Source organism: Stieleria magnilauensis (genome assembly GCA_007753675.1).
Taxonomy (GTDB): domain Bacteria; phylum Planctomycetota; class Planctomycetia; order Pirellulales; family Pirellulaceae; genus Stieleria; species Stieleria magnilauensis.
On record CP036432.1, the window covers coordinates 2,586,926 to 2,644,596 of the forward strand.

The following is a 57,671-nucleotide window of genomic DNA, read 5'->3' on the forward strand; positions in this document are numbered from 1 at the left end:
CGCGCGATGTTGATTTCTTCGTTCTTGGCCAGTACGACCACCGAAACAGGCAGTCGCGTCGACCGATCAGCACTGTCCGATCGAGCTTGCGTCATGCGTTGATTTCCCGCTTGCGGATCTCGTGGGCCGGATTGCCGGCGACAATCGTCCACTCGGGCACATCTTTGGTGACCACGCCGCAAGCCCCGACCACGGCACCTTCATGGACCGTCACGCCGGGGCCGACAAACGCCTTGGCGCAGACCCACGCCGCATGCTCGATTCGAATCGGCGACGTCGTCAGTTTCATCGTCGGATCGGCCAAGTCGTGGGAGGCGGCGCACAGGTAACTGTACTGTGAAACCGTCGCGTTGTCGCCGATGCTGATCGGTGCGACGTTGTAGACATCCACGTGATGCCCGATCGAACTGTTGCGCCCGATCGTCAGATTCCACGGCGCCCAAATCCGAACCGTCGGGTCGATCCGAGATTCGGCCGTCACCGTCGCCCCAAAACTACGCAACACCAGGACTCGCCATCGGAACACGATCCGCGGCGAAGGTCGAAACAAGACCCACCAGCACACGCCCCACAACACACGACCGATCTTGTTGGCCGTGGAATGCGACGACGGACATGCCGTTCGCGATGTATCGAGTTTGGGGTCAAGTTTCAAGTGTTTGATTCCAAATTCCAGGTAGAGGGCATTTTCCCGCCCCCTTTCTTCTGGTCGATATTTCTGCCCGCCATTGTCCTGTCTTCACAGCTACTTTCCAGCAACTCTTGATAAACCCCCATCATCCTTTCTGCCAAGCGTTCTCGGCTGAAGTGTTTGATCCTCTCGCGCCCCGCTCGAACCGTTTCGTGGCGAAACGCTTCCTCGGTCAACAACCTCTCACACCCCCGCGCCATCGCGTCGTAGTCCCTACAGCTCGCGACCACTCCGGCATCGCCGACCACTTCCCGAAGCGACCCCGCATCGCTGCAAACCACCGGGCATCCGGCCGCCATCGCTTCCAACGGCGGCCACCCGAAGCCTTCGTAAAGACTCGGAAAGAGGAACGCGGCCGCGGCTCGGTAGTACTTCGCTAGCGCGTCCTGATCTGGATCGATCACAAACTCGATGCGTTCGGCAACACCACTCGCACTGCAAACCTGGCGCAGCGATTCATCCGGCGCCGGCCCGGCCAGAACCAACCGAACCGGCACGCTGGTGTGGATGCGTTTGAAGACCTCGATCGCACCGGCACGGTTCTTATAAAAACCATTGTTGCCGAGATGGAACAAAAAGGGCGTCGACTGCCCCACATCGCGGGGCACTTCACCGGAGCCTTCAAACAATTCACTCTCGACGGCAAGTGGCACAACTCGAATGCCTCCCCTGGGCGAGCAGTCGTACCGCCGCAAGTCCTCCGCCGTGCTTTGGCTGTCCGAGCAAACCACGCTGGATGCCCCGACGCCTCGTAACGATTGATTGATGAGCCAACGTGCCCCGCGTCCGACCGGTGGCGCGCCGGCAAAGACTCCATCCATTTGTAACCTTGGGATGACATCGTGGACCGTCACGACAACGCAGTCTGACTGCACCGCGCCCGCGGCATAGCCGAAACTGCCATCGAGCAAATGAACCACGTCGTATTGGGAAACATCCAAATTCCGTGCGGCACGCCAAATGTGATAGTGACGACGCCACATTCGCAACCGATTGGGTGTGCGATCGAGCGTTTCCCGACCACAGCCCAGGAACTTCACCGACACTTCCACTTCATCGGAAAAGTACGTGTCCAGCGCACCGGCGAGCTGGTCACGATACCGTCCCATGCTTCCGGGTTCACCGGGTACCGTCGTGTCGAGTAAGGCGACGCGAATCATTTTAGTTCCCCAGCCCGGTGACATGGCGGGCGGCACGCATGATTCCGTCGGCTGCATCGCGGGGGCTGTAGTGACGGATCAGCGCTTTCGCATTGCGGCCCATTTGCTGAAGTTCTTCACGGTCACCGGCAGCTCGCGTCATTTGGTCGGCGAGCGTCTGCCAATCTGCAAACGGGTGCACCCACCCGGTCGCTCCGTCATGGATCAAATCCGGATGACACCCCACCTGATCACTGACCAACGCGGGCAGACCAGCCGCAAAGCCTTCATTGACGACCAATCCCCATGTCTCTCCATTGTCCGATGGCAACACCAGCGCATCCGCGGCGCTGTAGGCTTGCCCGATTTCCGATTGATTCAAGAAACCGGCGAACTGAACCGGCAGGTTTCCCTCTCGCGCCAATCGCTCGCATTGCTCTCGTTGTGCGCCCTCACCAACCAATAGCAGCTGAAACTCGGCACCTTGTTGTTGGGCCAGTGCGACGGCTTTCATCAAACCGATGGGCTGTTTTTTTTCGATCAGTTTTCCGCAAAACAGGAAGCAGCATGTGTCGGCATCGATCTTGAACCGTCGACGGGCGGCGGCAATGGAGTCCTCATCACGCGGGCTGGTTGCGGCGAGACGATCGTTCTCGATGCAATACGGTGCCAAAAACATCCGCTCGTCGGGAATGCCGAGTTCACGATAGAACGCCGCGCTGGCTTTACCGATCGGGCAAAACGCATCATAAAAGCGCATCAACCGCTTGTGGATCAATCGCTTCCACCAGGCTCGCGGCCGCAAGTTGTTGGCTTCGCCGCGAACGATGCAGGGGATGCGCAACCGTTTGCACGCCCGCGCCGCCTGCAGACAGCTCTTGACGACCCAGCCGTTGACCACGACCGCGTCGAACCCCTGCTCGCGAAAATAGTCCGCGACGCCGGGAGTGTCACAGCCGGTAAAGTGCATCAAACCCGGCGTCTTAGAAACATTGTCCAAAACGTGGTAGTCATAGCCTTCCAACAGCGGAATGTCCCATTCAAATTTGACGCCGAATTCGGCGCCCTGCTGCTCAGCGGTCGGCAGGGTGCAAAACACGGCCTTGAATTCGACGCCATCCTCGGCCGCCAAATGCCGGAACACCGGCACCTGGTATTGAATCGGGTGCGTGGTCAGAAAGGCGAGTTTCATCTTAAGCCAACTTTGCGCAACGACTTTCCGACCCATTCTTTGAAGGCCCAGAAGCCGGATCGATGACGAAGCCAGGGGACCACGCCTCGCGGCAGTTGGTACTTTCGAATCAGATCTGCAACAAACTCTGGGGACATGTCATATCCGAGTCGCTCTGCGAACTCGATCATCTCGGGATGACGCTGATAATGGCCCCACTCCTGCCGGATCGGTCGCCGTTCGAGCAGAAAGATCTCACGACGGTTTCGCTCGCGGCTCCGTACAATGGGCTTCGCATAGCAATCAAATCCCGTGAACTGAACGATCTTATCCAGGACGGTGTCGGAGCGAAACAGGTCACTACTTTTTAACTCCATCAGCTTCAGGCTCGGGTAGGTCCGTCTCAGTTCTTCCGCAGACGCATTGACCTCCAGCCAATAGTAAAGGCATTTCTCGAAAGGCGTCATCGAATCCCACCGTGACGCAAACTGGGGATACATTGCGTTCGGATGATATGGGGTGATCGCCCAGTCTTCGGAATGGTAAATGCTATAGTTACCAATTAATTTGAACGAAGCCGCAACTTCGATCGGATGTCGATGCACGTAGAGCACGCGGAGCTGATCGCCCAATTGGCGATAGAAGTAAGGAATCAGTGACCGCATGGTCCAACCAAAGTCGACGATCGGTCCGGTTTCAGAAAGCGAACGCCACTTATTCAACAACTCCTGAATTTGGTCGTTGACCATTTCTGACTGAACCGACTCGTCGTAGCAGCGATGGTACTTGCCGACGCGCGTGACCTGTTGCTTCAGATGCTCGTGAGTGATCCAATTGGATTCGTTTCCGAAACTGGCGCGAAACGATTTCTCCAAGAATGTCGTTCCACAACGCCCCGTCGAAACGGTCAGGACGATGGGGTGCATGCTTGATTTCATTTTTGGCGATTGGTCTGCGACACGCGGCCTACGGGGCCTTGGCTGGCCAGACGACGCGCGGCGAGGTAGGCCCGCACTTCACCGAGAAGTTTGACGGGAATCCACCATGGATGGGTCAAATGGAACCGCGTCCGGACTTCACGAAAGATTCGACGGGCGCAGTAGGTGGCGGCCTCGGCGGCGGACTCTGCGTGTAACATCGCGTAGTAATGGTCACCAATACCGTGCCGTGGAGACGCGCTGGTTAGGTGATCACCGGCAATCCGAGTACCGCCCTTTTCCACACGCAAATGATCGATGCCTGCGGTGCCAAGAAAACGAAGGGCACCGCCTGCTTTTTCGAGACGACGGGCAAACTCGGTTTCAAAGCGATAGGCGGCGCCTTGGAAGTTTTCATCGAAGCCGCCGATCGACAACGCGCGTTCGCGATGAACGCAGAGGTTGCCAGCCATCACGTTATGGACCTCCATGTCCGACGTCGAATGGAAGGGAAAATCCTCGTCGAGCCGAAGCCCCCTGAGCACCCTCGGTGCCGCAATCGCTTGGGGTTCTTGCCATGGTTGGATGACCTGTCCGACGGTCGCCCACAAATGCGGCCGCTGCGTGTGGGCGTGCGAATGGACGGAAACCAGTTCGCCACGTGGCCGGAGATCATCGTCCAAAAACAGCACGAGCGGAGAAATCGCTTCCCGCAATCCATAATTCATCGAGCGGGTGATCGAGGGTTCGGCAAGTCGTATCCAACGGATGTCTCCTCGAAAGTCCCAGTAAGTCAGTTTTTCGCTAGTTGGTTGATCGTGTTCGGGTGTCTGATCGACGATCAGAATCTCTGCCGCCGGCGACGTAAGCCCCAGAAGCGAATCAATCGTTTCAACGAGGACCGCATCGCGACCCAGTGTCGGTATGACGATCGAAACATCGAGAGGCATAGGAATAGGAAACCTGTGTCCTACTGTTGGCGGCTGTGCAGATAGAGATAAGAAAACACAATTTTCACCCAAGGGCGGATCCAAAACGGATGTCGACGGATCGCACGCATCAAATAGGCGCGACACCGAGGATCCCCGAGGACATAAAGTTGGCTGCCGATAAAAAACTCGGCTCGAGCGAGTTTCCTTTCAGGGGATTCCATCTGCGTCGAGGAAACCTTGCCCAGGCTGATCGCTTCGGCGCGACGCAAAATTTCCCGATCATCACCACCGCTCTGCACGCATCGATACGATTCCCGCGCCAACATCGCCAGTTGGCTTTGCCGATCATGGTTGGTCGAACTGATTCCATCCACGTCGATTCCCCATTCGAACAAGATCTCAGGGACCTCTCCAAGTTTGCCAACAGTGATCAATCGATGCCAGAGATCTGTGTCTTGAGCGAAACGGAATTCCTGGCGATAGCCGCCGACTGCTCGATAGGCGTCAGACCGATAGGTTGCCACCATATGTGATATTCCTTGGCCGGCATCGAGTAATGCATTGGTGATCTGTTCCGGACTCGCATTGCGGATGGTTTCCCCCAAGAATTCTCCTGCGGGCCCTATCCTGCGGCATCCGGCACCGACCGCGACCACGTCGGGATGTCGATCCAAGTAGTCGACCTGTTTCTCCAAACGTCTCGAAAGCGATCGGTCACCGACATCCTGTCGAGCAATGAACTCGCCCCGCGCATGATCACACCCTTTGATCAACGCACAAGTAAGCCCCGCGTTCGGTTGATGCAACAGCACGATCCGACGATCCTGCATCGCAAATTCCCTCAGCATTTCCGATGCTCCGTCCGTCGACCCGTCATCGACGAGGATCAATTCGAAGTCCTCGAATGTTTGATCAAGGATGCTTTCAACCGTCGCCGTCAATTGAGACGCACCGTTGTAAACCCCCATCACGACCGAGACACGCGGGCAGTCTTGTTTCGCCCCGTTCATGTGACGCTCCAGCGACTCCACTTGGACTGGCCGAGAAGCATACATACCGCATAGGAGATGAGTCCCGCGATCACCATGATTCCCAACGTGACGCTGAACGACTGAAGGTTCAGTCCGAGTCGCGATGCCACAAATTGCATCCCTTCGATGAACAAAACGTGTGAGAGATATACCCCAAAACTGTAGATCGAAAGGCGTTTGAGCCAACGGGGTGCGGGACGCCTGACCACAATCGCTAACGCAAAAACAACCGTTGAAATCGCGTGGACATTCAGAAAGTCACTGAGCAACATCACGACCAACAACGCTAAGATCGGCCAGAAAAACCACTCGCGTTTCTCTCGCAATTGTTCGATTACGATGGCAAACAACATTCCGATCGGAAACCAAGCCATGTACGTTCCAATAAACCAACGATTGGCCGGCAAACCTGCTTGAATTGCTGAGGCCTGCCACACAAGAATCACGATCGAAACGGCCAATAATCCTGTCGTCGTCACCGGGCGCCGCCGAGCCAGCCTCATCAATCCGGTCCATAAAACGAAGTTGTAGAAAAGGAAGGGGACAAAATAAAGTTGATGCGACGCGTCGCCCCAGAAGATGCTGCCGAAGATCCCCGACTCAAGTTCCTCACCGGTCGCCAACGATTTCGCGAATCGAACGGCTAAGTAAATCGTGCTCCAGGCGAAATAGGAAGGTGCCAAGCGTTGAAACTTGCGGTTGATCCAATCGAAAAAGGCGATGTTTTTTCGAAGGATGGTTTGCTGGGCCAGAAACGCACTCATCATGAAAAAACACGGCACCGCAAAGCCCAGATACCGCATTCCCCACTCGACATGGTCGTTGGTGTCGCAGGCATGGATGTAGATGACTGCCAACATGCCGGCAACGCGCAGCGCGTCAAAACCGTGAAACCGCATCGGGTCCGTCGTTCCAGACGCGTTCAATGTTGCATCCTTGGCGATCAAGCTTCAGCGTGCTGATTGACGATATCGAACATTTGCAACAACGGGCGACTGCACTCGGTCCAGCAAAATCGGCGTGCGTTCTCACTTGCACGATCGCTCAACCGACTCCATAGATCCTCGTTCGTCAGAACATTCACCAAATTCGCCGCAGCCGCTTCGACATCATCGACGGGGCTGTACACCCCACCGTCGCCACCGATCTCCGGGATCGCGCAGGTGTCGGTCCCGATCGCCGGCGTCCCGAAGCTTTGCGCTTCAATCGCGGGAATTCCGAACGATTCGCAACGACTGAGCAGGCTGAACACGTGCGCTCGAGAGTACAGTTGCTGAAGTTCTTCATCGCTGATCCAACCACAAAAGGTCACCGCGTCACTTAGGCCCAGTTCCTTCACCAAGTTTTCAATCTGCCGGCGATGCGATGGATCGGGCCAACCACCGGCAAACGTCAACCTTGCATCGGCGATTGTGTCGCGCACCAGCCGAAAGGCCCGCACCAGAACATCGGCACCCTTGTGGGGCGCCATCGCCGAGACGCTGACGATGTGATTTTTTTCCAGCAGACTTTTTCCCCATCGACGGGCCGCTTCCCAGGTTGTTTCGGAAATGGCCTGATAAACCACCATCGCACGCTTTGCATCGCCGCCCGCATTTAAGCGGTAGGCATCGTGCATGTATTGTGAATTAAAGACCATCAACGACGATTCACGCATCGTGCGACGATAGCCACGCCTTTGCAACCACGCTTTGAATTTGTCGTTCAAACCGTGATGCAATTCGGGCACCATACACCAGGGATTCTGACAGAACACGACTTGCGGCGTCTTGATGCCTGGCACCGAGACACCGGCCGGCGTAAAGATAAAATCGCTGTGGGTCTGCCGAGCGATTTTGTTCAAATTTCGGTATTCCCAGAGCGCCCGTCGGCTCCATCGGGATGTCGATGCCGGGCACTCGACCCACTGGTAGCCGGGTAAATCGACAACGATGTCCCGATTGGCATCATGAAAGAGGAACACATAGTCGTGCGTTCCCTCGGTCCAGTCCCGCAGTCGGTTCATGTGCCCCATCAAAACGTGTCGCCCGCTCTGATTGTTGACCGACAATGCGTTGACGAGAACTCTCATCAATCGTTCGAATCAGCGGACAGTAGACGGTTCAGTAAATCAACCGACCGGTCTTGATAGCGGCTCACTAAATCAGTGTCCCCCGTCTGTTCATGCATCCAGCGATAGACCGAATCACAGTCGAAGGTCGATGTCGGGTCACATGCAAGCGCATGGCGTTTCATGTCCTCGGGCAATCGCCGGTGCAGTCGTGGATGCACCAGAACCGAAGCGCCATTGGCCACAGCGTCCCCCAACGTCGTCTTGAACCCATATCCCAAACCGGAAAGCATCGCGATCGCGCGGGTCCGGCCAAGGAAACCTGCCAGATCGTCAATCATTCCAGAGAACTGGACTGCGGAAGTCTCGGGTAACCCCCATGATTCGACCGCGCCAGTCACGACATAGTCCAGGTCATCAAACCCGCTTTCTCGCATCCGCTGGGCGAACGAAATAAAGTTGCTGACCAGTTCCCAACTTTTTCGATTTTTTTGAGACGTCGGCATACAAGCCACAATCGTTCTGGATTGAGCGGCAGACATGTCGGTACTAACCAGGTGATCCGGACAGTGGTAAGGCAGCCAAACCACCTCCGCCCGACCCGGCATTCGATTCCAGTAGACTCGATTCTCCCAATCACTGATCGACCAGATCGCTGATGCATACCGCTTGACCGTCAGGTCGTTGCGAAACAAGCAACCCATCCCGTAAATCATCCAAAGCGGGCCTCGCTGGGGAAACCAGCCCAAATTATCCAAGTGCTGTAGCGGCTCCAAGTTATGCGATCGGACCGCGATGAACGCTGCCGGGAAACGCTTCCGAAGTCCCTTCAGGACATTTGGATACCGAGAATACTCCAGCAGTATGTTTGCCGTATTGAGGCTGGAAACCGCATCCAGGACCTGCGACACATCGTCATCGTCGATGACCACCTGATGGTAGAAGCAGTCCGCAGATTCTAAAAACCGTATCCGTGAAATCGTGTCTTTGTAGCTGCCGTGGTAGGTGTTTGCGAACACAGCCCGAGGGCAGATGTGAATGACGTTGTTCATAGAAATCGACCTTTGCCCGGCGATCGAAGTCCCAGGACCGCGTGTCGAATTCCGCGTGCGAGTCGGCCTACTTGACCGTGAGTCCTGGAGTGTCCTTCGGGTGTGGCGACCTCCAGCCGTGCGGCGATCCGTCGGTACATTCCGGCGGTGTCCGCCAAATCCAGTGCGATTGCCCGCTCCAAGTTCGCCACAACGTAAGGCAACATGAGTTTGTAACGATCGGGTCCTAACGTGGGCAAGATGCTTTCCAGTCCGTCGAGATTTTCAAAGACAATCATTCCCCTCGGGTCAAAGACCGATGCGATCGCCGGATCTCCCCAATAGACGGGGACGGTACCACGATGAAAACAGTCGATCAGTTTTTCGGTGAAGTAACCGGAAGAGCGTGTGTTTTCCATCGCCACACTGAACCGGTAGGGGTCGAGTCCGTCGGTTTTACTCGCCAACGTTTTGAGTCCGCGACCAAAACACTCGATTCCCAAGGCTTGCAGCCGCTCAGCCACTTGTTTTCGGAACACGTAGCCGTGCACAGGCTCGTGTTGAATGCTGCCCAAAAAACTAAGGTCTTTCGTTTTGCCGTGCCCATGGACAAGCAATTCGGGGTCGCCGATCGGAACCCAATTTGTGCCGTAATGGAGTCGGGTAAAGGGATGACCGAGACCGACAAAGTCGTCGCGGTGTGTCATCACGCAGCAGAAACTGCTCGCCAGTTCGGGGAAGTAGTCAAAAAAGTATTCATTGGGGGTTTCGACGAGTACCGCTGCGCGACGTGCTTTCGGAACACGCCATAGGTGGCTCCCCGGCACCGCGGCTCGGTCGAAAAACATGCCGGCGCGAAAGGAGACGCCGAGGCGTCGCGATGAATCATAGTGAAACACCCAACGCGTACCTCGGTGTGCGACCTCCACTCGACGGTAGAACGATCGGCCATAGCAATCCACATGGAAAACGGGGGCGGATTCGTCCAGATCGCAATCGAGCAGCACATGGTTCTCCACGTCAAAACGTGGGGTCCGTGTGAGGCGACTGGCGAGTTCCGTGGGCAACCAGTTGGTCACGGCTGTGGCGTTTGTTGGGAATGACGTTGCTCGATCAAGCGTTGGATTCTAGTCTCCGCAGGGGTGGAAAGCTTTTGATCTTGCAATTGCTGATTTCGGTCGCCGCTCTGTTTTTTTTTCGCCGGCGGATGCCAGAGATGGATCAGCGGCTCGGACCCGAACTCGTCGATCGGTCGGGTTCGAAGTCGCGACAGAAACTCCAAATCTTCGCCTCCCCAACCTTGGAACGCTTCGTCATGACCTCCCAGCTCGAAATAGGTGTTTCGTCGGATCGCCATCGGGTTGGGTGTATTCTGGACGACCCTGTCGAAACGCAACGACCGGGGTCGGATTCCGGCTTCGGCAAGCTTCGTCGGCTTCGCGGTTCGATTGACGCAGGCGACAAAACGTTGTGTCGACGCTTCATCGAGATAGAAGATGAGCCTGCCTGGACGAGCCGATTCCGCCCGGCGGCAACGGTCCAGGCAGGTCGTTAGGTAGGTTGGCGAAACAATCAGATCTGCATCGTGGATCACCAAGACTTCCCCACGAGCAAGCTTGGCAGCAGCATTGAGCATCAGGCTCTTGTTGAACGCGGGCTGGGGTTCCACCAACACCTTGCGAATCGCCGGCCAATCGACGTCGATTTCCGTTCCGCGTTCTTGGACCAGCACCAGTTCCGCGCCACCGGAGACGTGAACTGCCGATCCTAGAAGCGACGCCAAGCATGGCTCCAACAATCGATGGCGATCGTGACCTCCGACAGCCAGCAAAACGGAGACCGCGGGACGCTCGTGACTGGGTAAATCATGCCATTCGAATTGCAGGTTCGAAAAACCGGCATCGAAAATCCGATTCGCCATCCACGGGAACACCCGGGTGACGGTCAACTCCGACGAATGCTCCCAGCGACAACGGCCACCCGTGATGCCGGTCGCATCCGTGCGGATCTCAAGACGCTCATGACGATTGCACAAGCTCCGCCATTGGCCTTTACCTCCGCGCACGGCAATGCAACTGGGCAGCAACTCGTGCAACGCACAACCGATTTGCTCTTTGACAGACGCGTAGGGAGAGGATGGGTGGGACAACTCGATCGACCTGTGTAATGGATGTTTCCGCCAATGTCTGACCGGCTTGGTCCTTGAATCAGCACGTCGTGACGCGTGCCAGTGCGAGGGCGGGTGCACCTGCGACGATGCTAGGACACCGGTGCCGCCATGGTTTCGTTTAATATCGAAAACACCTGATTGCAGCCGATTCGCCGCAGCAATACGTACCCCTTGGACCGCATGTAGTCAGGCACGGTAGGGTCTGCACCACCGGAGTTGTCTTCGATCAGGATGAACCGGGGTTTCCAGTACTGGAGATCAAGACCACGCAAGCATTCCATCTCCGCACCTTCAATATCGATGCTGATGAAATCGATCGTTTCGGGACCACTTTGCTCTAAAACGCTGTCCAGCGTCCGTGCCGGAACCGATGTTTTTTGGATTTCCCCACCCTCGTTGCGGATGCGTCGCACGTGGGCAGGATCGAAACTGCTGAATCCAAGCAGACTAACCCCGCGGGCTCCGCTCGGAATCATGAATTCAATTTCCTTCAGTTCGGGGTCTGCCACCACCGCCGCGTGCACCACCGTCGCATTTGGACGCGATCGTCGGCAGCTTTCCGCAAGTGCCGGATTTGCTTCGATCACAATGCCATTCCATCCGACGGTTTCAAAGAAGAAGGAATTGCTGAACGTTCGCCCATCATGGCCGCCGACTTCGACGTAAAAGCCTTCGGGTTTGAATCCGAACTGCTCCCACAGCCAGGCGTCTTCACCGTGCTGGCTGACACAAGCCACTCTCGTCCGCCCAGGGAGTGATTCTGCCTTTTCGACGCAGAACCGTTTGTTCGCCTGAATCACATCCGATTCAAGCTGCTTGACTCGCAGTGAAAGTTGTTCGTGATGTTCGCGCAACAGGTTGACTCTTCTGAATCCGCGAAACGCCAGTAGACAGCCGCCGGCTCCGACACTCAATGCCAACGCAATCAAAAAATACGTCATCGCGATTCCCTAGGTTTCATTTGAGCGCATCCGGCTCAGCAACTTGTAGCACGGGATGAATCCCGGGATCGCTTGCCTCCAATTGGCAAACAGTCTGGGAACATTGCTCGGACTGTAAATGCTTTGCATCAGCAGGTGGTAGCTGACCGACCAATCGTTCCCATTTCCATATTGCAACGCGTTGCGATGGCAACCCGCCCAAGCCGCTCTGCGGGTTGAAAAAGATGCCGATCGGATGGAGGGTGACGCCGCGATCATGCGATTCCAATCACGGACAATCTTTGCTGCTTGTCGATCCCGTTGATCTTCGTGCATTCGAATCGTTGCGAACAGACCGTCCATTTTTTTGACATCAAATTCGAACCAGATGCGAATCCAGTAATCGATATCGGGGGTATAGGGCAGTTCAGGGTTCCAGTAGCCGATCCGATCGACGACCGACGCTCTGAAAAAGGCGCTGGCTTGCGGAATCCACATGCGTTTGGCGAGCAAATCATCCAGATTGCCGTGGGGAATCTCCGAAGACTGATACACCACATTGTCGAATTGATCGACCTTTTTTATGTCGCCGTAGACCAGCCCGAGTTTCTGATCCGACCTCAAGGCTGCGACGGCGGTTGAAATCGCACCCGGGGCGTAGGCGTCATCGCTACTTTGAATCGCCAGGATCTCGCCCTTGCCGCGTTGCAATCCCTTGTTGACTGCGTCGGCGGGACCTTCATCCGGTTCGGAAACCCAGTGAACCTCATCACAGCGGTCAAACTGTTTCAACACCGAAATGGTCTGGTCGGTCGATCCCCCATCGATCACCCAAATTTCCAGTGGACGATGATCCTGCGAGAGAATCGATTCGATGCACTGACCGATATAAGCCCCCTGGTTGAACGAAGGGATCACGATTGTGACGAGAGGGGATGTTGACATCGATTTTAAACTCCACCAGCGAACGCGCTAATCATTTTTCGTTTGTTGCTCGATGGTGGCTTCCAGATCGTCCAACCAAGCGTCCACCAAACTCAGTTCCTTTTCGGGAAAGACGTCATTCTGAACGAGAGTCGTGTAACAGGTGCGTAGATTGCGACCGACAGATTCGAGTCCGGGCTTCAGCGACGTCTGTTCCAACACCTCGGCGATCTGTTGGTTGCGTTGGTAGCCGGGGACCTCGTCATTGAAGTCTGACATCAAATGATGCGGGTTACGTTCCTGAATGACCTCCGAAGCATGAAATACCACGCCGGTTTCCAGCTCCCACAGGCAGCGTTGGGCGACAAAGCTCTTCCAGATATCGCACATGCGGAAGGGGCAATAACTGGGGACATACAGCAGCGGGTACACCGACGGCCACCACCAAGTGGTCTGGGTATTGAAGGGGCACCATTGGCCCGGAGCAAGCATGACGCTAGACGCGTGGTCAAAGTCAAATTCACGGTCTAAGACCAAACGCCATATTGCATCGACATCCGGGGCACCATTGGCCAATCCTTGCTGAATCGGCGCCCACTGTTTCCCTTGTGTATCGATCGATTTCGAGAGGGCCGGAGGCCGCAGCGCGGTTGCCGTCGACGATTCGCGGATCTGGTCGAGCGGCAATCCTCGCGGCCAAATCAAGTCGTTGGAAAAGTACTTGTAAACATTGACCCAGCTGGGACCCTGCGAGCCAGCGGACTGTCCCGTTGACTGCGCGAATCGCAATTCATCAACCCATTCGTCACGAGCCACCCAATGTTCCATTGGAGCGTTGTCGTCGTCGGTTTCATAGATGCACGAAGCCCCAAGCCGGACAGCCTGCAAATAGCCGATGTTTTTTCGACAATAATGTTTGGTGGGCAAGAGCTCGGCCAATGCGAATCCCGATGCCAGTTGGTCGTCTATGGTCAGAAACGAAAGCTGGTCTGGGGAGAATTCCGCGACGGACGAAAGGTCAAACGAGTCAGGTCCCTTGGTGTCGCCTGCAATGACCAGACCGGCGGGCTGACCGGCAATGAATTTTGCCAATCTGAGAACGCTACCGGTAGGACGTTGAATCGTGGTGATGACGGTTTGAAGCATGCTTACCAGACGCCTTTCAATTGGGATGTCGTGTTGACCAGTCACTGGGTGGAGACAGTAGGATCAAGTCGCAAACAAAAGCGGTCAGTCGGTCTCGACCGGATTGATTCAAATGCACCGCGTCTCGCCACTGGTCAGTGTCGAACGCCGGACGATCGTTTTCCGAGAGGTACTCGAAGCCGATGGAATTGGCCATGCGTGCAAGGCGTTCGCGGGTTTCGGTTCGAAATTCAGGTGGATACGCATCCATCGTTTCAGGATGGGACTCGCCTTCGATCACGATCAAACGCACATCATGACGTATCATCTGCCGAGCAAATTGTTCGAACGCGGAGAAATTAGCGTTCACCAAGGAAGTACGTTGAATGTTGCGCCGAACGTTTTGCAAGCCCTGTTGTTGATCAACCAGTTCTGCCCCCACCGCAACCTCGTCGGCGGTGACTGACACGCCTTCGGCATCCCAAGCCCACCAAAATCGAAATCCGACCTTCTGAATCAAACTCCTCTGCTGCCAAAGCGTTGACATGCCAGCGATAGCGAGATCGGCCAATTCGGCGCGTTGGCTGAATTGCTGCTGGGTTGAAAGCGTCGACGCGACATCTCCAAAGTTGTTTCGATCCATACTCCATCTCAATCTGATGGTCGGCAGCGTGGACTCGCGAAAGAAGTCAAACTCGCTGAGCCAACATACGACATGCGTCGGCGTTTGTCCGACGACTCGGTCAGCGAGGGCCAGATATTGCAGCGGCACCATGCCGGGCATGCAAACTTCGAGCACGTCATCGGCTGCTGTCGTCTGCTGTAGCTTGGCGGTATCGATGCCCAAGTTGATCTGACTTGATCCGAGGATGACGATTCTTGGTTGACCTTCGATCGTTGCGGTACGCCCTTCCCGCAACGATTGTTGTTTGAATGCGATATTGCGGACGAAGTCCAATTGGGGTGCACGTGCCTTGACGGATTCTTCGAGCGCGAACCGAACTCGTGGATGATCCACGATGGCATCGAGCAGCCACACCATGCAAAGCACGGCGAGCACCATTCTCAAACCATTGACGCGCCGATAACGCTCGGTTGAAAGTTTTGTCGATATCCACCATGCCACGATCGCACAGGCGGCCAACGCGCCACCGGCGTAGGCTATTGGACGAGACCAAAGCGTGGACCAGTCCGCCGGCGATTGCAAAAACAAGAGGACGTGCGAGTATCGACCCGCGATGACGAATCCGATCCCGGTTATCAACGGCAACGTAACCAACGCGACTCCAACGAGCCGACGTTCAAATGCACCGACCACTTGACGGGCGATCGGATCCGGCAATTCTTCCGGAGTACTCAAAATTGAAAATAGATAAATGCTTGCTTGCCAAACGAGCCGAATGTGAGGATCGCGACCACACACCCGGCATAAATCGCCAGTCGTGGTAACGGCGAAAGGCTCGGCACAAAGTTCAGGCACTTGGTGTATTCCTTGGCCGCTTGAATGATCAGCAACGGACCGGCCAACAGCATCAATTTCCAGGCACCCTGGAGATCGCCGAGCGATAGTGACTGAAACTGCACCAGACCGGCAACCATGGATCGCAATTGTGCAAACGATTCAGCACGGAAGATCAACCACCCCACGCAGGTTAGGTGAAACATCACGCTCAGGCGAAGCCAATACGTTCGACGCAAAGTCGCATCCGACAGCGACATCGTGCGTGCGAAACGCTCGTACACAATCAACAACAGCCCGTGATACAAGCCCCAGATGACAAACGTCCATGCCGCGCCGTGCCAAAGCCCGCCGAGCAGCATGGTCACGAGTAAGTTGCGATAGGTCTTGACGGTGCCACCACGATTGCCGCCTAGTGGGATGTAGAGGTAATCCCGCAGAAACGATGACAAACTGACATGCCAGCGTTTCCAAAACTCGCTGGGGCTGGTCGCGAAGTAGGGCAACCGGAAATTCAGCGAAAGCTTGTAACCCATCATTCGTCCGACGCCGCGGGCGATGTCGGTGTATCCGGAGAAGTCTCCGTAGATTTGAAACGCAAATGCATAGACGCCGATGAGTACCTGGGCACAATGTGGTGATTCCGAATCGAACGCCGTCGCCACCAGGGGCGCTAAATTGTCGGCGATCACCGCTTTCTTGAATAAACCTTTGGTGATCATCCAGACGCCGGATTGGACGCCTTCCCAACTCGTCCTCGGCCCCGCTGCGATTTGTGGCGAAAGCTGCGTGCCACGCTCGATGGGCCCCGCAACCAATTGCGGGAAGAACGCGACATAGAGTGCAAAGTCCGACAATCGTCGCAGCGGTTGCATCTCTCCGCGATACACGTCCCAGGTGTAGCTCATCGTCTGGAACGTATAAAAGCTGATCCCGACCGGCAGGATGATCTGCCAGGTTCGCGGCGACAACTCGACCCCTCCGCTGGCGGCGAGGGAGATCCAGGAATCGACGAAGAACCCGGCGTACTTGAAGAAGCCGAGGATCGACAAGTTGGCAACGATGCTGACCGTCAGAAATTGACGTTTCACAGTCTGGTCGTCGCTTTTGGCGATCGCAAGGCTGCAAACATAGTCGATGATCGTCGACGCTGCCATCAAGCCTGTGAATCGCCAGTCCCAGCATGCGTAAAAGAAATAGCTTGCCGCCAACAGAAACAGATTGCGCGGACGATGCGGCAGTACCAGTTGGAACGCGAAGACCGTACTGAAAAACAGCAGGAAATCGAAGCTGTTGAAAAGCATCGATCCAATCAGGCCGAAGCCATGTGTCTCTCAATTGTTCGTTCGTAGAGCGTCACGCAACTATTGGTGTGTTGTTCTAGCGAGAATAGCTCGGCTGATCGATCACGACCAGCTTGTGCTTTTTGTCGATGGATCTTACCGTTGGTCAGTAACTCGTCGACTGCCTGAGCCATTGCAGTCCGATCACGCCCGGCTACGAGCGTTCCTCCAATTTGATCACCGATCACATCTGTCAATCCGCCGACGTTAAACGCGATCACCGGAGTTCCGCACGCCATCGCCTCGGCGGCAACCAAACCAAACGTTTCGCCGCGTGATGGCATCAGCAACACGTCTGCCATACGATAGTAGTCCGCAAGTTCCGCTTTCGATTCAGTAAACGGCAAGACGACGCAAGGATGCTGGATCGATCGTGAGGCCTCTTGCGCCGCGCCGCCGACCAAGATGATTTTGATGTTCGGCGTCTTCACTTGATTCAAGACTGCAATTCCGTCTTCGATTCCTTTAAATGGATTATTCAAATGTTGCGCGACCAAGATGATCGTTCGGTCCCCCGACCCGATCTCGTAGCGGCTCTTCAGATCATCCGCTGAATCGGGAAAAAACGTATTCGTATCAACCGGATTGGGTACGACGTGGACCGGCAAGTGTCGCAATATCGGACTTTGGCGAACTTGGTCCCTCAGCCACGTCGATGGGACAATCAAGGGCATCGTCAATTGGCGAAAGAGGCGTTGTTTACGCCAAAAGTTCAAACGTGTTGCGTCTCGCGAGACGGAGGGATAAAGCGTCAGGTCGGGGCACTTCCCACACCCCGTTTTCCACCGGGGGCAGCTCAGTGGGTGGCCACAATGTCCGGTCATCAACCAGAGGTCATGCAGTGAAATAACCGATGGGTACGTTTGGGTCAATCGTTTCAGGACGGACAGTTCTGCGAAACTATCTACTCCGTGTAATGAATGGAGATGAATGGCATCGGGCTCAAATGCGAACGAGCTTTCCACGTCTCGAAAGCCTGGTGAGTAGAGATTTTGCAGGCCGGTGGTCTGTTGCAACCAACGCGCCGTTCGCAATACTCCTTTGGGGCCGCGCCGAAACGGGATCTGCGTCGTCAAAGGGTCGTCCGCCAGTTTCCGCCCGACCAACAGCTGAACCTGGTGTCCTTTCCGCAAGAGTTCGTGATGGTGTTCACGAACGACCGCTTCCGCACCGCCGCCGACATCACTGCCGGTGATTTGGATGATGTTCAACAGAGTTGACTTGATGTCGGCGTGGCGGTTGTTGCGATGCCCAGAGCCTCCCGAACATTCGAGGCACCTGCGTCGCCGCGAAATGAGGCGTTTGCACAGGAACTCGCACGTCCGCAACCCCGTTGATAGAAGTCGTGATCGCGTACCATTCGCCGAATCAGATCGGCCAAATCGACGGGATCGGATGTTTCACAACAAAAACCAAATGGTGACTCATTTTCTAACTTGTACCTTGGGTCGCCCTGGTCTTTGGACTGGGACTGATATGTGGATAATGAAGCGTGTGGTGGTGCGAGGACTAACAGAGGTCGGCCGGCTGAAAGATACGAACTCACCTTTGTGGGAAACGAATATTCTGCAACCAGACGTCCAGAGGGCGCAAATGGCTGCGGCAAGAAGCATACATCACATTCGGCCAGTTCCGTGACAACATCGGCCTGAGTCGGCAAAAAGCCGCGATACTGTACGTTTCGAGTGTCGGATGCACTCAGCGTAAACCGTTTCCCGTAAAGCCTCAGTACAATCGGACGGTCATCGATCTTCCATTTCAGGTGATCGAGGGATCGCTGCAGAACCTCTAATTCGTCCGGAGCCGTCACGCTGCCGGCGAAGCCGAGAACGAAGGCTTGTTTTTCGGCGTCACGCTCAACCGTCGAATCCGTTTGCCGAGGGCGGGCGGGACTGCGGAACAACCGTATCGGGAGATCTGAATTCGACTTAGCCATCCAATTTCGAAGAGTCTTTGAGACCGTTAGTGCGGATGCCGCTTGTGAGAGCACCGACGAAAACGCAGCGAGAAGACGCCGTTTCCGAAATCCTTCATGACCGAACGCGGTGCAAACATGATTGGGGTGGTCCCAAACGAGAATGTGTACGGGACAGTTCAACACCTTGCAGAGCCGTCGCCCGATGAACATCAACAACGGCGATTCCAAGACCACTAGCACCGCGTCGAAACCGGTCGACAAAATGCTATCGGCTATCGTGTTGCCTAATCGTCTCGCATGCCGAACGGTCATCAATTCAAACGCAGCGGTAGCAACCAAGCCATTCAATCGTCCCGGTCCGACACCGTAGGGATACTCATAGCGTCGCTCGAGCAGGGTGTACCCCTCAACAGATTGTCTGTCTCCCTCTCGCCACCCGCAGTCCTCTTTTAATAACGCATACACATGAAGTTGCTGGTCGGAAATGGTTTCGACCAAGTCACGGAGGTAAACCTGTCCCACACCGTTCTCTCCCGGTGGGGACGCCGTAATGATTGCGATCCGTTTCGATTCGGTGCGATCAGTCACTGGAAGCCGTCACGTTGTTTTCGAAGAGGGCATCGAATTGAAGAATTCGGCCATCGTTGGGGCTGTGCATTTGATCGATCACGCCTCGAAAAACAAAGCCCAATGTTTGCAGTTGATCCTGTACGGTCTCAAAGGTGGATTGAAATTCGTAGAGCGGATAGGATGTCAATTCGATGACAATGGCGGACGCCCGGCGGAATGTTTCGGCACCGCCTCGAATGACGGGTTCTTCGAATCCTTGGACATCTACTTTGATGACCAAGGGTTCCATCAAATCCAACGACACCGCGATTTCATCGAGTCGCTCCACGGCGACTTCCTCCGTCCATGATTCGGCCGTTTTGGGAAACTCCTGTTGGTGAAGCGTGTTCATCGGCAGCAATGAAGAGCTGGGCGAGAATTGACTTCGGTGGATCGCGGTCCTGCCGTTGGAGTCGCCGAGGGCACAGTGAAACGCTTTTCCGGGGCCATTGTTGCGTAAGAAATCGGCGACCTTTTCGTAACAGTCGGCGAGAGGTTCGAAGCTGTAGATCGCCACCTGAGGGAATAATTCTCGCAACAGAATTGCACTTTGCCCCTCGTTGGCACCGATGTCCAGGATTGCATTGGGCCGATAACGATGGAGCAACGCCCATTGTCGGACAACCGCCTCGCGTTTCTGACGCCTTTGCGCCTCGGCAACATTGCGTTTCAGACGCACTTCCATGCCGACGGTGTCGAACATTTTCTTGATTAGACTTTTCATGGCGCGGACGATGCCGGACGTTGAAACATGGCGAGTTGATGGTCGGATAGGGTGTTGGCAAAAACGACACCTCGTTTGTGCGCCAGATGACGGAACCCCGGAATCGTCTGGATGACGCGGGCCAGATACGTTCTGCCGTTGTCCATCGCCCAGGAGTGCAGGACTTCCAAACTGTGCTTTACACGTTGTGCATCGCCAGCAATTTGGTGGGGATGGTTGACGAGCGACTCGACGAGCAGCCCATGTTGTTCACCCCACGCGCGAAAGAATTCGGTCGTGGCAAAACAAAGGTGCTGAATGGAGTGAAGGTACCAATGCTGGCCCCGCAAGAGTCGCCATGACCAATGGTCCGCATTGCACGTCGAGATCACCAGTCGTCCCGACGGCTTGACCAGCCCGGCCAGCGTCTTGAGCGTCGAGGAGGGATCGGGCAGGTGCTCAAACACGTCAAACAGGGTGACAATGTCAAACCGATCGCCATGGGTGATCAATGAGAGGTCTTCGACATACTCAGCAATCAATTCAATCTGTGATGATCGAAGCATTTCCCGCCCTTTCGGCGACGGTTCAATTGCGAATTTTTTCCATGCATCTGGCAATTGATTCAGGAAAGCTCCGTCAAACGCCCCGACGTCCAAGACGGATACCGGATCATGGATCGAATACCGCGGCAACAGCTGCTTTTTGGCAGTCACCCAGGAACCGACTGACGCGGCATCGTACTGCCAAATAGTAGCCGGCAAATTTTGGTAGAGACGTTCCAGGTCCTCTCGAGCAAGTTGAGGGTCGCGAAACTGCAGTGAACACCGACCGCACCTGACGAGTCTGCTGTCACGTAGAGTCTCAGCAATCACGCGAATGATCGACGGAGTGGCTGCGTCGGCCAATTCAGCAAGCTCACAAGCTGGCCCTAAATCCTCCCCGCCATCGGAGTGGCAATAGGGGCAAGTCGTTCTGCACCGTCCCCGATGGATCTCTTCCGCGGTCACAGTTTCGGTCGCTCCAGGACAGAACGCATTCACGAATGGACGGTCTCTTTGAGACCGTTGAGTCGATAGTATCCCCAGGCCGCGCTCCACTGACCTGTTCGAAGATCATCAACGATCGATGTCGCCGAGACCTCGAAGGGAATCACATCATCGAGAGAATCATGCAATTCCCGTCCGGCAGAGCGCAAGCTGGTGAGAGAAATTCCGCAATGGTAGCGACCTGGAGCGAGTGGGAACGTCGCGACGAGTTCGTACGTCCGTGACTGGCCGCACTGGGGAGGGGAAAGCGGATCCGAAAACGTGCTTCCGATTGGTGTTTTATCTTGTGAATAGACGGTCATGCCGACCAGAAACTCACCACAGTCGCTATTCGCACGAACGGTGACCGAGACCTGAAATCTGCCGTCCGCGGGAAGCGTGCCATGGCCATCGAGCCCACGAAGGCCGAGGTCCGTCATTTGCAGATTCTGATCCAATCCGGTCAGCGTCCGTTTCGCGTCGGCGATCGACTGTTGCCCCGTGTCGGCGATCATGTTTTCGGCGACATAGCGAGTGACTCCTTCAGCGGTGGGCCCATCAAAAATCATCTTGCCCCCAGACAAGACAATGGTCCGCGTGGTCAATGTCTTGATGGATGCCAGATTGTGACTCACAAACAGCACCGTCTTTCCGGATTCGGCCACACTCTTCATCTTTCCGATACAGCGATTTTGAAATTCGATATCGCCGACCGCGAGAACTTCATCCACGATCAAGATTTCGGGGTCCAGATGCGCGGCTACCGCAAATCCCAACCGAACCGTCATTCCACTACTGTATCGTTTGACCGGTGTGTCCAGGAATTTACCAACCCCTGCGAAATCGACGATCGCATCCAATTGGCGACTGATTTCTTGCCGGGTCATGCCTAAGATCGTCCCGTTGAGGAACACGTTTTCACGGCCGGTCAGTTCGGGATGGAAACCCGTTCCCACTTCCAACAGACTTGCGACGCGGCCGACCATTTCGATTCGGCCCGCCGTGGGGAACGTGATTCGGCTCAGAAGCTTGAGCAGCGTGCTCTTGCCAGCTCCATTTTTGCCAATGATGCCGACGACTTCTCCTTGGTTGACCGTGAATTGGATGTTGCGAAGCGCCCAAAAGTGTTCGCCGTCGACCCGATCCGGGTCGTGAGACAGGGGAGCGATTTTGGTCTCGCCCCTGCCGATCAATCGCCTTGCCAACCGATTCGCCAAGTCACGGATGCTTCCGGCATGGGTCAGCCCCAGGCGATATCGCTTGGAAAGGTTCTCGATTTGGATGGAATAGGTCACGGGGCGGGACTCGAGGGCTGCAACAATGAACTAGATGATGTCCGCGAACGATGTTTCGACTTTCCGAAAATAGGCGACGCCGGTGATGAGAATCACACTCATCACCGCTAGTGAAACGCCGACCATCGTCCAATTCGGATGCTGCGTCCCAAGCAACGCCCAACGAAACCCTTCGATCACACCGACCATCGGATTGATCGCATAGATCGTGCGGAACTGTTCCGGCACCATCGTGATCGGATAGACAATGGGGCAGAGGTACATCCAAATTTGAATCAGAAATGGCACCGCCATTCCAACGTCTCGATACTTGACATTGAGCGCTGTCAACCAGATCCCAAACGCCAATGCTGTCACCACGGTCACCAGAACAAAGACGGGCACAAGCAGGATTTGCCACCCCGGAGCGTAGCTGTAGTAGATCAGCAGCCCGAAAAGCACCAGAAACTGCAACGCAAGTTCAACAAGCCCGACGCCGATCTTAGCCAACGGCAGAACCAACCGTGGGAAATACACCTTGGTCAGTAACGGGCCTCCGCCGACGATGCTGGATGTCACGTCAGTTAAGGAATTGGCAAAGTACAACCAGGGCATGAGTCCTGCGAACGCGAAGATCGGATAGGGGACCTCCGTCTCGACTTTAACGAAGACACTAAACACCAGTGTAAAAATGGCGGCCGTCAGCAACGGGCGTAAGATTGCCCAACCGTACCCGATCACACTTTGCCGAAAACGCGTCGAAATATCACGCCTGGCCAGTAGATACAGCAGGTCCCGATATCGCCAGATTTCGCCCAAGTTCAACTTGAGCCATCCACGAGGCGGTTCGATAATCGTTGACTGTTTTGCAGTCGGTGACATTTGATTGATTGTTTCCAAAGTGAGCGGGGAATTTGCCGTATCACCCTGGCAGTTGGGTTTCAGCAGTGGATTCGCGTTGACACGATCCATTGAGGGTTTGTCGATGTTGCCGATTCAACGCGAGCCAGCCCGACGGGCGAGCGAAAATCGTCGCGAGGCTCCATGCGAATGCTTGCTGCCTTATATCGACAAACCGTTGATCAGTTTCGCGGCGATCCGCTCGGCGGCTTTGCCGTCCCAGAGGGCGGGGCATCTGCGTTCGGGGGGAGTCGATTGGACTTCCTTCCATGCCGCCAAGAGCGTGTCTTTTCCCGGTTGCACCAGCCGGTTGGTGCCTTCGTCAATCGTGATCGGCCGTTCGGTGTTCGGACGAACCGTCAGGCACGTGACGCCCAGGTAGGTCGTTTCTTCTTGGACGCCGCCGGAGTCGGTCAGGACGACGTTGGCCGATTTCATCAAGGCCATGAAATCAAAGTACCCCAGCGGGTCAACCATGTTGATCTTGTCGGCAACGGTGATGTTTTCGGTTTCCAATCGCGCCAGTGTTCTGGGGTGCACCGGAAACACGATCGGCAATGACTCTGAAATCTCATTGAGTGCCGCGATCAACTCGGCCAACATCTCCGGATCGTCGACGTTGCTGGGCCGGTGTAGGGTTGCCAACACGAATTCGCCGGCGGTCAGTCCCAGGGTCGACAGGATTTCGCTTTGTTCGATCTTGGGCAACGCACGGATCAACGAGTCGATCATCACGTTGCCGACGCAGTGAATGCGGTCCGGCGAGACGCCTTCGGCAATCAGGTTGGCATCGCCATCGGGCGACGGGGTCAACAACAAATCCGAAATCGCGTCGGTGACCTTGCGATTGATTTCTTCCGGCATCGTATTGTCACGTGAACGCAAGCCCGCTTCGACGTGGGCGATCGGAACGCCGATCTTCGATGCCACCAACGAACAGGCCACGGTCGAGTTGACGTCGCCGACGACCACCAACCAGTCCGGCCGATGCTTCAAGATCACCGGTTCGAATTCCAGCATGATCCGTGCGGTTTGAACCGCGTGCGATCCTCCGGATACCCCCAAGTGCTCGTGGGGTTTGGGGAGTTCCAGTTCACGAAAGAAAATGTCCGACATTTTTTCGTCGAAGTGCTGGCCGGTGTGCACCAGGGTCTGCTGTACCCGGTCTCCGTAGCTGTCCAGTGCCCGCATGATCGGCGCGATCTTCATAAAGTTCGGCCGTGCTCCGACGACGGATAATATTTTCATGACCTATCTGGTTTCAATGTGGAATGGAGTCGCGGGGGGAAGTGACCAATTCCTCGACGGGAAAATCGGGGAACCGGCGTGAACGCCCCAACACGCGGGGGATCATGTGGTCGTCGAGCGTCGCGGCACGTCGCCAGGCTTGTACCGCAGTTTCATAATCACCGTGATTGGCTGCCAACGCCCCGAATCGAAGTTGCAACTCGGGGGTGTTTGGAAACAGTGCAGCGGATTGACGGATCGCCGCCTTGGTGCGTTCGGGCGATCGGTGGATGAATTCCAAATAGACTTGATCGATACGCGGTGGCATCGCCAGTGGTCGTTGACGCAGTGACGCTTCGGCCGATTGCAAGGCCAGGGCATAGGGTGAATCCGGCGAACGCAATGGTGGACTCACCGGCATCGGCGACACCGGTACTCCAGCGTCGGTCACATGCTTGGAAAGCACGGGATCGGCCGCCCGCCACCCCAGTCGCCGGCGTCCGCGCGACGTCGCCGCGTAGAGCGCCGCCTGTTGAGTTTGCGGAATTCGCCCGGCGTTCATCAGGGTTAGTTCCAACAGACGACCGCGTTGGAAATCGATCCTGGTCAAAACATCCAGCAGATCCGGGTGTGGGTGTTGCCCGGCAAGTGTTCGCGTCTCGGCAGCGAACCGATCCAGCCACGGTTGGTCCGTTCGATGGTACTGAAATTCTGCATCGGCGGTGCGGACGGCGAAATCGACCAAGTTGTCGAACCGAAGTCGATTGATGGCGAACACGGCGATGACCAACAGGCCCGCCGCGCAGGCGATCTGAAAGACGCGTTCTTGCAGGAATCTCGGTGACCGCCACCAAGCGTCCTGCGGCAGCAGTTTTAGTTTCGGCTGGCCGCTGGTGCCCGGCGTCGCGTTCTCGCGTCCGCTCGCAGCCAATACCACCGTCGAGGCACGCGCCACGACGACGGACAAAAGCATGACAACCGCCAACAGGTTCGCCGGCAAAATCAGTCCGAAATCGAACGTCTGACTGACGGCGATCACGACGCAAAGGTAGCAGCCGGAAATCCCAATCCCTTGGTCGAGTGGATCGGTCGAAGCGTACAAACGTCTCAGGCACAGAACCATCAACACTGCAGCCAACGCTGTCAGCAGGAGACCGGCCAGGCCGAGTTCGACAAACATTTCCAACCACAAGTTGTCGGCGTGCAGACAATGACGCCAGGGGCTGGTTTGCTGCCACGGTAGATACGCGTAACCATAAGACGCCAATCCGCTGCCGCCCGGAAAATGTTCGATCGCCGTGCGAAATCCGTCCGGCCAGTGCGACAACCGGGTGTCGGTCGACAAACGATCGCTGCCCCGAGTGACGGTCGAACCGATTTGCTGAAACGTGTCTTCGCGGAGTGTCTCGGTTCCAATCGTACCGGTCCGCAACAATACGACCACCGTCAACACGACCACCGCGATTGCGGCCACCACGCCTGCCAGTCGCACACGGTTTCCGCGTGTCAGCACCACCGTGGCCGTTCCGGCGACCAACATGGACAGCAGCCCGCCGCGAGAGCCACAGCCGATCAATCCGACCAAAGTGACGCACAGAGAAACGAGGGCCGTCAGCAGCACCCCATCGCGTAGCCACAACGAACCGAACGTTTTCCGTCCAGTTCGCTCTGCAGACTCGCCCGCGTCGCCTTGGTGCGACAGGGCCGAGCCGCGATAGACGATCAAGCCCAGCGCCGATGCGATTCCCAGATTGATCGCCAACGCCGCGTTGTTTCGGTTCAGAAACGTTCCAAACGGCGCCCCTTCGCCGCCGCTGCGAAAGCTCCAGAGGTGAAACTGTGGAAACAGTTTGCGGCCGAGCCCGATCAGTGCCACCGAACAGGCGCCCAGCGCGATCGCCGAGAGCAACCAAGTCGTTCGCCCTCGATGGTGAAACACCAAGACGGCAACAAACGAGACCAGAACGGCGATCGAAAGATTGGCGATCGCGTGTCTGGAATCGAACGGGGCGATCGAAATCGTGAGGGATTGGGAGAGATCGACCGGCAGAATCCTGCCTGCCCAATTCACAGACGCGGAATAACTGGCGGGGCTCAGCCATGCGACCAGACGCGACGTCAGGGGCACGGTTTGCAACGTGGCCGCGGCCAACAAAACCAACAACAACCCGGTCAACGCAAACGCCTGGGGCTGCAAGCGAATTTCGCCCGGGCAGCCGACCGAAAGCGATCGCGCCAGCAGGGCGATCAAGCAGGCGAAGGTCAGTGCGACTGCGGAGGTGTACTTGGTCCATGGCAAGATGCCACCGAAATCGCTGGCCAACATCGCGGGGGCAATCCCGAATGTGAACGCAGCGATCCAGAGCAGCAATTCGGAAAGGCGTTGGCGCGAATACAATCGGCTCAGGTTTCGGCACGTTGACGCGACGCCGCCAGCGCGTCCAAATCGGACTGGACCATGATTTCGGCGAGTCGGGGAAGCTGCGTTTCAGCCGTCCACTGCAGCGACTCGGATGCCCGGCTGGGATCGCCGACCAGATGCGTCCCTTCGCTTGGTCGCATGTAGCGGGGGTCTTGGGTCACAAACTCTTCCCAGTTCAATCCGACCGCATCAAACGACGCCGCCAGAAAATCTTTGACACTGTGCGCGGTCCCCGTCGCGACGACAAAGTCATCGGCGGCGGGTTGCTGCAACATCCGCCACATCGCTTCGACGTACTCGGGGGCGTACCCCCAGTCACGACGTCCATCCAGCGATCCGAGCAAAAGTGTTTTTTGCAGCCCCATCGAAATCGCGGCGGCCGCACGTGTGATTTTTCGAGTCACAAACGACTCGCCGCGGCGGGGCGATTCGTGGTTGTAGCAGATCGCGTTGCAGGCAAACAAACCGAAGGATTCTCGATACAACGTAACCATTTGCGTCGCGAACGCCTTGGCAATCCCATAGGGCGTGACCGGACGCATCGGCGTGGTTTCGTTCTGCGGGGACTGGTCGGGACGCCCGAAAATCTCGCTGCTGCTGATGTGCAGGAACTTGGGTTGTTTGTCTAAGTCCCGGAGGATTTCGAGCAACCGAAGGGTGCCCATGGCGGTGAATTCGCAGGTCGTCTCGGGGATCTCAAAGCTCGCCCCGACGTGACTTTGTCCGGCCAGATGATACAGTTCGTCGGGGGTCGATTTGAGCAGGATGCGACGGATCGTCGTCACATCGCTGAGATCTGCGTAGTGCAAGAAGAGGCGTTTGTTGTAAACGTCTTCTTGGTGAAACAGTTGGTCCAACCGACCGCGTGCGGTGATGCTGCTACGCCGCACGATTCCATGGACGGTGTAGCCCTTGCTGATCAGCAACTCGGTCAAATAGGACCCGTCCTGACCGGTGATTCCGGTGATGAGTGCCGTTGGCATGTGTGGTTTGCTGAGCTTCAAAGGGTCAGCAATCTAGAGGATCAGGAAACTTAGAGTGTCAACGCGAAGCCCGAGTCCGACGCACTGAGATGCCGAGAGAGGGGGGCTTCGTGCAGGTTATGGTCGGTCAGGTCGATGGCGTGATCGGAGAGGATGCTGGCGAGGATTTGCGAAAATTTCTTGACGATCACGGGGCGATCAAAGTGGCGGATCGCCGCGTCCCTTGACCGACGTTGGCGATTGACAAAGTCGCAGGTGGAGGTGCGACGGGATTCCGCTTCGGCTTTAGCCACGGCGTCCGCAATGGCACTCGGCGATCCCGGTGGAACGCACCAGCCGATGTCGCGTTCACGAACGGTTTGGCACAGATCCGTTTGCGGGTCCGCGACCGCAATCACGCTGCGGCCCGCAGCCATGATACCGTACAGCTTGCTCGGGCACAGACAACCGGTGACGTTTTCGTGCATCGAGACGACGTGGACGTTGGCGGCAGACAAACTTTCGGTCAGTTGGTCGCGCGGCTGATAATGGACAAATTCAACACGCCCCGGCGGAAGATTCAGCCGCGCGGTGTGCTCAAGCAACTTGTCACGCGACGCCCCGTTGCCGACGAGCAACAATTTTGCCCGAGCCGGCCAATGCGGTTGGGCCGCCGCACTGATCAAGACTTCCAAACGCTGGGTCAGCCCCATGTTGCCGGAATGCATGACCACGAACGCATCGGCCAATTCAAAGCGTTTTCGAAATTGATTCTCGCGAGGATCGATCGGGACAATGGTTTGACAGTCCGACCAGTTGGGAACGATTTCGATCTTGTCGCGTTGGATTCCCCACCGAGGCCCGGTCAGACGCCTCCGCATGCAGCGTCCCAGCACGATAATCCTTGAAGCATTCTGGTACGCGGCGCGCAACTTTCGTCTCAACAGCGGTGCGACCAGTGGGATTCGTACTTTGCCAACCGCTTCCGCCACATCGGGATAAATGTCTTGCAGATAAACACAGTGCTCGGCACCGACCCGACGGGCAAACTCCGCCCCCGCGATCGGCAATAGAAACGGATCGGTCTCACTGATGACCACGTCGGCCCCCCAGTCGACTTTGCGGAGGAAGCGACGGGCGGAATAAAAAAACGAGAGCAGATTGAGGATGCGTCCGAAGGGGTTCTTCTTGGCGAATTGATGATGCGCCAGCCGGTGGATCGTGACGCCGTCGCGGACTTCTGCACCGACCTGCAAATACGAGCTGCTCGGTTCAGGGCTGTTCGGCTGGCCGCAAACCACATGCACGTCGAAATGCGGGGCCAGACCGCGGCACAAGTCCGAAAGCAACTGACCGGTCGCTTCGATGTCCGGCCAGTAGGACCGATTCAAAAAGACGATGCGGCGACGTGGAGTGGGCACGGTAGGCTTCGGCTCAACGAGATCGGTCTGGTCGGGAGGAATCATGGCAGAACAATTTTTTCCGACCACGGCTTATTAGTTTGATACCAACGCACGGATTCGTCCAATCCTTGTTCCAACGAAACCTGAGGTTTCCACCCCAGCAGCTCGCCCGCTTTGGTGATGTCCGCACTGGTGGTCATCATGTCTGCCTGGTGGAAGGGCAAATACTCGATGATCGCTTTCTTGCCGAGCCGATCTTCGAGCATGCCGATCAAGGTATTAAGCGAAACCGGAGTCCCACCCCCGCCCAAATTAATGATTTCGTATCCCACGGGTTTCGCCGCCAGGATGGTTCCCCGGGCGATATCGTCGACATAGGTGAAATCGCGAGACTGCTCGCCGTCACCAAATAATTGAATCGGAACGCCGTCGTCGATCCAGCGAATGAACCGGAAAATCGACATGTCCGGACGCCCCGCCGGCCCATAGACGGTAAAGTAGCGACAGATCGAGACATCGATTTGATACAGGTAGTGGTGGCTGTACGCCATCACCTCGGCGCCTTTCTTGCTCGCCGCATAGGGGGAGATCGGCGTGTTGACCGGCAGCGATTCGCGGAATGGCATCGGCTGGCCGGCGTACAGGGACGACGTCGACGCGAGGACGTATTTGCCGACGCCGGTCCGCCGCATCTGATGCAGCAGATTTAGACTGCCCAACGAGTTGGTCGTCTCGTAGATGTGCGGATTCTCCATGCTGTACCGGACGCCGGCCCGGGCAGCGAGATTAAAGACGGCGTCGAAGGAATCGTCGTCGAACAGTCCCGCCAACGCATCCTGGTCCTCGATATCGATCCGATGAAAACGGAATCGATCCGACTCGAGGGCCTTCAGCCGGTGTTCCTTCAGCGTGGTGTCATAGTAGTCGTTGACGTTGTCCACTCCGACGACCGTGTGCCCGGCGTCAAGCAACAGCGAGGCTACCCTGTTGGCGATGAAGCCCGCGCAACCGGTGACAAGATAGGTTCCAGGTGTATCAGCAGTGGTCATCGTGAAGTCTCGAACGTGAAGGTCGTTCCAGGAGTGGACATGGGACGCGAGAGCCGCGGGCGGCGCGGACTTCGTCCACGTGGGTGACACCTCTCGTTTAGACGTGCCACCACCGGGTAGGGTGGATCTCGCAATGGGTCAGCGGAACGGGCCCATCGCGTTGGGACTGACCCGACGGACCGACCCGACGGACTGGGGAGTCTGTCTCACTGGCTGGCCAATCACGCTGACGGCCGGATGCACGTCGAACGTGCGCCGGCCGATGCGTGCGGAACTAGTCATCGCCTATTTGAGCCTCCGATCACCAATGTCGTCCACTGAACCGGCGCGCATACTTGTGGAACCGTGACGGTTGCAGGGGCGTTGCGTGTTGGGCGATTGATTCGGTTTGCGAGCTCATTTTTGCGCTTCCGACGGCAAACGGCGCATCAAACGGACGCGGGCAAAGCTATATTGACGCAGTGACACAAGCCCGGGCAGGGAGAGCTTCGCGGGCGACGGGGCATCGGGTGCGTCAGTTTTTGGGGGGCAGCGCACCCGGCTTGCATCTGCTATGGTGCCTAGGAAGGATGCCCCAGGGTGGATGCGATTTTTCAATCAGCGAGATGTTTCAATGAGTAATGTGAATCCATATTCCGTGACCGACGTAGGAGTACCAGCCGCGTTTGCCGACGAGTCAGCTCGCGCGGGGTTCATTCGACGAACTTACACACACCTGTTCGGCGCCATTTTGGCGTTGATCGGGATCGAGGCGGTGATTTTCACCGTCGTCCCACAGGCCAAAATGATGCAACTGGTTCAGAGCGTATCGCCCTGGACGTGGCTGATCGCGTTGGTCCTGTTCATGGGGATCGGCTGGCTGGCCCGGTCTTGGGCCAGCAACGGGGCGTCGCCTGCGATGCAGTATGCCGGTCTGAGCTTGTATGTGGTGGCCGAGGCGGCGTTGCTGTTCCCGCTGCTGTACGTGGCCATCACGTTCGTCGACCCCAAGACTCCGCTGATGGCGGCCGCGGTCACACTGGTGGTGTTCGGGGGTCTGACTGCGTTTGTGTTCATCACGGGTGCCGATTTCAGCGGCTGGGGTAAATTCCTGGCGTTGGGCGGGTTCGCCGCGATGGGTGCGATCTTCGCGGGGATCTTGATGGGCTTTTCGCTCGGGCTGTGGTTCAGCGTCGCCATGGTCGCCCTTGCCTCGGGGTATATCCTGTACGACACCTCGAACGTGCTGCACCATTACCGCACCGACCAGCACGTGGCGGCATCCCTGGCGCTGTTTGCATCAGTCGTGCTGTTGTTTTGGTACGTGTTGCGGATCTTGATGGCGTTTGCCGAAGAGTGAAATTGATGGGTGACTTGGACGACTTGACTCGCTTGCCGGACGACTTTGACGGTCAGGTCCGCTTGTTCCCGTTGCCTTCGCTGGTCCTGTTTCCGCACGCCATGCAACCGCTGCACATCTTCGAACCTCGGTATTGCGAGATGCTTGCCGAGGCACTCGAAAGCGACGAGTTGATCGCAATGGCGACGCTGACCGAGACGCCACGGATCGGCAAAGAGGATCCGCCCATCGATCCGACCGTTTGCATCGGCAAGATCGTCTCCCACGTCGAACGTGATGACGACCGGCACAACATCTTGCTGGTCGGCATCAAACGGGCCCAGGTCACTGCAGAGGTCGATGCGGGGCGTTGTTTCCGGATCGCCAAGATCAACGTGTTGGACGATCTGTATCCGCCATCGGGGATGAACGACCGCAGCCAGCTTCGCGCCGCGTTGTTGAATGCGTTCGGCGATGTGATCCCGGCCAGCCAGAGTGTCCAACAAGGGCTGAGCGAACTGTTGGCCGGCTCGATGGGGTTGGGTCCGATCACGGACATCATCTCGCACACCCTGCCGCTTTCAGTGTCGATGAAATTGCGGTTGCTGGCCGAGCAAAATGTCGACCATCGCGCCCAATTGTTGATCGAGTTTCTGGCCAGTGGTGCCGTTCAATTGCCTGCTTCCGATCAGCAGTCCGGCGGCAATGCGGCGAAAACCCGGCTGCCGTTTCCGCCTCCGTTCAGCACCAACTAGGCGGCGACTCAGGACCAACTAAGCGGCGACTCCGGGAGGAAAGCGGGGGGTGGTGGAATCGACGTGGGGGTGCGTTTGTTCTATGTTGGTGGTTTCGTCTGCCAGGCTGATCTTGACATTCTCTAAGGAACGTGATGACAACTGAATCTGAACAACCGACTCCCGACTACTCGGCCGTTCGCGCCGAACTGCAGGCGAAGCTCGATAAGCTGGTCACTCGCGTCGAAGGTATTGACACCGACCTCAGCGAAGCGGTCAACGAAGACTGGGAAGAACGCGCGACCGAGCAAGAAGAAGACGAAGTGCTCGCCGGCTTGGGGAACGTCACGATGCGCGAGATCAACCAAATCAAAGAGGCACTGCACGCGATCGAACAGGGCACCTACGGCATCTGTGCCCGCTGCGGTGCCCACATCGATCCGGCCCGGCTGGAGATTCTGCCGTTCGCAACGACCTGCATCAAGTGCGCGTAGGGCAGCTTACCGTCGGCCTCCGCGCCGATCGGGGCGGTAGTAAATCGCCTTCATGATTTCTTCCGGCGGAAGTAGATCCAACACGTCGGGCTCTTCTCGCGAACGGTAGCGATCAAGCGGAGTCGATTCATCGGCTTGGAACGCCGGTGAATTCCGGCGAAGCGCTTCGAGGGTCCATGTCCGCAGCGTATCGCTGACCGCAACCACTTCACCGGCAAGCTCGGTCGACAGGCTCGTTAGCGCACTCAGGTCCTCGCGGGCTTGGTCATCCAACAGCGTCTTCAGGTCTTGGTATTCGCGGTCGGTAACGGGAGGAATCCGCGGAGGCGGCGGGCGTCGCCCCGGATCACGTTGTTCGTCGACGTCCGGATCATCTTCGTCAGCTGGAGCCGGCGGCCCATTGCCTGGTGGCCCATTGCCTGGTGGCCCATTGCCTGGTGGCCCATTGCCTGGTGGCCCATTGCCTGGTGGCCCATTGTTTGGCGGCCCATTGCCTGGTGGCCCATTGTTTGGCCCCCTTGGCCCGCCACCGCCGGGTCCCATGCGCAATCCGCCACTGAATCCGGAAAATCCCGGGCCACGACCTCGCCAATCGCGGTCGTCGACCATCGCGCGAAGCATGAAGTACTCCGCCCATTGTTCGTCGCGCCCCTGCTCCTTGAGCATCGCTTTGCCCCGTTCAATTCCGGCGGCCAAACCTGGTATCTGCTCCATCCGTTGCGTCAACAACCATTGCAACCACAAATAGATTCGATCCGACGTTTCTTCGCTGATCAGTTTTCCCGAATCACGGGCCAGATCGTTCATCGTGATATCGATCGCCAGGTCAATCGCATTTTGGCGCACGGCTTCGTCGGTGCTTTGCAGATCATCGCGTAATTCTTCACCGACGCTTTCGATCCAGACCGACGCGGCTTTCATGGTCCGCAATAGCTTTTCACTGTCCTTGGCGTTGCGGACTTCCCTGGCGATCCGCCTCAATTCCTGCTTGGTTTCTTCGCTGTATCCGCGATAGGCCTCCCAGCGGACGACCAACTTCTCGCGCGTCTCGGTGGGCAATGACTGCAGCGCGGCGTCGCGGTCTTGCAATGGAATGGAAGCGACCACACTGGCCGGAGCCATTTCTCGCTGACCGACCTGTTCCATCGTTTCGATCATGTTTTGCCAGCGGGGATTGTACGCAAGCTGATAAAAGAACGAAAAATTGTCGCCCAACTTGTAGGCTTCGTGGTCTTCGGCGATCGCCAGCTCTGCCAGGTCATTGCGGAGTGCGATCCGATTGGCGATCGACACGCCGATGGCGCCGGCGGCAAATCCGGCGACCAGCAAGGCGACGAAGACCAGGTGTCTCCAATGCTGGCTCACCCAGCCGGCTTCCGATTTCTTTTCCGGAATGATGTCGGCGACGAGTAGTTCGATGGTCGATTCCACCAGTTTCTCGTTGGTGGACTCTGAGGGTAACTCGTCCAGCCACTCCCACCCGGATTGCAGCGTTTGCAAACGTCGCTGAAACTCGGTCTCCGCGACCAGCCGCTTCTCGACGGCCTTCCGCTCGGCGTCGTCGAGTTCGTCATCCAAATAGGCGACCAACAGTTCATCGTCGGGATCAACCGGTTCGTCATCGGTTAGCAAGACACTTTCGCTCATGGTTCCACCTCGCTCGGGATCACCCCCGCCTCGATATACGGCTGCAAGATTTCGCGCAAGTTGACTCGTGCTCGACTGAGTAACGATTTGACCGCTTTGGTGGTCAGTCCCATCGTTTCAGCGATTTCGGCGTAGCTCAAATTCTCAAAACGCGACAGCATCAACGCCGTCCGCTGTCGCTCACCCAAGGCTTCGACCGCTTGTCGGACGATCGCGCCGCGTTCGCTGCCTTCGACCAATCGACCGGGCATCAGCGAACTGGCGTCCAACGCGGTGGCGGCCAGAATGCCGACGGCCTGGGAGCCGTCGGAGGTCACCGGTGCGTCGATCTCGTTGACCTCCTGACGCCGTCCCTGACTTCGCGTCGCGTTTCGTGCCACATTGGCCGCGATCGTAAACAACCAGGTCGAAAACTTGGCGCCGGGCTCGTAGCTGTGACGCGCCCGGAAAACACGCATGAACGTCTCTTGTGCCAGATCTTCGGCCAGATCCGGTTTGGGACCGATCGTGCGCATCAATCGAACCAGCCGAGGCTGATACTTTCGCAGCAACTCCTCAAACGCAGCGGCGTCGTCGTTTCTGACACGAATCATCAACCGGACGTCGGGGTCCGATTGCTGGTAACGCAGTGCGGTGGAATCACTAACAGCCAAACGATCGGAGACGCTAAGAGAAATGAAGAATCGGCTTCAATGCCTGAAATCGAGCATTTTAGTCTATCACGATGAAACCCGCCCTAGCAGTCCAGGTTCCGCTCATTCGTGCGCAAGCACACTTTCTCGCAGCCGCCCCAGCACTGCAACGGCGACCACGGCCAGCAATTCCACCCCGATAAACAGCAAACGAGCCAAAATCGCAGCCAACAGGGCGTGAGATCCCCCGATCACCGGCGCCAGAACCACCGCCAACGTCAACTCGCGAACCCCCGCGCCACCCGGCAGCAATGACGCGAACCCGACCACCATCGCCAACGCGATTGACGCGACCGAGGCGGCATAGAGCAGCAACGCGGAATGCGCCGTCCGTTCGCCCGGAATGCTATCAACCAGCCAAGCAAACGACGCACCGATCAAAGCCCAGGCAACGCCCTGCCCGATCCAGGCAGAGACAAAGAAACGCCAGTCGTGGCCAACCGCAACGACGACCGACTCCGCTCCAACCACCCCAGGGTCTGTCCCCATCACCCCAGGGTCTGTCCCCATCACCCCAGGGTCTGTCCCCATCACCCCAGGGTCTGTCCCCATCACACCAGGGTCTGTCCCCATCACCCCAGGGTCTGTCCCCATCACCCCAGGGTCTGTCCCCATCACCCCAGGGTCTGTCCCCATCACCCCAGGGTCTGTCCCCATTACACCAGGGTCTGTCCCCATTACACCAGGGTCTGTCCCCATTACACCAGGGTCTGTCCCCATTACACCAGGGTCTGTCCCCATTACACCAGGGTCTGTCCCCATCGATCCAGGGTCTGTCCCCAGCGATCTGGGGTCTGTCCCCAGCGATCTGGGGTCTGTCCCCGGGGGGAGGGGTAGATTGGGCGGGGTTGTTGGTTTGGGGGAGACTTTCTTGACCAGCCGCTTCAACACCGGGGGCAGGGTGGGGAGCGTCGCCAAGACGCCTCCGCAGAGTGCACACCAAGCGATCCATCGCGGTACCGGCAACAGAAAGATCAAACCTCCCGCCAACGCCGCACCGACCGCCATCATCGTCAGCGTTTCTAAAAAGACGGCGATCGAGCCGGCCACGACCGGAACCCCCACCCCCGCCAGTCGCCCCGCCCGGATCACCACCACCATCGCTTTGCCGGGCACGTACTTTCCCAAATGGCCGACCACTTGGGCGGACAAGGCGTCCTGAAGACCGACGCGATAGCCCAACACCCGTGTTCCTTCGTACAGCACCAAGCCGCCGGGAATCAGCCCGAGTCCATAGAACACGGCGGCCAAGCCGATTTTTCCCCAGGCGAGATTCACCACGTGCGGAACCCGGGACCGAGCCAACGCCAAATCAGCCTCCAACTGCCGACGCTCCGCAGCCGTTTTCGCCGATTCGATCGCCGCTTCAATCTCCGCGATCCGCTCCAGGGCCAAATTCTGTTGATGGTTCCACTGCGTGATGGCACTGCGAGTGGCCAGCACCAGCCCCACGACGACGACGGTTGCGATCAGCACTCGCGCAACGCGCTTGACGGTCGAACTCATTCGGCTTCCGGATATCGGATCGATTCCTTCCGCAACCGAACCTTCCATTTCTTGACCACCTCTTCGCGACGACTGGCAACTTCCTCTTCAGGTTTGAAGAACAGTGTCGTGCCACTGATGTCACGCAAGTGCTCCGACGCCAAGACTCGAACGGGCATCGACGGCGATTCCAGATCGGCCACCAATTCCGCGTCTCCACCGGTTTCCAACTGATCTTGCGAGTACCCGGTCAGCAGGCGAAACAACGTGTCGCCATCGGCGTTGTCCATCGCCGCGTTCTGCCCCGCAATCGCCGTCCGGACCGCTGCGGCGTCGACAATGCTGCGGTCCATCATCTGGCGAACCGCATCCAAGTGAGAGGACCAGTAAAGACGCTGCTTGGGATCGCTAAACAAGCCATCCACACCGAAGTACGCCGACGCATCACCCAACGCCAGCATCGTCTTGCCGGCAAGCGCCGCGACTTCATTGCGACGAAATCCCAAGGCAACGCGCAATGACAGCAGCAGCGAATCGGATCCGTCACCGCGGATCAACTCCAGCAAATCGCTTGCCGCTTCCGATTCCAACGATCCCGTGTCCACTTCCGGATCAATCCAAGACGGCAACTGTGGCGGTTGAGTCACCGCATTCTCGCCGGAATCCGATTCATTCAGCTTCAAAACAACCTGCGAACCGGCTGGAATCTCCACCGCGTCGCCATGTCCGCTGGCCGAAACATTGCCCGCGACGCTGGTCAGCACCACCACGGTCTGATGGTTCTGGGCCACCATCGGGTCGGCCCCCAACTGACGACGATGCGAGACTTCAAATGCCAGCACGGCCTGGCCCGTTTCTGTCTGAGCAACAATCGTGGTCTCGCCGACCGTCATCGCAACACTGTTCCCGGGTTTGGGCAATTCAACCGTGCCCCGGCCATAACGAATCTCCATGTTCACCGTCGCCTGGCCCGATTCCCAACGAACCTCGGTTGGTCCGACCAACGTGCTGGTCAGCGATTCCTCTCCGGCCAGCTGAAAACTGGCGCGATACTCGGGGCCACAAACCGTCACGCTGCCGGGGGTGACGGTGGAGTCGGGCGCCAACAGCGTCCAGTTCGATTCTCCTTGCCGTTTGGCGACTAACACATTCTCGGAAACCAATTTTGCCAGCGCCAATTCCGAAGCGGCGGCGTCATCCGCGGTCGGGTCAGCCGCACGGTCCATGTCGGGCGTTTTCGTCTCCGGATCGGTATCGCGTCGCGTCTTCGTAGCGGGCAACGAAGCGATCCGTTCCTCGCTCACCCCAGGCGGCAGCGGAGGCGCGTCGGAATCTTCCATCACGACTTCGGCGTTCCCGACCAGCGGATCGGGGATGTCGGGTGTGGGCGATGGATCGGTCAATCGATCGGGCGTCGTTGGCAACGGCGGTGCATCGGAATCCTCCATCGGTTCCGCCGTCTCGGTGGTGGCCGTCTCACCGGTGGCGGGAACCTCCACCAAGTCGGCCGCCGAATCAGGTTCCGGCGGTGCCTCGTCGCTGCCGGGCACAGGCGGCTGTATCGCGACCGGTTCCGGCGCCGGCAACATCTCCGGATCGATCGCCATCGGATCGTCCGCCTCGTCGTCTGCATCTGCGTCCGCTTCAGCCGTTTTCGAATCTCCAGTTTTCGCTTCACCGGCTCCGGCGTTCGACACGGGCTCATCACTGTCGGATTGGGAAACCGTGGACTCGGCATCGGACTGAGCGAGTTTTTGCGGTCCCAGCAGCGGCGTGAAAATCTTGCTGATGGCAAACAACAAAATCGCGACCAGCGCGAGCGTGACCAGCCACGGGGTGATCCGCGACGTGCGCACTTCTCCGTCGTAGAAATCGGAACGTTCCAATTGTTTCAGTGGCCGATCGCCGGCGAGCGGCTCGGCATCGTCCAATGCGGTCCCGGCCTCGGCAAATTGATGGGATTGTTCACGCAGTTTTGTCGCCGCCTGGAACACCCCACTATCGCTCACTCCGACCGGTTGGACGTCTTGCGGCGGTGTCGCTCGGGGATCGGCGATCGGCTGCGACGATGCATCGGGAAACGTTCCGACGGCCGCGTCGTCCGGCGTTTCTGCGGACGGCTGCGTGGACGCCCGGTCATCGGCGTCGCTGAGATCGATGCCCGAGTAACGGGGACCGATTTCGCCGGCGATCGCCGGTGAAGGGGTTCCGCCGGTCGACGGCGACAGATCCGTCGCGACGACGTTGCCGTCGGCGTCGACCATCCCGATCACACGCTCGCGCAATCGGTCCGACACTGCGGCCGGTCGCCCCAACACCATCGTCAAGATCTGGTGACAGGCCGCCGCCTCGGCAAGATGCGGCAGCGATTCCAGGCAGGCCTTTTCGATTTCAGCAATCTGCTCCGGCGGCAGTGTGCTGTCCAAAAAGTTGCTCATCATGTTGGGCTCCTCGATCGGGTGCACCGAATCGGGAGCGGGAGCGGATAACGATGGGTCGGCCACGGAGCGGCGGATCCGCTGAACCAGTTGCGTGGCGAACCCGCTCTGTTCGACCTTTTGCCGCAGAATTTCCGCCTCCTGGGGCTCAAGCGTGTTATCCAAGTAGGCCAGCAACGTTCGCAGCGTCAGTCGCATCGTTCGTCTCATCACTAAACAGAGTCGGGGGAAGTCACTCAGTTAGTGGCGCGCGACGCGTTGATCCGTGCAAAAAAAGCAGTTTTCTGGGAAAGACTTCGCAGAATCCGCGACGTCGCGGGGCCCGGCACGGTGGGTCACGCTGTGCTTGAGAACGGCATGCACAGCATGCCCTGCGAAACTCGGACAGGACACGGTGTGCGTGACAAACGTGGTAGCGACAACGGCATGCACAGCATGCCCGACGAGAGCCAGCTCGGTTGTTTTACGCCAGCACGTTGGTGATCGGCACGTTGGTGGCCAGGGCCGTGATCAGGATCAGCAACAGGATCCCCAGCCAAATCATGACGGCGACCGAGGTCATCACCCAGAATTGGTTCAACGTCCGGGCGGCCATCAAGGCGGCGATTGCCGAGGACGACTGGGCGGCGGCTTTCAGTTTGACCGCCGACTGCACCGCCATCACGCCGGCGATCGCGGCCACACCGCTGAGCGAGATCCGGATCGCGGCAGACATCGTGTCGGATTTCAGCTTCCTGCCGCCCTGATTGAGGGCCACGATTTGGCCGACCATAAAGATCGCGGCGATGATCAGCAGGCTGACGCCGAAGGCCAGGATCAGGGCGTGGTGTTTGGCCAACTCGGTCGACAACGCGCCGCCATCGGACGGGGGCGTCTCGCTGGTGACGTGTGACACGATCGTCTGACCGCCGCCGGCAGGGGCACCGCCGAACAATTCCGGAATCACTTCGGCAGCCGGTTTCCACGTGTCCATGCCGTTCTTCCAAACCAACGAATCCTTCTTGAGGATCTTCGCCTCGCTGTAGAGACGCATTTGGTCCATCGAAACCGGGCCCTGTTTTTCACCATTGACGTGAGCGTACCACTGGGCCGTGGCGTTGTCGTTGGAAGCCGGCGCGGTTCCGCCTTCGCCGTGTGAGCCTTCGCTGCCCGGCGGCACGCTCGACGCCGACGCCGCCATGTCGCCGGCCATGCCACCGCTGGCGACCGCTCGGGGAAAGAAGTTTCCGAACTCATCGGCCTTCATCCAACTCAACCCGTCGCCGGACAACTCATGCATCCGAGTGACCTGGCCCCGACGGACCATGTCCTTGACCTTGTCCGGAGTCAGCGGGCCGATCGTTCGACCGCGGAAACGAATGAAGACACGTTCGATTTGAGTCATGCGATTCAGTTCGGAAACAAGAACAGGGGGCGTCCCGGGACTTGATGCACGGGATTGGGTGTCAATTGAACATGGCCTTGCTGCAATTTTCCGACCGGAAAAATCGACGTCTCCGCATCACCCTCTCGGGAGGCCGCGGCGACATACAACGTGCCGTCATATTCTGGAGTTCCACCGCGAAGATGATACTCGATTTGGCCGCCGGACGATTTGGTCAGAAAACCGACCCACTTGAGCCGCTGGGCGGCAATGGTTTCGTAGTCGGACAAGGGGTTGGCCAAACGTCGATAGGCGATGGGCAATTCGGCCGCAATCACCCGCTTGACCTCCGCGTTCAGTTCGGGGTCGGTCGGTCGCGATTGGTGCCACTGCTCACGGACGCTGCTGCGCCGCACCAGTGTCCGCATCGTCAACGGAATCATCTCCTTGAGTTCGTTGCTGCCACGCGTCGCGGCGTCGAGCAGGTAATAGATCAACCATTCTTTGATGACGCCGTCGAGTTCTGGTCGCTTCATCACCTCGCTGACCTGTAACAGAAACGTCAGTTCCCATTTGGTGTCAAACCCGATCGCCTGCTTGGACTTTTGGCTGACGACTTGGGCGATCGATTGATTCGGTTCGTCGATGACCTTCGGCAACGGCCCCTGAAAGGCTCGGTTGCGGACACCGCCGAGCGGATCGGACACGACGTCCACGCCGATACTACCGGCGCGGGACATGCGGTCGGCGTTTTGTTCGGCAAAGGTCTTGTAGATCAAATGCGACGTCGTGCCGGTGGGGCTTTCGGAATCTGGAATCGGCAGCGTGACCAATTGCGACAGCGGATGTTTGGCGATCAAGCCAAAGGCGCCGTCCAGGATGACCCTCCGCCCGACGATCTCTTTCATCGTCTCGGTAAATTGCGGCATGGCCTGCAAGACCGGATTGGGCGAAGCGACCGATTGGATTCTCTCTGCCGACTCGATCAACGCCGCCGCTTCGGTCGACGTCACTCCATTGTTCAACTTGGATTCCAGGTCACCCAACCACGCATTGATCCGCTCTACATTCAACCAGTGATCCTCTTCATCGATGACGGTACGAAATTCGATGAAGCCGGTGCGTGAGACCGACTGGGTGGAAAAGTCTCGTAGCCGATCGGAGTAGACTTCCAACGAACGGGAGTTGAGCAACGAGTCGATGGCCGCATCGCGTTGCTGGGACACCATGCTTTCGTCCTTGAGACGTTTCAACGTCGAATCGACTTGCGCCCGAAGCGTTTCCTGTTTCGCCCGGGCCGTGTCCGAGGCGAGCGGGAATTGGTTGGGGAGCCGAACGATGGACGAGAGCAGCTGCCCGATGGCCTGGCGGTTGCCGGTCGAATCGCCGCGTGAAGACAGTTCGGCGAACTGACGCTGAAACTCGGCGACCTTTCCGATCATTTCATCGGACTGCCGCATCGCCTCGCCGGCCCGATAAGCCGCCTTGCGTTGACGGAGATCATCGACGCGGGCCTGCTCGCCGGGCGTGGCGGCCAGCTCGTCGAGTTGCGGCAAAAGAATCTCGTCGATCAACGCCGGGTCATCGTTGCTGGCCTGGGCGATCAGCTTGTCGAATAATTCTTGCCGTGCGGCCTGTTTCTCAATCGCTTTCTTTGCCGTCGCCTGCATCGCGACCATTTGCGGCAACCGTGCCAGGTCCGGGTCGGAGGCCAGGACCGAGTTGTAGAAGTCCATCGCCGCGTCGTACTGTTCGGCTTCGACAAACCGGGTCATCTGGTCGACGCTTTCTTGTTGTACGGATTGCTTTCCCGAGGATGCGAGGAACATACCGATGCCGACGATTCCCACCAGAACGACCGCTGCGATCCCGGCTCCGATCAGGATCATTTTGCGTTTGGCTTGCTTGGCCGGCTGATTGGCCAGCTCTTCGACGCGCTGCGTCAGGTCTTCGGGCAACGGCTCACCGAACCGCGATGCCTGATCATAGGCCTTCTTGACCGCTTCGATCGGCGAATCGGACTCCAGCGTCGACTCCAGATTCGCCATCGCCATCTGCCGTTCACTTTCCATCACGGCTTGCCGATCCAAGTCTTCGAGCCACTGCATCGCTGGGGCGACGCTGGATTCCAAATGGCCCGGCACACTGACCTTGTACTTGGCGCGAACCGATTGCCATTGTGATCGCAGCGTTCTGGCGAGCGACTCGTCACGATCTTCAAACGCCGCGTTGATTTGCGGGGCCAAGACACCGAGTTCGGATTCTTGAGATTGACGGACGTGGGCTTCGGCGGCGAAGGCGCATTGATCGATCAACCGCGACGAGGGCGCGACCCGCCAGTTGCCGCTGGTCAACTCTTGGTTCAACTGATACAGGTAGCGCGAGTCTTCTTGTTCCAGGGCGTGTTTGAGCTCATGATCGATCTGACTGAGCCGCACCTTTTCCCATTTCTCCACATCGTCATGCCAGACGCCGTTGGCCGAATCCACGCGGGCAATTTGCCGAAGCGTTCGCAGGCGGACCGCCAACAACGCTTTGGCGATCGCCAACCGTCGATGCCGTCGCAGCAGTGCGTCCAGCGGCAGACTTTCGATGATCGCTTCATTGATCTGGGCGACGTAGTCCTGGTTCAACTTCGGCGGCAGCGGGATCCCCATGAACTGAAGAATTTCGTTCCATTCATCCCATTCGGGAAACTCCAGTTCGGCCGCTGCGTCGAGCGCATTGGGCGTCATTTCAACGCGTTGAATCGCTTCGCTGCGGAGCCCTTTGCGCAGCAACATGACGGCATCGTCGAGTCGCTGATTGACCTCCTGGACTTGTGTCCGGTAGGAATCGGCGAGTACACGCATCTCGTCTTCGGCAATTCCATCGCGTTTTTCGAGAGCGCGTCGGATCTTGTCAACGGTCGTCGGCATGGCAACACTTACCAGGAAAAATGTATGTGAAGCGGAACACGTCGCAGCACGACCGTTTCCGATTCCAGGAATTTCAATTCGGGAACTTCAACCCGATGGCCTTCTGCCAAGACGGCGAAGGCGGCGTGGAGTTCGGCGGCGACTTGGGCGAGCTGACCACAGTCATCGACGATCTGCACCAGTGCCGCCTGTTGGTCTTTCTTCAACGCCTTGTTAGACGACTCGAGCTTGGACCGCAACGACGCTTTTAGTTTGGTTGACGCCTCGGAAAGGTCCACTCCTCCGGCACGGCGAATCAGCGATTCGATCCGAGCCTGGGCTTTCCCCGGGAACAGGTGGCGAAAAAACGCTTCGGTGACCTCTTTTAAATTCGGCGGCAACGCGGCGCTCTCCCGCTCAATGGAATCGGCCAAATCCGCGAACCGGGCCAGCTTGACCGCGGCGGTCTGGTACGCCCGACCCTGCTCGCTGAACCATCCGTTTTCGCTGGAAAGATCCAAATCAGCGATCGCGATCAGGTCGCCGGTCTGGCGGCTCCAATAGACCTTCGTCGGACCCAACGGTTCGGGAACCGAGGGCAACTGCTCAACGGTCAGCGTTTGCGCCCTCTCGGTCAATTGAGTGGTCACGACGACCAGTTCCTCGGCCGCCCCCAACGACTGGGGACTGCCGCCCCAAACAACCAGTTTGGTGCGTTTGATGTCGGGAGCGTTGTCCGTATCGTCTGGGATCGGCTTGAGGCGCACGTAGCCCCGCAGCGAAACCGGCCCCGGCAGCGGCGTTTCACCATCGGGATGCTGGACGGCAAACTCCAGCAGTTGTTTCTTGTCGTAGTGCAGGACCAAGTCGAGGGTCTCGATCGGCACCGGAACCGGCGCCGGAGCTGGTTTTTCTTCTTCGATCGGCGGTGTGATGTCGATCGGCATTTGCGGTGCCGGCGGCGGACCCGATCCCGGCAGGATGGGAAGCCCCGCCATCAGTCGTGCCACCGTCCAGGTCGCCATCAATCCGATGATCACCATCAACACCGAACCGGCCATCACAAGTTTTCTGCGTCGCTCCCTGCCGCGGATCAAATCCATCGGCAACGACGGGGGTTCGATCGGTGGCGGCGGCCCGGGCGGCGCGTCATCATCGGACGACCACGACGATTCGACGGGGGTGGCCACGTCGACTTCTTGGACCGCGTTGAATCCCCCGCTGGCAATCGGCGTTCCGGTTTCTCCTCGAATCACCCCCCGCGCCCGCTCCACCCATTGAGACGCCGTCGTGATCGATTGGTGCTTGGTCAAATCGATCGATTTCCCAGCGGAAGCCGCAAACCGTGCCTCTTCGGTACCGACCGGGACGAAACGGATCTTGCATTCGACGTCCGGGGGGATGTTCGCCGCAAACGTATTGAACGTGGCTCGCCAGCGTTGGCTGGCCGGCAACAGGGCGATCGATTCGTCGATCAGTTCCAGCAGTCGCCCCTGTTGGTTCAACGGGTAGATCACCCATAGCGGCGTCGCGTCGGGTTGCGAAATCGCTTCGGCCACCACGCCGCCCCAACCGGCGTCGCCGGCGACCGATTTCCACGACGTGCAGATCCGCGGCGGTTGGTCGCCGCGGGGAATCTCCGGTCCACTGGCCGGTGTCTCACACTGCCCCAGCCATTCGCTGCGCAGGACCGAACCCTGGCCGATCAACCAAGCCGGCCCCGCCGCAGGCATTTCGCTGGGGTCAATCGTGACGTGATGGGCGATCTTATTGGTCCGTCCGGAGTAGTCGGTTCCGTAGGCCGCAACGCGGGAAAGGACCGAAACGATTTGACCGCCCAGATTGACGCGTTGATGGGCAAGCGAAACAGGGTTTTCCGAAGCCCGACTGCTGTCCGGTGGAAATAGATGCCGGTAGCTGGAGATCGCTTCCAACTTTCCGATCACATTGATCGGCATCCCTGCCGTCGTCAGGACCGTACAGAAACCTCGACTGCCATGACGCAGCCCTTGGGGCGCGGACGTGTAAAGTAATTCAGTACTCAAAGGTCACTCGAGTTGTTCCGTCAGCCAGCGACCATCGTCCAACGACGCGGTATCACCGGTCGCTCCGACCAGACCGCCCGCCCAATTGTGCAGCGCCATCAACATCGGGATCTCGACCCAATACGGCTGCATGTCGCGTGGGCGAATCCCCAACGCGCCGGTTGCCGGATCGACCGTCGGACTGCTGCCGCTGGCGCTGACGGGGATGAAGGTCAAACTGGTGGAGAACCCTTCGGCCGCGGCGACGATCTCGGGACAGATCTCCGCCATCAATTCGCCGACCCGCTCCGACGTTTCTTTGATGCGTCGGCTGTCGAGCGAGCAAAACTTACTGCCCTTGACCGGCAAATACGGCTCCTCGGTCGAAACATCCGGCAACAGATTCTTCCACGCATCCCACTTCGTCACAATCACGATCAGCGGACGCTGATGCAATTCATCGTCGCGAAGGCCGGCATGGCGACGCACCCGCTGGATCGCTTCCAACAGGATCGTGTCTTGACGCACCGTGGTCTCGCGAGCCAAGCGTGAGGTACGAGACACCATCTGCGGATCCTCGGTCTTGCCTTCGCAGGCGCGGCGGAAACGCGTGTCTTGAGTCGGATCGAAACAGAAGAACAAACACTTCGAACAGGCCAAGTGCCGCGTGACCGGGTTGACCGTCTTGTCCGCCCCCGGAAAGAAACTCTCCCCCGCGTTGTCGTACAGACAAACCAGCTTGGAAATCTCACGGTTGCGACGGTAACGCGGATGATTGGACAGCGGTTGCAGATTAAACATGAACGGCCGCGGCAACGAGACGCTGTGGTCGCCCATGTCGACCGTGTCATACATGTCCCCCTGCTCCTCCGTTTTCGCCAACGCGACCGGCGTGTCCAAATCCGGGTTCATGAACTGCAACTCTTCGTATTCATGAATCCGCGAATTCGTTTCCGCATCCACATCGCTGAGCGAAACGGCGAAACGTTTCGGCAAGGTCTGACGAAGCTTCCAGGACATCGACGTCAGAAAATAGCTTTTGCCGCACGCCGGGGCACCGAAGATGCTGAAGAACAGACTGGGTACCTGGTACATCGAACGCGGCACGTGCAGATGACATTTGGGACAGGCCATCCGAGTCGCGTACTGCCCCATCTCGTCGATCGCATCGCCCTGAGGACTGAACCGACTGGGCAAAAACCGCTTGGCATGCTGGAACCCCAATTTGGCATCGCCCAGCAAATCAGGGTGCTCGGCAATCCAAAGTGACTCCTCAGGCGCATAGGCATGCCAGCAATGCGGACACGTCACCTTGTTGAGCAACGTCAGGGCCTGAGTTCTTACTGCGGTCGGCATGCGGGAAAAGTCGCTCATGCGGGGAGGAATCTGGAAAGTGAACGCATCAGCAGTCTAGTCGACTAAGGGGCTCGATTCCAGCAATCAGCGTCTCCAGCATCCCGCACTCCTGGTGCCGGGCGATCGAATGTTCTCCCGGCTGGACCGATTGTAGGCATTGGTCCGTCATTGCGGCATCGGGTCAGGCACTTCGACCGATATTTGCCGTCGATGGCAGGTAGGGGGCGGCGGCCGGGCGGATGCGTAGCTGGAAGAACGCCGGATGCTGGGCCAGCAACAGGGAAAACATCGTCGCTCCGGATTCGCTCAACAGACCCAGCATCGAATCGTCCAACTTCGGCAGGGTTCGCAAATCAAAGATGGCCCGATTGAGTGTCGTGCCGAACGGGCCGTAGGGATACGCTGCCAACGTGTTTTCACGCAAGCGAAAGTAATCCTGTGACGTCGTCGGCGTCGTTGCCATCCCCTGCTGCTCGGCGGCGCGTTGGAAATCGCCTCGCTGTTCGTAGATGTCGATCAGCAATCCGACCGCGAGCTTTCGCGAAGGATTGGATTCGGGCGTCGAGTCGCGATAGCGTTGGGCATCGGTCAGGGCGCGGCGATCATATTGAAAGAACCAATCCACACGGCTTTTGTCGGTTTTGATCAGCATCGACAACGGGTTCAATTTCGTCGCCGTGCGTAACGCGTCGATCGCTTGCTCGCCCAAACCGAGCGCCGCCAACAGCAAGCCGCGCTGATGCTGGACCTGAAAGTTGTATCGGTACTTGCGATGCAATTCGGCGAAGATCCGATAGGCTTCTTCGAAATGATCCAGCGACTGCCATTCGATCATCGCTTGGGCCAATCGAGCGTCGACGGAGTTGGGATCTTTTTCGAGCGCCTTGGTCATGCTGCTGCGCGCCTTTTCCAGATGGGCGAGCGATTCGGCCGCGTCGGTTCGTGAGGCCAGGGTCAGCGAAGCGAGGGCGATTGCCGCCAACGGTTCGCTCAACCGTGGGTCTTCTTCGTGGGCTTTTTCAAAACAACTGAGCGCCCGCATCAGTCCCTTGGTGCTGTCGGCATCCGCGTAGGCATGCCCTTTCATCATGCATCCGTAGGCCATCGGATCCGGCGCATCGCTCTTTTGCCCGCTGGTGACCAGGGCACGTCCGATCTGTTTGGCAACGTCCGACGCCACCGCGCTTTGCGTCAGGAATTGTCCTCCCGGCAAGGCGCCCGACTGCTCGGTCACAAACTGTTTGCCGTCGATCAGACTGCCGTCGACGGCACTGACGAGTTGCCAGCTGACGACCCAATAGGTTTGTTGTCCCGCCGTCTGGCTTTCGAAGGCCCCGGTCAAAAACGCATCCACCCCCAGTTCTTCGCCGAGCGCGACAAACTGTTCGGGCGTTTGGGCCGTCAACGGACGGAAGGGCAGCACCGTCAGGCCGTCCACCGCCGACAGTTCATTGACGAGCGCGGAGGCCAGGATTTCACCGTCGGCAAGGCCGCGCTCGGCCAACGGCATCGCTCCGTCGGTCGGCTCCCCCGCCTTTGCGTTGATGTCACGAAGTTCCAACACCGCGATCGATTGGATCGATCCCAACCGCGAGGACGTCTTGCCCAATGACAGCCCGCCCAGCATGCCGCCGAACAGACCGCCGGCCAAGGTCGTCAACATGTGTCGCCGCAAGATCCCCTCGCCGGCTCCCTGTCGGTCGGCCGAATCGTGGGTCCGCGGTGAAGTTGCCGCGCCGCTGCTGCTCAAATCGAAACGACGCAATCGCGCGTATACATCCGTTGCCGTCGGGCGTTTGGCGGGATCCTTGTTCAGGCACTGGGCGATCAGTTCACACAACACCGCTGACTTCTCGCAAGGGCCGTGATCATATTCGACTTCTCCCCTCAGCGTGCCGGCCAATCGATCGGCCGGAGTCTCACCGGGGATCGCCTGCTTTCCATAAAACACCTCGTACAGCACGCACCCGAATCCAAACATGTCGGCCGCGCTCGTCGCCGATTCGCCCCGCGCCTGTTCGGGCGCCATGTATCCGGGTGTCCCCAGGATCATTCCCGATCGAGTCCGACTGGTGTCTTGATCGTCATCAGCGAACGCCGAATCACTGACCCGCGAGAGTCCGAAATCGACCAACTTGACTCGCGGCGCCGAATCGCCTGCCGAATCGTGATGGTCGACCAACATCACGTTCTGTGGTTTCAAATCGCGATGGATCACCCCCGCGGCGTGCGCGGTCGCCAAGGCGCCGGCGATCTGCATCCCGATCTGACAGGTCTGCTCGGGCGACATCGGACCGGCGACCAGTTGCTCGGCCAAGGTCAGACCGCTCAGGAACTCCATCACCGCATACGGCGCATCGCCCGCCATCCCGACGTCGAACAGTTCCACAATGTTGGGATGCGACAGCGCCGCGACAGCCTTGGCCTCGCGTTCAAATCGCTCCACCAGCTCAATCCGTCGGGGGTCCGACGGTGCCAAATGCGGAAAACCCAACATCTTGATCGCAACAGGGCGGTCCAACCGTGTGTCCAGGGCGCGATAGACGATTCCCATCCCGCCACGGGCCAGAACCCGACCGATCGCATAGGGCCCGATCGCGCTGACCGATTCGCCGCGGGCCATGCGATCGTTGGCAACGGCTCGCTCAGCGGTGTCAGAAGATTTCGCCGAGGCAGGAGATTTCGCTGAGGCAGCATGGCCCTTCGAGGGAGGGCGTTCGCTCGCTTTCGGTGTTTGCCCCGCATCCGGCGACGGAGCCATCCATTGGGTGGCTCGTGGACTGTCATCCACTGGACCGGCATCCGCGAGGCCAGCCGCGGGATCCACCTGGTCATCCACCTGGTCATCCACCTGGTCATCCACCTGGTCATCCACCTGGTCATCCACCTGGTCATCCACATCGGTCGCTGGTCGCTCATCGACCAGCGGACCGCTTGGGTCGCTGGGGTCGGTCGGGCCGCTTAGGTCGGTCGGGTCGGCAAAACCCAACACCGGTTCCGGTCGCACGGGGACGCCGGTCTTGGACTGAAACGGTGTGGGCCGAGATTCGGCCGCCTGGCTGGCGCGACGTCGTTTCGCTTGTAGTTCGTTATCGATTGCCAGCAACTCTTCACGCAACAGTTCGATGTGTTCGCGCAGCGGCGTGCTGCGATGTTGCGCAATGAACAATTTGATGGCCTGTTCGACCGACAACGGGCGATCGGACTGGAAACACTCCTCGAATTCCAGGCAAACCGTGTCGATCGCGGCCAATTCGTCGGCGGTCAGGTCGTCCAAGTTCATCGTGTGTTACTACCGGGTCACTAGCTTGTTTGTACCGTGTCGCTGGGCTCGACGATCGGGTATTCAACGATCGGGTATTCAACGACCTGGCATCCCCCGATCGGGCGAACCATGATCCATGATGAAGCGTTCAACGGCCGGGCTCAAACCGACTCGTCCAGTTCCTCGTCGTTGGAATGAACGGCTTCGGACCAAGTCCGCCGAATCAATTGCAACCGCCGCTCGGTTGCGCGTTTGCTGAGCCCCAGCCGGTCAGCAATCTCGTCGACCAAGAAACCATCCATCCGCATCACTGCGATTTGACGCAGCTGGGCGTCTGGCAATTGATCCAGCAGCGCGTTGCACGTCTCTTCCAGCTCGACGTTAAGATCCGCGGTCATCGACTCGTCGGAAACCCCACCGATGCCGGGTGACTTGCGAGTCTCGTCTTCATGCATGAACACCGATTCCCCCCGAACGGCTCCGCCGCCCCGTTTCTGACGGGTCTGGTACCTCAGGTGGGCGTTGACTTTGCGGCCGGTCAGCGTGATCAACAACCCCCACAGGTTGTCGGGGCCACTGAGATCAGGAAACTGGTCGCGTCGAATTCCCGCAATAAAACTGTTGAAAGCCGACAGTGCGATGTCTTCTTCGTCACCGGCTCGCTTGAGGTTTGAGGGCAGACGTTTGGCCGCCAAACGCACCAACCGTTGAAAGTACCCGTTCCAAAGCTCGCCGATCGCTTCATCGTCTCCCTTGCGAACACGCTCCATCGCAGCGGCAAACCGTTCCGCTGCACTGCTGTCGGCTCCGGGCTGATCGTTGGGGTGGTTGTCCATCACGTTCAGATTGTTGCGCCATTCCATAACATCGTCCAGACGATCAAAAAAACAGTGGATTGGCTGGATTTGGATGCTGCAAAGCAAGTGTCGAAGCAAAGCGGGGCGCAAGGTCGACCTCGTCGCGATAATCCGACCGCAGGATTATACGGATCTTGCGGAAAAACAGTTCAACCGAGGGGGATTCCCTTGCCCGTCTTCCTGGATTCGGTAATCATTCCCATCGTAACAGGATTCATTTCGGAGAATACGACAAGGGTTCACCAACCGGTCTCAACCCGACATTCCACAATCGCCCCCGCAGCCTGAGACGGCGGTGGGCCTGTGGCTGGACCGCTGGATGGACCGTGTCGCCCGATCGCCGCGATTCCGAGCGATCGGCATTTTCCGGTGCCTTGGCGACCAGGAACCTATTCCCGACCTAAGTTCCCTCCAGCGGGGAGCACCTTGGGGAGTATTCGCGCTGCATGAACACTGTCACTACACAACATCGCCATCCGGGGGGAATCCAACACATGTTCCGCGCCACCGTCATCGCTCTTGCGACCCTTGCGACTTCGTTCTCGATCGCTGCATCCGCACTGGCCCAATCGCAATGGCCCGACAATGCCTTTGCAATCAAGAAGCATGACTTTGGCACCGTAGCGGTTGCTTCCAAAACCGAATTCCGCTTCCCGGTCTACAACCCCTACACGCAACCGCTGCACATCCAAACGGTCCGACGAAGCTGTGGATGCACGACACCGATCGTCGAAACCGAGTACATCGAGCCCGGCCAAACGGGGTCGATTCTGGCGCGATTCAACACCGACACCTTCCGGGGCACCAAGGGCGCAACACTGACCGTCGTGATCGACAAACCGTTCTTCAGCGAAGTGCGGCTGCGTGTCGACGGCTACATCCGCAGCGACATGGTATTCCACCCCGGTGCGATCGAGTTTGGCACCGTCAACCAAGGCGAATCGGACAGCAAGACCACACGCGTGCTGTATGCCGGCCGCAGCGATTGGGAAATCGCCGACGTGCGAAGCAATGTGCCGTGGCTGGTCCCGAGCAAGAAACTGGTCAGCCGAAGCGCCGGCCGGGCCGATTATGAGCTGACCGTCGCGATCCGCGAAGACGCACCCACCGGGCCGTTCCAAAACGAAATCATCGTCATCACCAACGACACCAAACGCCCCGAAGTCCCCTTCCCGGTCAGCGGCAACGTCGAAAGTCCGCTCAGCATCTCGCCCCAAGCGATCGCCTTTGGCAGCTTGAAGCCGGGCCAAAAAATCGAAAAGCGATTGGTCATCAAAGGTGCCACCCCGTTCACGATCGAATCGATCACCTGTGAAGGCTGGGACGTCTCCTTCCCCCAAGCCACCGTCGCCAAGACGATCCACATCGTTCCCGCCACGTTCACCCCGACCGACGCCGAAGGCCCTCAAAAAGTGACCGTCCTGATCACCACCGCCGGCGATCAATCCGTCACCGCCAAAGCCATCCTGACCGCCGACATCCGCGAGCAGTGATTCGCGAGCAGTGATTCGCGAGCAGTGATCCGCGAGCAGTGATTCGTGGTTTAGTTCCAATCGGGGCGCTTTTTGTTAGCGGCAGGGCGCGCGCCCAATACCGCTAAATCGACAAGATTTTGACCACGGCACAGCCCGAAAGCTTGCGTTAAACGGCCGATCATCCATTGACATCAGCCCGTTCGCGCCAGCGCACGGGCGCCCATCGATGTCGATTGAGCGGTACTGGACGGGCGTCTTGCTGCGAAACAATGCTCCATAGCGACCACGTCCGGGGCCGGCAGACTATCTTGGGCATTTCTGTCCTTCCGCCCTGGCCCCGATACGATTCCATGCCTCAACGTCTTGTCCGCCTTCGGTTCGTCTGCCTCGCGCTGTTTTTGTTTCCGATCGGACCACTCTCGTGGCGCCTCTTCCCCCAAGACGCTGTCGCCGCGGGGCCTCCCAACATCGTGTTTGTCCTGTGTGACGACCATCGATATGACTGCTTGGGCGTTGCCGGCCATCCGTTCATCGAAACGCCGCACATTGATGCGATCGCGTCGGCCGGTGCAATGTTCACCAATGCCTACGTCACGACGTCGCTATGCTCGCCCAGTCGCGCGTCGATCTTGACCGGACAATACGCGCACAACCACCGCGTCGTGGACAACTACCACCCGGTCGATTCGAGCCTGGTGTTCTTTCCCCAACAGCTTCAAAAAGCCGGCTACCAAACCGCCTTTATCGGCAAATGGCACATGGGTGGAGACATCGATGACCCGCAGCGTGGGTTTGACCACTGGGTCGCGTTCAAGGGGCAAGGCACCTATTGGCCCGATGGTCACGGCACGACTCGTGAAGTTCCCCAAACGACCTACGACGGTTTCAACGTCAATGGAAAACGCGTGGCACAAAAGGGCTACATCACCGACGAGTTGACCGACTATGCCATCGACTGGCTCGAGCAGCGGCAATCCGAACAACCCTTCTTCTTGTACGTCAGCCACAAGGGCGTTCACGCAGACTTCGTGCCCGCGGATCGACACCGAGGACGCTATGACGACGAAGCATTGCCGATCCGCATTCCGACTCCCGAGCAGATGGCCAGCGGAAAGCTACCGATGTGGGTCCGCAATCAACGCAACAGTCGGCACGGGGTCGATTTCGGATACAACATGGCCGATTTCTCACCGACGATCTATTACCGCCGCTACTGTGAATCGATTCTTGCCGTGGATGACAGTGTCGGTCGCCTGGACCAGTACCTGCAACAATCCGACCTCGCCGACAACACCGTGTTCGTCTACATGGGCGACAACGGATTTCAGTTCGGCGATCACGGGCTGATCGACAAACGCGTCGCTTACGAAGCAAGCGCCAAGGTCCCGTTGTTGATGAAAGCGCCCGGCCGAATCCCGCCGGGCCAAACCTACACCGATCTGATCGGCAATATCGACATCGCGCCGACGCTGCTGGAAGCCGCCGGTGCGGAATCTCCTCCGACAATTGATGGGATCAGCCTGTGGAAGTCGATCTGCGGCACGTCGACCGACGACGTGACTCGAAAACATCTGTTGTACGAGTATTACTGGGAACGCAACTATCCCCACACGCCGACCTTGCACGCCGTGATCGGTGGACGCTGGAAATACATTCGCTGCCATGGACTTTGGGATCGCGATGAGTTTTACGACTTGCAAAATGATCCCGAGGAAATGAACAACCTGATCGATGATCCCTCACATCAAACGCGAATCAAAGCAATGAATCAGACACTCTGGTCGTTGCTGAAGGAATCCGAGGGCAACGAGATTCCGTTGTTGGAAGACCGCGGTCCAAACTTCCCTTGGCGACATCCCGATCACTCGCCGCAGGCAGAATTCCCCGACGAGTATTTCCGCGAGAGCGAGAAAGGTTGACGCGGGCGTGACGCGTCGGGATACAAATAGCCCGCGCTGGTGCGGAATTCACTGCCTTAGCAAACGCACGTCGACCAAAATTTCGCAGGCATCACTAATCGTCAAGATGATATGGAACGCGGCACTCCTGATACAGGGCGCGCTTCTGGCAGAGATCACGCTGGCGAGTTGACCCGGAGAGCACTTCCACGACGATGGCCGGTGCCGATTCAATGTGGCCATCGGGTGGTGCTCCGCAGACCACCGAAATATCGGGCCGAACCACGGTGTCGGCGGAGATGATCCAATCGATCTCGGCCAGCACTGCTGCACTGCACTTGGCGTGATCGATGGCATTAGTCAACGCCGTCCCCAAACGCATCAGCATTCCCCCATGGCGACCGAAAGGACTGGGCGTCATCGCCACCGCAGTGCCCTGCCACAACTCCCAATCACTTTCCCACAACCGGTAATCGTCGATTGTGTAGTGAGGTGAATACCGATCAGCGGAACTCATCAGCGGATCTGCGAGAAAGCATGCGCAACGTCGTGTGCCGACCGCCATTCTATCAACAATTCCTGGCCTACCCAAAACCGAAAGGCGTGGGCAAGGGGCCACGCAGCGTCCCTCGCGCACGCGTCGGGCTACGTTCACTGCGCTGAATTCATAACATCGACTAACTCGACAGCCCGCTTGCGCCCAATACCGCTGAATCGACAAGGTTTTGACCAGCGCAGGGCCCGTAGGCTCGCGCCCAATGCCACTTAGTTTGACACCAACCGGGGTGTTTTTTGTTAGCGGCAGGGCGCGAGCCCTCCGGTCTTTCACGTTTTTTTCAAGCTGCCACCGGACGGCTCGCGCCGTTCCGCTACCTCCTTCAGATCACCGGGAATCGATGCTCCAAAGCGAGGCCCGATGGGGGCGCAGCGCTTGACACGCCCACCTGACCACGTTACCATCTATCTAGTACACCAGGTATCCGGAGATGTAGCGAAGCGATGCTCTTCACGATTGATCCTTCAAACGGCGTCGCGATTTATTTGCAAATCGTGCGTCAAATCAAATTTGCGATCGCCGAACGGACGTTGCGGCCCGGTCAGCTGATTCCCAGCGTTCGCGCGCTCAGCCAACAGATGACGGTCAATCCGAACACCGTCACCCGGGCGCTACAGGATTTGCAGGCCGAAGGCATCGTTGAAACACTGCGTGGCAAGGGCATGGTCGTCTGTGAGGGTGCGACCGCGACGTGCCGTGTTCAACGCAAAGAAATCATTGCCGATCGAATCGCCGGAGTCTTATCCGAAGCCCTCAGCGCTGGGCTGTCGGGAAAAGAAGTCCAACAGATCGTTTCACGCAAACTGAAGACATTGGAGGGGAAGGTGGCTTCGATTAGTTCACCGGTTCCCGACTGAATTTAAATCTTCCATCGGGTTTACAGACTCCGCCAACGCTCCCAGCACACTCTTCACGCGGCATTCCATTCATGAATCACATTATTGAGACGTCTGATTTGAAAATGCGTTTTCGAGGCTGCGACGCGTTACGCGGTGTTTCGCTGAACGTCGACGAAGGGACTGTTTTTGCGTTGCTCGGCGAAAACGGGGCCGGTAAAACGACGGCCATACGGATCTTGACCGGGTTTCAATTGCCGACATCGGGCACGTGCCGGATCATGAATCTGGATCCTGCAAAGGATGCTTTGGAAATCCGACGCCGAACCGGTTATGTCTCCGACGCACCGGCGCTTTATGACTGGATGGGCGTTGGTGAGATCGGATGGTTCGCGGCCACACTTTACGACGAACAATTTTTACCCCGCTATCAGGAATCCATTCGACGTTATGAGATTCCGGAAGACCGAAAAATTCGTCATTTGAGCAAAGGGCAGCGTGCCAAAGTTGCGCTGTCTCTTTCCCTGGCTCACGACCCCGAATTACTGATTCTGGACGAACCAACTTCGGGGCTCGATCCGATGGTTCGCCGTGATTTCCTGGAAAGCATGATCGATCGCGCCGCGTCCGGACGCACGGTCTTCCTTTCCAGCCATCAGATGGCTGAAGTTGAACGGGTGGCGGACGTCATTGCAATCCTGCACAACGGCAAAGTACGCGTTTGTGAACCCTTGGATACGCTCAAGGATTCGGTCACCGAAGTGGCGATCAGTTTGGAAGATCCGCTCGTTGCGCTGCCGACACTTCCCGCGCCGGCCGAGGTTCTTGGCGAACAGAGCTATGGTCGACAACGCAGCATGGTGGTCCGTCACTACGACTCCGCGATGCACGACTTGTTGGCGACGCGGGTGGGCGTGACCGGTGTTGCCGAGCGAGCGTTGTCGCTGGAGGAAATCTTCATTGCCTTTACCGGCAGGTCGCAATCGCGGAAACCAGTCGATGGTGCTGAGGTGCCGATGGTGACCGAAGGGGGAGTGGTATGACAAAAGGTCTCATCAACAACCGAGGCTTGATTTGGAAAGAAGTTCGTCAGCTCGTTCCACTGGTCGCGACGCTATTCGCCGTCGGCCTTGTCTTGATGCTCGTCTGGCAAATGTCACCGGCTGACATGCGAGAAATGCGTCAACACGGACGCTACATTCCACTGGCGTTGCCAGGATTGTTTGCCGTCGGGGCGGCAGCAGTGACGGTCGGCCAAGAGCGTGATCAAAAGACGATCCTATGGCTCACATCGATGCCGGTCTCACCGGGACGATTGATCCGAATCAAGCTTGCCGTTTGCACCGCTGCACTCGGCGTGATGTGGATCGGTTGCTGGGCACTGATCAAAATTGAATTGATGGTCGGTGCGTTTCCAGGCGGGTTCAGGTTTCCGTTTTTGCCGAATATGAATCAAGAGGTTTTCATCACACGACAGGTTGCGTTCCTGTCCTGGCACCTGCACACTTTGTACATCTTGGTGTGTGGATTCTATACCAGCTGGCGCATCAAGAACTCCTTCGCAGGTCTGATCGCCATCATTCCGTTGGCGTTTGCACCCTTTGCAGTCGTCCACCTCGGTGAATCCATCCGCCGGATGCGCGTCGGATTGACCTTCATGGATCCGGTGACTTCGGATTTAGCGGCCCTTGCGGTCACGCTGGCTGCCACCGTCATTGTCGGCGCACTCGCCTGGCGGGCGGCAATGCGTGTCCTGTCGCCGGCCGGAGCGAAGAAGGAATCAGGGGATGCAAATCGATTGTCCCCCTATGCTGTTTTCGGTTTATCCACTGAGACACCACGGCGTGTTCCCGACCAACCGTTTCGGTCAACAACGTTGGCGATGTTGAGGCAATCCTTCGGCAACAATCGGCTCTCGCTGTTGGGAATTCTGCTCAT

At 58.0% G+C, this 57,671-nt stretch carries 46 protein-coding genes (2 of these 46 running past the window's edge); 8 read left to right on the forward strand and 38 right to left on the reverse strand.

What is annotated here, in order from left to right; translation table 11 throughout:
- From TBK1r_RS09200 to TBK1r_RS09330, 27 genes are all read right to left on the reverse strand, one after another.
- Window positions 1-95, reverse strand: the beginning of a protein-coding gene (locus TBK1r_RS09200; protein WP_145209185.1) for a glycosyltransferase family 2 protein. The gene continues 790 nt to the left of window position 1, outside the view; the window shows 95 of its 885 coding nt (coding positions 1-95); the start codon lies at window positions 93-95; the stop codon falls past the left edge of the window.
- Window positions 92-655, reverse strand: a complete 564-nt coding sequence (locus tag TBK1r_RS38440; protein ID WP_419581160.1) for an LbetaH domain-containing protein — start codon at window positions 653-655, stop codon at window positions 92-94. Before TBK1r_RS38440 ends, TBK1r_RS09200 begins: the two co-directional genes overlap by 4 nt.
- Window positions 652-1,851, reverse strand: coding sequence for a glycosyltransferase family 4 protein (locus tag TBK1r_RS09210; protein ID WP_419581161.1), 1,200 nt, complete (start codon window positions 1,849-1,851; stop codon window positions 652-654). Before TBK1r_RS09210 ends, TBK1r_RS38440 begins: the two co-directional genes overlap by 4 nt.
- Before the next feature lies 1 nt (window position 1,852).
- The gene (locus TBK1r_RS09215; RefSeq protein WP_419581162.1) at window positions 1,853-3,022 is read right to left on the reverse strand and encodes a glycosyltransferase family 4 protein; all 1,170 of its coding nucleotides are present in this window, start codon (window positions 3,020-3,022) and stop codon (window positions 1,853-1,855) included.
- Complete coding sequence (locus tag TBK1r_RS09220; protein ID WP_145209197.1) at window positions 3,019-3,927, reverse strand: hypothetical protein; 909 nt, start codon at window positions 3,925-3,927, stop codon at window positions 3,019-3,021. Before TBK1r_RS09220 ends, TBK1r_RS09215 begins: the two co-directional genes overlap by 4 nt.
- Window positions 3,928-3,935: 8 nt before the next feature.
- On the reverse strand, window positions 3,936-4,868 hold the full coding sequence (locus tag TBK1r_RS09225; protein WP_145209200.1) for a glycosyltransferase family 2 protein: 933 nt from the start codon (window positions 4,866-4,868) through the stop codon (window positions 3,936-3,938).
- Between the two features lie 20 nt (window positions 4,869-4,888).
- Entirely contained in the window at window positions 4,889-5,860 is a 972-nt protein-coding gene (locus TBK1r_RS09230; RefSeq protein ID WP_419581163.1) for a glycosyltransferase family 2 protein, read from the reverse strand.
- On the reverse strand, window positions 5,857-6,807 hold the full coding sequence (locus TBK1r_RS09235) for an acyltransferase (RefSeq protein ID WP_145209206.1): 951 nt from the start codon (window positions 6,805-6,807) through the stop codon (window positions 5,857-5,859). The genes TBK1r_RS09230 and TBK1r_RS09235 overlap by 4 nt, the downstream gene beginning before the upstream one ends.
- Before the next feature lie 17 nt (window positions 6,808-6,824).
- Window positions 6,825-7,952 carry a glycosyltransferase family 4 protein gene (locus TBK1r_RS09240; RefSeq protein ID WP_145209208.1) on the reverse strand — a complete coding sequence of 376 codons (1,128 nt, stop codon included), beginning with the start codon at window positions 7,950-7,952 and terminating at the stop codon, window positions 6,825-6,827.
- A complete protein-coding gene (locus TBK1r_RS09245; RefSeq protein ID WP_145209210.1) occupies window positions 7,952-8,983 on the reverse strand; it encodes a hypothetical protein in 1,032 nt (343 codons plus the stop codon). The genes TBK1r_RS09240 and TBK1r_RS09245 overlap by 1 nt, the downstream gene beginning before the upstream one ends.
- Window positions 8,980-10,041, reverse strand: a complete 1,062-nt coding sequence (locus tag TBK1r_RS09250) for a glycosyltransferase family 10 domain-containing protein (protein ID WP_145209213.1) — start codon at window positions 10,039-10,041, stop codon at window positions 8,980-8,982. The genes TBK1r_RS09245 and TBK1r_RS09250 overlap by 4 nt, the downstream gene beginning before the upstream one ends.
- Window positions 10,038-11,111, reverse strand: a complete 1,074-nt coding sequence (locus TBK1r_RS09255) for a galactosyltransferase-related protein (RefSeq protein ID WP_145209216.1) — start codon at window positions 11,109-11,111, stop codon at window positions 10,038-10,040. The genes TBK1r_RS09250 and TBK1r_RS09255 overlap by 4 nt, the downstream gene beginning before the upstream one ends.
- A gap of 110 nt (window positions 11,112-11,221) precedes the next feature.
- Window positions 11,222-12,073 (reverse strand): FkbM family methyltransferase, encoded by an 852-nt coding sequence (locus tag TBK1r_RS09260; protein WP_145209219.1) that lies wholly within the window; start codon window positions 12,071-12,073, stop codon window positions 11,222-11,224.
- A gap of 9 nt (window positions 12,074-12,082) precedes the next feature.
- Window positions 12,083-12,997, reverse strand: coding sequence for a glycosyltransferase family 2 protein (locus TBK1r_RS09265; RefSeq protein WP_145209222.1), 915 nt, complete (start codon window positions 12,995-12,997; stop codon window positions 12,083-12,085).
- A 27-nt stretch (window positions 12,998-13,024) separates the two neighbouring features.
- Complete coding sequence (locus TBK1r_RS09270) at window positions 13,025-14,122, reverse strand: STELLO glycosyltransferase family protein (RefSeq protein WP_145209225.1); 1,098 nt, start codon at window positions 14,120-14,122, stop codon at window positions 13,025-13,027.
- A 16-nt stretch (window positions 14,123-14,138) separates the two neighbouring features.
- The gene (locus tag TBK1r_RS09275) at window positions 14,139-15,461 is read right to left on the reverse strand and encodes a hypothetical protein (protein ID WP_145209227.1); all 1,323 of its coding nucleotides are present in this window, start codon (window positions 15,459-15,461) and stop codon (window positions 14,139-14,141) included.
- Entirely contained in the window at window positions 15,458-16,864 is a 1,407-nt protein-coding gene (locus TBK1r_RS09280; RefSeq protein ID WP_145209230.1) for an MBOAT family O-acyltransferase, read from the reverse strand. The genes TBK1r_RS09275 and TBK1r_RS09280 overlap by 4 nt, the downstream gene beginning before the upstream one ends.
- Window positions 16,865-16,872: 8 nt before the next feature.
- Window positions 16,873-18,114 carry a glycosyltransferase gene (locus TBK1r_RS09285; protein WP_145209233.1) on the reverse strand — a complete coding sequence of 414 codons (1,242 nt, stop codon included), beginning with the start codon at window positions 18,112-18,114 and terminating at the stop codon, window positions 16,873-16,875.
- A gap of 1,287 nt (window positions 18,115-19,401) precedes the next feature.
- The gene (locus TBK1r_RS09290) at window positions 19,402-20,154 is read right to left on the reverse strand and encodes an FkbM family methyltransferase (RefSeq protein WP_145209237.1); all 753 of its coding nucleotides are present in this window, start codon (window positions 20,152-20,154) and stop codon (window positions 19,402-19,404) included.
- Entirely contained in the window at window positions 20,151-21,233 is a 1,083-nt protein-coding gene (locus tag TBK1r_RS09295) for a class I SAM-dependent methyltransferase (RefSeq protein ID WP_145209240.1), read from the reverse strand. The genes TBK1r_RS09290 and TBK1r_RS09295 overlap by 4 nt, the downstream gene beginning before the upstream one ends.
- Window positions 21,173-22,456: an ABC transporter ATP-binding protein gene (locus TBK1r_RS09300; protein ID WP_145209243.1), complete on the reverse strand. Its 1,284-nt coding sequence runs from the start codon at window positions 22,454-22,456 to the stop codon at window positions 21,173-21,175. Before TBK1r_RS09300 ends, TBK1r_RS09295 begins: the two co-directional genes overlap by 61 nt.
- Window positions 22,457-22,486: 30 nt before the next feature.
- Window positions 22,487-23,317, reverse strand: coding sequence for an ABC transporter permease (locus TBK1r_RS09305; protein WP_145209246.1), 831 nt, complete (start codon window positions 23,315-23,317; stop codon window positions 22,487-22,489).
- Between the two features lie 180 nt (window positions 23,318-23,497).
- Window positions 23,498-24,583: a non-hydrolyzing UDP-N-acetylglucosamine 2-epimerase gene (gene wecB, locus TBK1r_RS09310; protein WP_145209248.1), complete on the reverse strand. Its 1,086-nt coding sequence runs from the start codon at window positions 24,581-24,583 to the stop codon at window positions 23,498-23,500.
- Between the two features lie 13 nt (window positions 24,584-24,596).
- Complete coding sequence (locus TBK1r_RS09315) at window positions 24,597-26,933, reverse strand: O-antigen ligase family protein (protein ID WP_419581164.1); 2,337 nt, start codon at window positions 26,931-26,933, stop codon at window positions 24,597-24,599.
- A gap of 32 nt (window positions 26,934-26,965) precedes the next feature.
- Window positions 26,966-27,967, reverse strand: a complete 1,002-nt coding sequence (locus TBK1r_RS09320) for a GDP-mannose 4,6-dehydratase (protein WP_145209255.1) — start codon at window positions 27,965-27,967, stop codon at window positions 26,966-26,968.
- A 50-nt stretch (window positions 27,968-28,017) separates the two neighbouring features.
- Window positions 28,018-29,367 (reverse strand): glycosyltransferase family 4 protein, encoded by a 1,350-nt coding sequence (locus tag TBK1r_RS09325; protein ID WP_419581165.1) that lies wholly within the window; start codon window positions 29,365-29,367, stop codon window positions 28,018-28,020.
- Between the two features lie 41 nt (window positions 29,368-29,408).
- Window positions 29,409-30,398 (reverse strand): NAD-dependent epimerase/dehydratase family protein, encoded by a 990-nt coding sequence (locus TBK1r_RS09330; protein WP_145209261.1) that lies wholly within the window; start codon window positions 30,396-30,398, stop codon window positions 29,409-29,411.
- Between the two features lie 613 nt (window positions 30,399-31,011).
- Here TBK1r_RS09330 and TBK1r_RS09335 point away from each other — a divergent pair.
- The 3 genes from TBK1r_RS09335 (at window position 31,012) to TBK1r_RS09345 (ending at window position 32,944) form a co-directional block, all read left to right on the forward strand.
- A complete protein-coding gene (locus tag TBK1r_RS09335) occupies window positions 31,012-31,737 on the forward strand; it encodes a Bax inhibitor-1/YccA family protein (protein ID WP_145209265.1) in 726 nt (241 codons plus the stop codon).
- A 5-nt stretch (window positions 31,738-31,742) separates the two neighbouring features.
- Window positions 31,743-32,471, forward strand: coding sequence for an LON peptidase substrate-binding domain-containing protein (locus tag TBK1r_RS09340; RefSeq protein ID WP_145209268.1), 729 nt, complete (start codon window positions 31,743-31,745; stop codon window positions 32,469-32,471).
- Between the two features lie 134 nt (window positions 32,472-32,605).
- Entirely contained in the window at window positions 32,606-32,944 is a 339-nt protein-coding gene (locus TBK1r_RS09345) for a TraR/DksA family transcriptional regulator (RefSeq protein WP_095739053.1), read from the forward strand.
- Window positions 32,945-32,950: 6 nt separating this feature from the next.
- Here TBK1r_RS09345 and TBK1r_RS09350 read toward each other — a convergent pair whose 3' ends face one another.
- From TBK1r_RS09350 to TBK1r_RS09400, 10 genes are all read right to left on the reverse strand, one after another.
- On the reverse strand, window positions 32,951-34,591 hold the full coding sequence (locus TBK1r_RS09350; protein WP_145209271.1) for an anti-sigma factor family protein: 1,641 nt from the start codon (window positions 34,589-34,591) through the stop codon (window positions 32,951-32,953).
- Complete coding sequence (locus TBK1r_RS09355; protein WP_372895947.1) at window positions 34,588-35,184, reverse strand: sigma-70 family RNA polymerase sigma factor; 597 nt, start codon at window positions 35,182-35,184, stop codon at window positions 34,588-34,590. The genes TBK1r_RS09350 and TBK1r_RS09355 overlap by 4 nt, the downstream gene beginning before the upstream one ends.
- A 162-nt stretch (window positions 35,185-35,346) precedes the next feature.
- Window positions 35,347-36,789 carry a hypothetical protein gene (locus tag TBK1r_RS38445; RefSeq protein ID WP_419581166.1) on the reverse strand — a complete coding sequence of 481 codons (1,443 nt, stop codon included), beginning with the start codon at window positions 36,787-36,789 and terminating at the stop codon, window positions 35,347-35,349.
- On the reverse strand, window positions 36,786-39,416 hold the full coding sequence (locus TBK1r_RS09365; RefSeq protein ID WP_145209273.1) for a hypothetical protein: 2,631 nt from the start codon (window positions 39,414-39,416) through the stop codon (window positions 36,786-36,788). Before TBK1r_RS09365 ends, TBK1r_RS38445 begins: the two co-directional genes overlap by 4 nt.
- Window positions 39,417-39,669: 253 nt before the next feature.
- Window positions 39,670-40,590 carry a DUF4339 domain-containing protein gene (locus TBK1r_RS09370; RefSeq protein ID WP_145209276.1) on the reverse strand — a complete coding sequence of 307 codons (921 nt, stop codon included), beginning with the start codon at window positions 40,588-40,590 and terminating at the stop codon, window positions 39,670-39,672.
- Window positions 40,591-40,595: 5 nt separating this feature from the next.
- Window positions 40,596-43,487: a DUF3421 domain-containing protein gene (locus tag TBK1r_RS09375; RefSeq protein WP_145209279.1), complete on the reverse strand. Its 2,892-nt coding sequence runs from the start codon at window positions 43,485-43,487 to the stop codon at window positions 40,596-40,598.
- An 8-nt stretch (window positions 43,488-43,495) separates the two neighbouring features.
- Window positions 43,496-45,511: a GAP1-N2 domain-containing protein gene (locus TBK1r_RS09380; protein WP_145209282.1), complete on the reverse strand. Its 2,016-nt coding sequence runs from the start codon at window positions 45,509-45,511 to the stop codon at window positions 43,496-43,498.
- 3 nt (window positions 45,512-45,514) lie between these two features.
- Window positions 45,515-46,864 (reverse strand): hypothetical protein, encoded by a 1,350-nt coding sequence (locus TBK1r_RS09385; RefSeq protein WP_145209285.1) that lies wholly within the window; start codon window positions 46,862-46,864, stop codon window positions 45,515-45,517.
- 163 nt (window positions 46,865-47,027) lie between these two features.
- Entirely contained in the window at window positions 47,028-50,129 is a 3,102-nt protein-coding gene (locus TBK1r_RS09390; RefSeq protein ID WP_419581167.1) for a protein kinase domain-containing protein, read from the reverse strand.
- A 143-nt stretch (window positions 50,130-50,272) separates the two neighbouring features.
- Entirely contained in the window at window positions 50,273-50,947 is a 675-nt protein-coding gene (locus tag TBK1r_RS09400) for an ECF-type sigma factor (protein WP_145222347.1), read from the reverse strand.
- A gap of 467 nt (window positions 50,948-51,414) precedes the next feature.
- On the opposite strand from TBK1r_RS09400, the gene TBK1r_RS09405 reads away from it, so the two are divergent.
- Both TBK1r_RS09405 and TBK1r_RS09410 read left to right on the forward strand, forming a co-directional pair.
- Window positions 51,415-52,461 (forward strand): DUF1573 domain-containing protein, encoded by a 1,047-nt coding sequence (locus TBK1r_RS09405; RefSeq protein WP_372899023.1) that lies wholly within the window; start codon window positions 51,415-51,417, stop codon window positions 52,459-52,461.
- A 332-nt stretch (window positions 52,462-52,793) separates the two neighbouring features.
- On the forward strand, window positions 52,794-54,362 hold the full coding sequence (locus TBK1r_RS09410; protein ID WP_145209293.1) for a sulfatase family protein: 1,569 nt from the start codon (window positions 52,794-52,796) through the stop codon (window positions 54,360-54,362).
- A gap of 94 nt (window positions 54,363-54,456) precedes the next feature.
- On the opposite strand, the gene TBK1r_RS09415 is transcribed toward TBK1r_RS09410, so the two are convergent.
- Window positions 54,457-54,858, reverse strand: a complete 402-nt coding sequence (locus TBK1r_RS09415) for a Uma2 family endonuclease (RefSeq protein ID WP_419581168.1) — start codon at window positions 54,856-54,858, stop codon at window positions 54,457-54,459.
- A 482-nt stretch (window positions 54,859-55,340) separates the two neighbouring features.
- On the opposite strand from TBK1r_RS09415, the gene TBK1r_RS09420 reads away from it, so the two are divergent.
- The 3 genes from TBK1r_RS09420 to TBK1r_RS09430 all read left to right on the forward strand — a co-directional run.
- On the forward strand, window positions 55,341-55,754 hold the full coding sequence (locus TBK1r_RS09420) for a GntR family transcriptional regulator (protein ID WP_145209296.1): 414 nt from the start codon (window positions 55,341-55,343) through the stop codon (window positions 55,752-55,754).
- A 71-nt stretch (window positions 55,755-55,825) separates the two neighbouring features.
- On the forward strand, window positions 55,826-56,776 hold the full coding sequence (locus TBK1r_RS09425) for an ABC transporter ATP-binding protein (protein WP_145209298.1): 951 nt from the start codon (window positions 55,826-55,828) through the stop codon (window positions 56,774-56,776).
- Window positions 56,773-57,671, forward strand: the start of a protein-coding gene (locus TBK1r_RS09430; RefSeq protein WP_145209301.1) for a hypothetical protein. Its footprint extends 1,618 nt past the window's final position; 899 of the gene's 2,517 nt are visible here — the first part of the coding sequence; the start codon lies at window positions 56,773-56,775; its stop codon lies beyond the right edge, outside the window. Before TBK1r_RS09425 ends, TBK1r_RS09430 begins: the two co-directional genes overlap by 4 nt.

Coding starts and splice junctions, on each gene's coding strand:
- TBK1r_RS09210 (WP_419581161.1), bottom strand. CDS start 1,851: ATGATTCGCGTCGCCTTACTCGACACGACGGTACCCGGTGAACCCGGA.
- TBK1r_RS09215 (WP_419581162.1), bottom strand. CDS start 3,022: ATGAAACTCGCCTTTCTGACCACGCACCCGATTCAATACCAGGTGCCG.
- TBK1r_RS09220 (WP_145209197.1), bottom strand. CDS start 3,927: ATGCACCCCATCGTCCTGACCGTTTCGACGGGGCGTTGTGGAACGACA.
- TBK1r_RS09225 (WP_145209200.1), bottom strand. CDS start 4,868: ATGCCTCTCGATGTTTCGATCGTCATACCGACACTGGGTCGCGATGCG.
- TBK1r_RS09230 (WP_419581163.1), bottom strand. CDS start 5,860: ATGAACGGGGCGAAACAAGACTGCCCGCGTGTCTCGGTCGTGATGGGG.
- TBK1r_RS09240 (WP_145209208.1), bottom strand. CDS start 7,952: ATGAGAGTTCTCGTCAACGCATTGTCGGTCAACAATCAGAGCGGGCGA.
- TBK1r_RS09245 (WP_145209210.1), bottom strand. CDS start 8,983: ATGAACAACGTCATTCACATCTGCCCTCGGGCTGTGTTCGCAAACACC.
- TBK1r_RS09260 (WP_145209219.1), bottom strand. CDS start 12,073: ATGACGTATTTTTTGATTGCGTTGGCATTGAGTGTCGGAGCCGGCGGC.
- TBK1r_RS09265 (WP_145209222.1), bottom strand. CDS start 12,997: ATGTCAACATCCCCTCTCGTCACAATCGTGATCCCTTCGTTCAACCAG.
- TBK1r_RS09270 (WP_145209225.1), bottom strand. CDS start 14,122: ATGCTTCAAACCGTCATCACCACGATTCAACGTCCTACCGGTAGCGTT.
- TBK1r_RS09280 (WP_145209230.1), bottom strand. CDS start 16,864: ATGCTTTTCAACAGCTTCGATTTCCTGCTGTTTTTCAGTACGGTCTTC.
- TBK1r_RS09290 (WP_145209237.1), bottom strand. CDS start 20,154: ATGAAAAGTCTAATCAAGAAAATGTTCGACACCGTCGGCATGGAAGTG.
- TBK1r_RS09305 (WP_145209246.1), bottom strand. CDS start 23,317: ATGTCACCGACTGCAAAACAGTCAACGATTATCGAACCGCCTCGTGGA.
- wecB (WP_145209248.1), bottom strand. CDS start 24,583: ATGAAAATATTATCCGTCGTCGGAGCACGGCCGAACTTTATGAAGATC.
- TBK1r_RS09320 (WP_145209255.1), bottom strand. CDS start 27,967: ATGCCAACGGCACTCATCACCGGAATCACCGGTCAGGACGGGTCCTAT.
- TBK1r_RS09330 (WP_145209261.1), bottom strand. CDS start 30,398: ATGACCACTGCTGATACACCTGGAACCTATCTTGTCACCGGTTGCGCG.
- TBK1r_RS09335 (WP_145209265.1), top strand. CDS start 31,012: ATGAGTAATGTGAATCCATATTCCGTGACCGACGTAGGAGTACCAGCC.
- TBK1r_RS09340 (WP_145209268.1), top strand. CDS start 31,743: ATGGGTGACTTGGACGACTTGACTCGCTTGCCGGACGACTTTGACGGT.
- TBK1r_RS09345 (WP_095739053.1), top strand. CDS start 32,606: ATGACAACTGAATCTGAACAACCGACTCCCGACTACTCGGCCGTTCGC.
- TBK1r_RS09350 (WP_145209271.1), bottom strand. CDS start 34,591: ATGAGCGAAAGTGTCTTGCTAACCGATGACGAACCGGTTGATCCCGAC.
- TBK1r_RS09355 (WP_372895947.1), bottom strand. CDS start 35,184: ATGATTCGTGTCAGAAACGACGACGCCGCTGCGTTTGAGGAGTTGCTG.
- TBK1r_RS38445 (WP_419581166.1), bottom strand. CDS start 36,789: ATGAGTTCGACCGTCAAGCGCGTTGCGCGAGTGCTGATCGCAACCGTC.
- TBK1r_RS09365 (WP_145209273.1), bottom strand. CDS start 39,416: ATGAGACGAACGATGCGACTGACGCTGCGAACGTTGCTGGCCTACTTG.
- TBK1r_RS09370 (WP_145209276.1), bottom strand. CDS start 40,590: ATGACTCAAATCGAACGTGTCTTCATTCGTTTCCGCGGTCGAACGATC.
- TBK1r_RS09375 (WP_145209279.1), bottom strand. CDS start 43,487: ATGCCGACGACCGTTGACAAGATCCGACGCGCTCTCGAAAAACGCGAT.
- TBK1r_RS09385 (WP_145209285.1), bottom strand. CDS start 46,864: ATGAGCGACTTTTCCCGCATGCCGACCGCAGTAAGAACTCAGGCCCTG.
- TBK1r_RS09390 (WP_419581167.1), bottom strand. CDS start 50,129: ATGAACTTGGACGACCTGACCGCCGACGAATTGGCCGCGATCGACACG.
- TBK1r_RS09400 (WP_145222347.1), bottom strand. CDS start 50,947: ATGGACAACCACCCCAACGATCAGCCCGGAGCCGACAGCAGTGCAGCG.
- TBK1r_RS09405 (WP_372899023.1), top strand. CDS start 51,415: ATGAACACTGTCACTACACAACATCGCCATCCGGGGGGAATCCAACAC.
- TBK1r_RS09410 (WP_145209293.1), top strand. CDS start 52,794: ATGCCTCAACGTCTTGTCCGCCTTCGGTTCGTCTGCCTCGCGCTGTTT.
- TBK1r_RS09415 (WP_419581168.1), bottom strand. CDS start 54,858: ATGAGTTCCGCTGATCGGTATTCACCTCACTACACAATCGACGATTAC.
- TBK1r_RS09420 (WP_145209296.1), top strand. CDS start 55,341: ATGCTCTTCACGATTGATCCTTCAAACGGCGTCGCGATTTATTTGCAA.
- TBK1r_RS09425 (WP_145209298.1), top strand. CDS start 55,826: ATGAATCACATTATTGAGACGTCTGATTTGAAAATGCGTTTTCGAGGC.